Source organism: Flavilitoribacter nigricans DSM 23189 = NBRC 102662 (assembly GCF_002646595.1).
Lineage (GTDB): Bacteria > Bacteroidota > Bacteroidia > Chitinophagales > Saprospiraceae > Flavilitoribacter > Flavilitoribacter nigricans.
This window is the reverse complement of record NZ_PDUD01000051.1, coordinates 1-57,671: the sequence shown is the minus strand read 5'-3', so window position 1 is coordinate 57,671 and position 57,671 is coordinate 1. Positions and strand designations below refer to the sequence as shown.

36 protein-coding genes and 1 pseudogene (1 of these 37 running past the window's edge) are annotated in these 57,671 nt (G+C 53.8%); 11 read left to right on the top strand and 26 right to left on the bottom strand.

The window, feature by feature from the left end; translation table 11 throughout:
- From CRP01_RS36110 to CRP01_RS36065, 10 genes are all read right to left on the bottom strand, one after another.
- Positions 1–726, bottom strand: partial view of a Gfo/Idh/MocA family protein gene (locus CRP01_RS36110; protein ID WP_099154963.1) — the 5' portion only. Its footprint begins 546 nt before the window's first position; 726 of the gene's 1,272 nt are visible here — the first part of the coding sequence; its start codon is at positions 724–726; its stop codon lies off the left edge, out of view.
- A gap of 6 nt (positions 727–732) precedes the next feature.
- On the bottom strand, positions 733–1,695 hold the full coding sequence (locus CRP01_RS36105) for a pectinesterase family protein (protein ID WP_099154962.1): 963 nt from the start codon (positions 1,693–1,695) through the stop codon (positions 733–735).
- Between the two features lie 159 nt (positions 1,696–1,854).
- On the bottom strand, positions 1,855–3,519 hold the full coding sequence (locus CRP01_RS36100; RefSeq protein WP_099154961.1) for a DUF4957 domain-containing protein: 1,665 nt from the start codon (positions 3,517–3,519) through the stop codon (positions 1,855–1,857).
- A 27-nt stretch (positions 3,520–3,546) separates the two neighbouring features.
- Complete coding sequence (locus tag CRP01_RS36095; protein WP_099154960.1) at positions 3,547–5,364, bottom strand: RagB/SusD family nutrient uptake outer membrane protein; 1,818 nt, start codon at positions 5,362–5,364, stop codon at positions 3,547–3,549.
- Positions 5,365–5,392: 28 nt separating this feature from the next.
- Positions 5,393–8,656, bottom strand: a complete 3,264-nt coding sequence (locus CRP01_RS36090; RefSeq protein ID WP_099154959.1) for a SusC/RagA family TonB-linked outer membrane protein — start codon at positions 8,654–8,656, stop codon at positions 5,393–5,395.
- A 319-nt stretch (positions 8,657–8,975) separates the two neighbouring features.
- Positions 8,976–10,292 (bottom strand): pectate lyase, encoded by a 1,317-nt coding sequence (locus tag CRP01_RS36085; protein WP_099154958.1) that lies wholly within the window; start codon positions 10,290–10,292, stop codon positions 8,976–8,978.
- Between the two features lie 10 nt (positions 10,293–10,302).
- Positions 10,303–11,265, bottom strand: a complete 963-nt coding sequence (locus tag CRP01_RS36080) for an alpha/beta hydrolase (protein ID WP_099154957.1) — start codon at positions 11,263–11,265, stop codon at positions 10,303–10,305.
- Positions 11,266–11,392: 127 nt separating this feature from the next.
- Positions 11,393–13,006: a glycoside hydrolase family 43 protein gene (locus CRP01_RS36075; protein ID WP_099154956.1), complete on the bottom strand. Its 1,614-nt coding sequence runs from the start codon at positions 13,004–13,006 to the stop codon at positions 11,393–11,395.
- A gap of 73 nt (positions 13,007–13,079) precedes the next feature.
- A complete protein-coding gene (locus CRP01_RS36070; RefSeq protein WP_099154955.1) occupies positions 13,080–13,850 on the bottom strand; it encodes a rhamnogalacturonan acetylesterase in 771 nt (256 codons plus the stop codon).
- 63 nt (positions 13,851–13,913) lie between these two features.
- Positions 13,914–15,356: a glycoside hydrolase family 28 protein gene (locus CRP01_RS36065; protein ID WP_099154954.1), complete on the bottom strand. Its 1,443-nt coding sequence runs from the start codon at positions 15,354–15,356 to the stop codon at positions 13,914–13,916.
- 392 nt (positions 15,357–15,748) lie between these two features.
- Here CRP01_RS36065 and CRP01_RS36060 point away from each other — a divergent pair, with 392 nt between their 5' ends.
- Complete coding sequence (locus CRP01_RS36060) at positions 15,749–16,609, top strand: MBL fold metallo-hydrolase (protein WP_170110694.1); 861 nt, start codon at positions 15,749–15,751, stop codon at positions 16,607–16,609.
- A 486-nt stretch (positions 16,610–17,095) separates the two neighbouring features.
- Positions 17,096–21,328 (top strand): response regulator, encoded by a 4,233-nt coding sequence (locus CRP01_RS36055; protein WP_170110693.1) that lies wholly within the window; start codon positions 17,096–17,098, stop codon positions 21,326–21,328.
- Between the two features lie 7 nt (positions 21,329–21,335).
- Here the strand turns inward: CRP01_RS36055 and CRP01_RS36050 are convergent, their stop codons facing one another.
- Complete coding sequence (locus CRP01_RS36050; RefSeq protein ID WP_143473695.1) at positions 21,336–21,962, bottom strand: hypothetical protein; 627 nt, start codon at positions 21,960–21,962, stop codon at positions 21,336–21,338.
- A 170-nt stretch (positions 21,963–22,132) separates the two neighbouring features.
- Here CRP01_RS36050 and CRP01_RS36045 point away from each other — a divergent pair, with 170 nt between their 5' ends.
- Positions 22,133–25,435 carry a WD40/YVTN/BNR-like repeat-containing protein gene (locus CRP01_RS36045; RefSeq protein ID WP_222845898.1) on the top strand — a complete coding sequence of 1,101 codons (3,303 nt, stop codon included), beginning with the start codon at positions 22,133–22,135 and terminating at the stop codon, positions 25,433–25,435.
- 66 nt (positions 25,436–25,501) lie between these two features.
- Here the strand turns inward: CRP01_RS36045 and CRP01_RS36040 are convergent, their stop codons facing one another.
- The 3 genes from CRP01_RS36040 to CRP01_RS36030 form a co-directional block, all read right to left on the bottom strand.
- Positions 25,502–26,164 carry a hypothetical protein gene (locus CRP01_RS36040; protein WP_099154950.1) on the bottom strand — a complete coding sequence of 221 codons (663 nt, stop codon included), beginning with the start codon at positions 26,162–26,164 and terminating at the stop codon, positions 25,502–25,504.
- A gap of 308 nt (positions 26,165–26,472) precedes the next feature.
- Entirely contained in the window at positions 26,473–27,660 is a 1,188-nt protein-coding gene (gene uxuA, locus CRP01_RS36035; RefSeq protein WP_099154949.1) for a mannonate dehydratase, read from the bottom strand.
- A gap of 105 nt (positions 27,661–27,765) precedes the next feature.
- Positions 27,766–29,934: an alpha-glucuronidase family glycosyl hydrolase gene (locus CRP01_RS36030; protein WP_099154948.1), complete on the bottom strand. Its 2,169-nt coding sequence runs from the start codon at positions 29,932–29,934 to the stop codon at positions 27,766–27,768.
- Positions 29,935–30,121: 187 nt separating this feature from the next.
- Here CRP01_RS36030 and CRP01_RS36025 point away from each other — a divergent pair, with 187 nt between their 5' ends.
- Positions 30,122–31,156 carry a LacI family DNA-binding transcriptional regulator gene (locus CRP01_RS36025; protein ID WP_099154947.1) on the top strand — a complete coding sequence of 345 codons (1,035 nt, stop codon included), beginning with the start codon at positions 30,122–30,124 and terminating at the stop codon, positions 31,154–31,156.
- 79 nt (positions 31,157–31,235) lie between these two features.
- Here CRP01_RS36025 and CRP01_RS36020 read toward each other — a convergent pair whose 3' ends face one another.
- The 6 genes from CRP01_RS36020 to CRP01_RS35995 all read right to left on the bottom strand — a co-directional run bounded on the left by CRP01_RS36020 (position 31,236) and on the right by CRP01_RS35995 (position 42,078).
- Positions 31,236–31,745, bottom strand: a complete 510-nt coding sequence (locus CRP01_RS36020; RefSeq protein ID WP_099154946.1) for a cysteine dioxygenase — start codon at positions 31,743–31,745, stop codon at positions 31,236–31,238.
- A 235-nt stretch (positions 31,746–31,980) separates the two neighbouring features.
- On the bottom strand, positions 31,981–33,630 hold the full coding sequence (locus CRP01_RS36015) for a GH35 family beta-galactosidase (protein ID WP_222845897.1): 1,650 nt from the start codon (positions 33,628–33,630) through the stop codon (positions 31,981–31,983).
- A 7-nt stretch (positions 33,631–33,637) separates the two neighbouring features.
- Positions 33,638–35,170: a glucuronyl esterase domain-containing protein gene (locus tag CRP01_RS36010; protein WP_099154945.1), complete on the bottom strand. Its 1,533-nt coding sequence runs from the start codon at positions 35,168–35,170 to the stop codon at positions 33,638–33,640.
- Between the two features lie 173 nt (positions 35,171–35,343).
- Entirely contained in the window at positions 35,344–37,320 is a 1,977-nt protein-coding gene (locus CRP01_RS36005) for a carbohydrate binding domain-containing protein (protein WP_099154944.1), read from the bottom strand.
- A gap of 71 nt (positions 37,321–37,391) precedes the next feature.
- A complete protein-coding gene (locus tag CRP01_RS36000) occupies positions 37,392–38,975 on the bottom strand; it encodes a RagB/SusD family nutrient uptake outer membrane protein (protein WP_170110692.1) in 1,584 nt (527 codons plus the stop codon).
- Positions 38,976–39,000: 25 nt separating this feature from the next.
- On the bottom strand, positions 39,001–42,078 hold the full coding sequence (locus CRP01_RS35995; RefSeq protein ID WP_099154942.1) for a SusC/RagA family TonB-linked outer membrane protein: 3,078 nt from the start codon (positions 42,076–42,078) through the stop codon (positions 39,001–39,003).
- A gap of 1,086 nt (positions 42,079–43,164) precedes the next feature.
- Here CRP01_RS35995 and CRP01_RS43555 point away from each other — a divergent pair.
- The 3 genes and pseudogenes from CRP01_RS43555 to CRP01_RS35985 all read left to right on the top strand — a co-directional run.
- Positions 43,165–44,112, top strand: a pseudogene (locus CRP01_RS43555) (endo-1,4-beta-xylanase); the annotation flags it as partial.
- 3 nt (positions 44,113–44,115) lie between these two features.
- On the top strand, positions 44,116–44,355 hold the full coding sequence (locus CRP01_RS43550) for a T9SS type A sorting domain-containing protein (protein ID WP_394337786.1): 240 nt from the start codon (positions 44,116–44,118) through the stop codon (positions 44,353–44,355).
- A 163-nt stretch (positions 44,356–44,518) separates the two neighbouring features.
- The gene (locus CRP01_RS35985) at positions 44,519–45,043 is read left to right on the top strand and encodes a hypothetical protein (protein WP_143473693.1); all 525 of its coding nucleotides are present in this window, start codon (positions 44,519–44,521) and stop codon (positions 45,041–45,043) included.
- Positions 45,044–45,063: 20 nt separating this feature from the next.
- On the opposite strand, the gene CRP01_RS35980 is transcribed toward CRP01_RS35985, so the two are convergent.
- From CRP01_RS35980 to CRP01_RS35955, 6 genes are all read right to left on the bottom strand, one after another.
- A complete protein-coding gene (locus tag CRP01_RS35980; protein WP_099154939.1) occupies positions 45,064–46,368 on the bottom strand; it encodes a glycoside hydrolase in 1,305 nt (434 codons plus the stop codon).
- Positions 46,369–46,457: 89 nt separating this feature from the next.
- Positions 46,458–48,140, bottom strand: a complete 1,683-nt coding sequence (locus tag CRP01_RS35975) for a glycoside hydrolase family 43 protein (protein WP_222845896.1) — start codon at positions 48,138–48,140, stop codon at positions 46,458–46,460.
- Positions 48,141–48,168: 28 nt separating this feature from the next.
- Positions 48,169–51,087 (bottom strand): glycosyl hydrolase 115 family protein, encoded by a 2,919-nt coding sequence (locus CRP01_RS35970; RefSeq protein WP_099154938.1) that lies wholly within the window; start codon positions 51,085–51,087, stop codon positions 48,169–48,171.
- Between the two features lie 72 nt (positions 51,088–51,159).
- Positions 51,160–52,230 carry an endo-1,4-beta-xylanase gene (locus CRP01_RS35965; protein WP_099154937.1) on the bottom strand — a complete coding sequence of 357 codons (1,071 nt, stop codon included), beginning with the start codon at positions 52,228–52,230 and terminating at the stop codon, positions 51,160–51,162.
- A gap of 197 nt (positions 52,231–52,427) precedes the next feature.
- Positions 52,428–53,342, bottom strand: a complete 915-nt coding sequence (locus tag CRP01_RS35960; RefSeq protein WP_099154936.1) for an OmpA family protein — start codon at positions 53,340–53,342, stop codon at positions 52,428–52,430.
- A gap of 255 nt (positions 53,343–53,597) precedes the next feature.
- A complete protein-coding gene (locus CRP01_RS35955; protein WP_099154935.1) occupies positions 53,598–54,194 on the bottom strand; it encodes a hypothetical protein in 597 nt (198 codons plus the stop codon).
- A 210-nt stretch (positions 54,195–54,404) separates the two neighbouring features.
- On the opposite strand from CRP01_RS35955, the gene CRP01_RS35950 reads away from it, so the two are divergent.
- The 4 genes from CRP01_RS35950 to CRP01_RS35935 all read left to right on the top strand — a co-directional run.
- Entirely contained in the window at positions 54,405–54,968 is a 564-nt protein-coding gene (locus CRP01_RS35950; RefSeq protein WP_099154934.1) for an FUSC family protein, read from the top strand.
- A gap of 95 nt (positions 54,969–55,063) precedes the next feature.
- Complete coding sequence (locus CRP01_RS35945; RefSeq protein ID WP_143473692.1) at positions 55,064–55,885, top strand: helix-turn-helix transcriptional regulator; 822 nt, start codon at positions 55,064–55,066, stop codon at positions 55,883–55,885.
- A gap of 29 nt (positions 55,886–55,914) precedes the next feature.
- A complete protein-coding gene (locus CRP01_RS35940) occupies positions 55,915–56,733 on the top strand; it encodes an SDR family NAD(P)-dependent oxidoreductase (RefSeq protein ID WP_099154932.1) in 819 nt (272 codons plus the stop codon).
- A 324-nt stretch (positions 56,734–57,057) separates the two neighbouring features.
- The coding region (locus CRP01_RS35935; protein WP_143473691.1) for a hypothetical protein at positions 57,058–57,671 on the top strand (614 nt) is incomplete at its 3' end.

Below are 57,671 nucleotides of genomic sequence, written 5' to 3'. Positions count from 1 at the left end.
GATGTTGATCTGGTGGGAGGATAGTTCGGCCATGAGGCCGCCGGAATAATCCCGGTACATCCGCCAGTTGATGATCTTTTCGAATTTTGGGTCCGGTACCGGTTTGCGCCAATCGCCGTTGCGGTTCCAGTAGCATTCGATGTGGCTCAGCGGCCCAAATTCATCTCCTTCGATAATTTCCTTGACTTTTTGGTACACCGGATTGTAACGGTGCTGGTAGCCTACCTGAAAAACGCGATCCGAATTGTCCAGGAGGGGTTTAAGCTTTTTGGCTTCCTCGATGGTGAACGTCATGGTCTTTTCACAGTAGATGTGCTTGTTCGCCTCCAGTGCGTCCCGGATCATGGTAAAATGCAGATACAGAGGCGTGGAGATAATCACGGCGTCCAGGTCCGGCTGGGCCAGAAGTTTGCGGTAGTCATCATATTGCTTGGCACCCTTGGCCGCAATCTTCATGGCTGCTTCCAGCCGGAAGGGCAGAATATCACAGCAGGCTGCAATTTCCATACCCTCAATAGCCTGGGTATTTTTGATCAGGCTCATGCCCCGGCCACCCGTGCCGATAATACCGACACGAATGGTATCGTTGGGACCGAATTTTTTTCTGGACCCCTGAATTTCAGTGCCTGCCGCCCCGGTAAAGGATAGCAATCCACTGCTCATTAAGCCGCCGACCGCCCCGAGTTGGGATGCGGTGGTTATAAATTTTCTTCTTGAAGTCTTCATAGAATTTTATTTAGTGGCAGAACCACTACGCGGCGTCCAACCCGAAAAAATAGTGGTCAGCTTGTAGTTTTTCAATTGTTTTTTTCTGAGCTTTTTGGCCCAGTCCACCCGACCTTCCAGGTTTTCACTGGGAGCGTACTCCGCGTAGGAGGCGGTTTGGTGATTCGTGGGCTGTCCCCAGTCATCCCAGCCTTCCGGCAGAATGTGGTCGCCGTAGGTACAATTGATGAATGCGGTTTTGGCGTAGGCCCGCCAGGGGCGACCGAGGTACACCGCAGCAACCCCGTCCGCTGCGGTGAGCCGGCAATCCAGAAAGATCAGACCGTAGTGCTGCCGCGGAGTGGTGGAGGCTGCGGTTACAAAAGAATCGCTCAGGGAGCGGATAGTACATTTGTCAAATACAGCGGTGGCATTGCCGAAAATGAAGTCCGTTGTGCCGGCAATCAGACAATCGGTGAAATACTGGCGGCTGCTTTCGCCGGTACAGTACAGCGTATCCTGATGCCCGAGAATGGTACAGTTTTCAAAGACGCACCGGTCCCCGCTCACGGAGAGGGCAATTGCCTGCCCCACAGCGCCGGCCGTATTTTCGATGGTCAGATTCCGGGCGGTGAAGTCATTGGCTTCCACCCAGAGGGTATGGGTGAGGAAAGTGCTGTTCCGGCCGCGGTCGATCCGCTTGAAGTGATCATCGTAGGTAATGATCGTTTTTTCCCGGTCTTCGCCCAGGAGGGTCACGCGGGTGTTCCAGGCGTAAATCCGTACCTTCTCGCGGTAGACCCCATTCTTTACAAAAATGGTGATCGCCTGATCCGGAAAGGACTTGGTGTTGTCAATTGCATCCTGAATGGATGTATAGTCGCCGCTGCCGTCCTGGGCAACGGTCATGTAGGTCGCGTACTGCGCCGATGCCGTCACAAAAAAGCATAGCAATAGCAGGAGGTGGAATACCCGGATCGAAAAGGTCATGGTTGGTAGTCGTTTGAAGTGGTCGTTGCGGCTGCCTGGATCGCTGATCGGCAAATGCCGGGGAAAATGAACCACAAACGAACCCGAATGCCTACGTAACTAAAGTGATGATGCGTGAAAATTCGCGATCGTTTGTGGCTTTATGAGGATTGGATCAGTTTACAGATCCGGTCTCCAGCGGGGATCACCTGCTGTCAACCTGCCGGAGAAACCGGAATCCTGAAAATGAAAATCTAATCCGTCGTAGGGATCTACCCAGAGATCATCGGCCGTGCCGTTGTAAATGATGCCCGGGAAACCCGACAGTTCGTATCCTTCGGAGAAGGAGAATTGGGACGTGCCGAAGTTGTTGGATAAGTTGAAGGTCGTATTGGCCAGACCTTCGGCGATGAAGCGCACCTCGTAAGTGCCGGCTTCACCTTCATCCCAGCCGTGCCCCCAGATGGTATTCGTAATAGTAATACCATTCAGAACATCGCTTTTGCCGTCTCCGCCGCGGTAGCGGAATACCCGGCCACCCCGGGTGGTGAACTCATTCAGGGTACAGTCTTCGATGATGATGGAATTACTGTTCTGACGCGACTGGATGAAAGTATTGATCTTGCTGAAGGTGCTGTTCTGCAGCAGCAGATTGCCGATGGAGGCGCGATCGTCTCCGTCCGTATCCGCCGTGAAAATGCCGTAGCCACCGATGTTGTGAACGATGGAGTTGATGATGTTGTAATTATCCACCATCACACCGCCCCGTACCCGGATGATACCGCGGAAGCTGTTGATAAAGCAGTTGTCGAACGTCAGCTCGCGTACCGTAGTGATGGCATCGCGGTTGGGGTTGAAAACGTAGTCCCCTCCCGGATCTTCTCCGCGTACTTCCAGGTCGATGAAACGAATGTGATCGATATTGGCGCCTTCGGCGATGTTCCAGTTACCGGTAGTGAACAGGATCGCCTGCTGGGCACCGAAGCCGTAAGCGCCCCGAATGGTGATCGATTTATCCAGCGATTCACTGGGCAGATTGTAGAGTACCCCTTTTTGGAGGAGGATAATATCTCCGTCCGCTGCCGTAGCTACGGCATTGATCACCGCGTCCGGATCTTCGCTGGCGGTCAGGTCGATCACACCGGCTGCCGCCGGATCAACGCCGGCTTCGAGAGTGGTGTAGTTCTCCCAACCTCTAAGCGTAGTGCCTCCGGCTCCACTGTAGATCGCGATCTGATAACCCGTAAGTGGAGTCAGACCGGTAATGATCTTTTCACCGGCTGCTTCTTCCTCGCTGGAAACTTCGTATTCCTCAATGGGGTTTTTCAACTGCAGGTCCGTATCGGAAAACAGACGGACCATGGTAACCGGCGCACCGGCTTTTACCCAGGTGACCCGGGCCGCTACATCGATCACGTCAGAACCGGCGGGTATGTTGAGGATAGAGGGGAAACGTTGGGTGCGTACGCTACCCAGGTCGGCTTCCCGGCTGTCGTAGGTCGGATCGTCGGCATGAGCGGTGGCCCGTACCTGATAAATGGTATTCCAGAACAGCTCTTCTCCCAGCGTGGTTTCATCCAGGATAACGTAGCTGGTATCCGATTCGAGGGTGTAGTCAATGGTCTGGAAAGTATCCCGGCTCACTTCCAGCGTGTAGGAAGTAGCCTCCCGGATATTACCCAGATTGACGATAATGGAATTACCTTCCGCCATGAGCGGCTCGTTCAGTACCGGCCGGAATAAGCGAGTCCTTTCGAAGAACTGCTCATCGTCTTTTTCACAACCGGCCAGGACCGCCAAAAAGAGCAGGGCGAAAAATAATGGAAAATATTTTGATAGTTTCATTGTTTGAATTTTGTCGTGCGCTAATGCTTAAAATTGGTAACCGTCGTTGGATAGACTACCCTGACTGGCGGAAATGGCATCCGACGGGATCGGGAAAATGTAGCGAACCACTCCCGGCTGCGGACCATCGTAATAATTCTCCCAGTCGCGGGTGATCCATTCCTGGTAGGTCCGGGCGTCATCGTGCAGGCTCAGGAGGAAAGACTGCTGGATCCAGCTGTCATCCGGTGGCGCTACGACTTTGCGGTTCGGGTTGAGAATGGTGAAATCTCCGCTCTCATCCCGCTTCCAGTACATGTAATCCGGCAGTTCGGAATATTGACCGGAACCGGTGAAGGCGGCATCCGCCATCTGCTTCAGGGTTTCAACGGTCTCCTTGACCTTTTCGGAGTAGATGTTCCAGCGGATCAGCTCGTATTTGCGGATCATTTCACCGCCGAACTCCCACGCACGCTCATCGACGATGGCTTCGAAAAAGTCTTCTTTACTACCGGAGATCCGGCCAACGTAAGCATCTACTTTTTCACCCCACAGATTTTCGGGGAAGGCGCGCTGACGGACGCGCTTGAGCGCTTCCTGGGCTGCCATGCTGGGGCCACTCAGTTCGTTTTCCGCTTCAGCGAACATCAGCAGCACATCGGAATAGCGCAGCATCGGCCAGTTGATACCCGTTCCTTTGGCGGAAGAGGCACCCGGAGGCGTATCCAGGAAGTAACGGCTCCATTTACCCTGGGCAATATTCGTGGAACTGGAGACAAACTCCTCCTGGAAGTCCGTATTCACCCGGTAAAGCCCACAGGTCACATCCCGGCGGATGTCCGTAGTATCGAAAGAAAAGTAATAGGAAGGCGGAATGGCCATGTAGTTGTTACCGGATCCGTAACTGTGAGCAGCGGTAGCGCCACCCTGAACCGTGATACCGATGTTCCAACCCACATCACCGTTGCCGATGGCGAAAGGCACTTCAAACAGAATATCCTCATTTACCGGTGAGATGAATTTACACTGGTTCATGAATACCTGGCGGAAATCGGCCGGAAGCGGACGGTCTTTCAGGTCCATCAGTTTGGCCGTATACTGTTTGGCGATGGCGTAGTAATCGAGGTAGTCGCCTTCCCGTACCATTTCCAGGTTCGGGGTCAGATAGTAACCGCCGCGTTGCAGGGCGATCCGGGCGATCAGTGCCAGGGCATATTCCCGGTTGACCTGCTCGATGCCGTTGGGAACCTGATCGGCCCACATCATCCGCTCTTCGATATCGATCATATCCTGGATCACCTGGGTCAGGATGAGGTTGCGATCCTCGCGGGGCAGGAAGAAATCATTGCCGGCCTTGGGCGCTTCTCTAACATTCGGCACATCTCCGAAGTAGTACACCAGCATGCTGTACCAGTAGGCACGCAGAGTATAGGCTTCCCCCAACAGGTGATACATGGTATTGGAAGTGGTGGCGTCGTTGGAATTGAGCGCCTCACTGGCCAGAATGCCTTCAATGGCGATGTTCGCATCCCGGATGGCCGTGTAGGCGGCATTCCAGAACTGGCGCAGGTCGCCGTTACTTTCCAGGGCATTCAGGTCCCAGATCTGGTAGCGGTCACCGGAGCTGGTCCAGCCGCTCTGGTGTTCGATGTCGGTATTGCCGGTCATGTTGTTGGACAGGCGGGACCGGAAACCGTCCACCCCAAACTGAACATAGATCGCATTGACGCCCCGGCGGGCATCGTCCACATTGGAGTAGACATAGTTGGTGTCAAAAGTAGATATGGAATCGGGATCCAAAAAGTCCTTACAACCCGACACTACCACTAAAAATGACAGCAGGATAAATATATTTCTGAGTTTCATATTTGTTGTAATTTTCAAGGGTTCCAATTTAGAAAGTCACGTTTACACCCACCGTATAGGAACGGCTACGGGGGAAACCGGAATAATCCACACCGGGAGTCAGTCCGGAATAAGAAGAACTGCGGGTGGTACTTACTTCCGGATCATAACCGGTGTAGTTGGTCCACAGCTTAAGGTTGTTGCCCGTTACGTAGATCCGAACCTGGGAGATCCCGATCGGCCGCAGTACCGAAGCCGGCAGGGAATAACCTACGGACAGGTTATTCAGGCGCAGGAAAGACCCGTCTTCCACGGCCCAGGAATGGATGGTGGCCTGAGCGATACCGAAGCTGCTCAGTGACCACATCTCTTTTCCATCGTTCAGGCGCGCCAGTTGATCCAGGTCCGTAACGATACCACCCGGCATTCCGGTCAGTGAACCGTCGATATCGAGGTAACTGAAGCGATTGTCCAGACTCATGGTGTTCAGTACGTTGCCGTAGGTCACCCGGCGGAACTGGTTGTATTGGATCTTACCGGTATTGTAGATGTCGTTGCCGTAAGACCAGTTGAAGAACACGGAGGCGTCAAATCCTTTCCAACGGGCGTCAAACCCAAAACCACCCTGGTGCAGCGGTAGGGCATTACCGATCACGGTACGGTCTTCACTGTTGATGATGCCGTCGCCGTTCAGGTCTTTCAGTTTCAGGAATCCCGGCCGGATGTTGGTATTACCCACCGTACCGCTGGCATCGGCTACGCCGTCGGCGAGGGTATAGCGTCCGGTCACTTCATCGTAGCTGGAGAAATCGCTCGTTGAGTAGTATCCGTCGGTTACGTAGCCGAAAATGTCTCCCAGTTTGCCGCCTACCCGCAGGTAGTAATCGTCGCGGTCCCGCAGGTCGGTACTGGCCCAGTTAGACTGGAAGAAACGTTCGTCGGTACCGTCCAGGGCTTCCACTTTGGCCCGGTTTACCCCGATGTTGAAGTTGGCAGACAGGGAGAAGTCTCCCCGGTCGATCAAATAAGCGGACAATCCCAATTCCACCCCGCGGTTGGAGGTCGTACCGATGTTGTTCCACTGAGTGGAGAAACCGGTGTTGGAAGGAATCGCGGAGCGTAGTAACAGGTCTTTCGTTGTGTTTTGATAAGCGTCGAAGCTACCGACGATCTTCCCGTTGAAGAAAGAGAAGTCCAGACCGATGTTGCGGTTAACGGTCGTTTCCCATTTCAGGTCCGGGTTGTAAAGGGTACTCTCACTGGGGGTATAATAGGCGTTGTCGGTATTGCCGAAGCCGGGGCCGCGGTTGGTAGAACCGGCAAACAGGAACTGGGTGGCCGTAGCGTCGATCCGGTCGTTACCGGTTTCCCCGTAGCTCACTCTCAGTTTCAGCTCATCGATGGCGCGACTGTCCCGCAGAAAGCCTTCTTCCGAAATTTTCCAACCGAGGGCTACGGCGGGGAAGATACCCACGCGATTGTCGGCCGAGAATTTGGAGGATGCATCGGAGCGCAGCGTACCGGTGATGAGGTATTTGTTGTTGATCTGGAAATTCGCTCTACCGAAGAAAGAGATCCGGTTGGAATTCGTCAGGTCGGCCGTTTCCAGCCGGTCCGTCCGTCCGAAGGTCATATTGGCGAACAGTTCCTCCGGGGTAATACTCAGGCGGAAATCCTCCGCTCTGACCAGACTGTAGGTGCCGCCGTTGGAGTAGATCTCGTGGCCGGCGATGAAGTCCAGTTGGTAAGGACCGGTACTGTTGAGCCGGTAGGAAACCGTGTTCAGCCAGCGGTAGGAGTCGCGATCATTATTGGTCTTAACCCCCAGTGGCAGGTTGCCGCCGTTGTTGAAGGATTCGCCGGTAAGCGGTCCGTAAAAACGGAGGTTCTCGTCGAAGCGCTTGGACGTGGTAAAGGTACTCTTCACACTCAGGTTATCTAGGATGTCCCAGTTCAGGGCGGCGTTGATGATGTAATCATTGGTGGTCCGTTTCCGCCAGTCCTGAGCCGCCAGTTCGGTGGGGCTGACCAGACTGCGGATGAAAGACTGAAAGTCGTCGTTCGGGTCCACGGTATTCAGGTCGATGATCAGTTCATCGGCGATACCGTTTACCGGACGGGTCTGTACGGCATCCTTAATATTGATCTGGGCGTTTCCAGAAGTACCAGCACCGTCTACGACCGTATTGGTGATCCGGGCGGAAGCTTCAAAAGTCAGGGAGTTGGACAGCTTCTGATCCAGCTTGAAGTTGATGGCGTTCCGCAGGAAGCCGGAATTCAGCATCAGGCCTTCGTCGTTGTTATTGGTCAGGCTCAGGCTGACTTTAGTGCGCTCCGTACCACCGGAAATTGAGAAGTTGTGGTACTGGGACAGCGTCGGTTGGCCGAAGAGCTCTTCCTGCCAGTCGGTACCCGGTCGGTTCTGGTAGAGTTCCAGGTCATCGTATACGCCGAAGAAGCGTTCGAAGTTATCCAGAGCCGCCTGCGACTGCACCGCGGCGTATTCGTAATTGGCCAGCACGAACTCGTAGGGATCCAGTACTTCGTAGCGGCGATCGCCGGGCAGTTCCTTGGACTGCAGAAAGCCGTTATAAGAAACCGAGATCTTACCGGCCGTCGGCTGCTTGGTCGTGATCACGATCACCCCGTTGGAGGCCTGAGCACCGTAGATGGCCGTTGCTGCCGCATCCTTCAGCACGTTGATACTTTCGATATCGGTCGGTGGAATATCGCGAATACTGTTCACGATAAACCCGTCCACCACGTAAAGCGGAGAGTTATCCTGCGTAATAGAGCCGCCGCCCCGCACGCGGATCACCACCTCGGCATCCGGCGAACCGTCCGTGGTGAATACATTCACACCCGGCAGGCGTCCCTTGATGGCATCGGCGGCACTTGCAACGGGGATCTTTTTGATCTGATCGCCCCGCAGAGAAGCTACCGAACCGGTGAGGTCCGATCGTTTCACGGAGTTATAACCCAGTACGACCACTTCGTCGAGCACATTGGCGTCCGTAGACAGCTGCACGTCGATCGTACTTTGGGCAGAAACGGCAATTTTTTGATTTACAAATCCAATGTAAGAGAACACCAGGGTGTCTCCGGTACTGGCGGCAATCGAGTAGGAACCGTCCACATCGGTAATGGTTCCTTCGGTGGTATTCAACAGTTGGACGTTGACACCGATCAGGGGTTGGTCTTCTTCATCGGTTACGGTTCCCGATATGGTTCTTTGCGCGTGTCCGATCGTAAAGCCGAACAACAAAAGCACCAGAATACAACCAAATCTATTCTTAGTATTTTTTAGCATCATAATATGAAATTTCGTAATGAAGCAAGGGTGCGAATTATTATTACAAACCTACAAACAGCAAGGCCATAAGGAGCGCGCATTAATTAACAAATATGCTGCATAATCTAACATGAAGGGCTGCGGAAGCCGGGTAGGAGCTAACGGTTGGCGGATATCCGGGAACGGCGCTGCCAATAGCGGTTTTAGTAGGAAAATAAGGCCTCTCCGGCGGTTTCGGAGGTAAGGAATGAGGGGCATTCACCTCCGCAAGGCAAGGTGAAAAAATGAATAGTGAAGGAGGAAGGCTACTGGTGAGAGGTATCCTTACTGGTCTTGCGGATCAGTGTCCGGCAACGTGTTCCACCAGTTCGTTGAGGTAAGCTTCCACAGCCCGGGATGCGCCAGCGGCCGATGTCGGATCGTACCCATTGTTCGTTTCCCAGCGGTCGGGCAGACCATCTCCATCCGTATCGTTGGGGTAGGGATAGGATTGCAGTTCCGGCCAGCCACCGACATCCTGCTGCGAATCGATGATCCCCGGATAGGCCGTTTTCGAACCCTTGAAATGGGCGATCCCCCGATGGACCTCTTCCACCACCCGGGTGTCTACGGCATCCCGATGCAGGGAAGCCCCGGCGTACAGCAATACGGAAGTATAAGCCTCGACGGCCGGTGCGAGTTGATCGGGATCCAAGGCAAAGGGCGTGGCGTGGAAGGCGGAATCCGGATGATCGGTATGGATGCCACCGTTCCAGTTATCGGCACTCACTCCGGGGTGGCCGTATACATAATTGCCGGCAACGTAGATCTTGCCCATCGGATGCAGGGACGGATCCATGATGCGATCGTTTTTACTTTTCGGAGTGGCTGGTCCCGGTTTGAAATAATTATTGACAATGTTGGCCTCTCCGGCTTCGTTACCGTAGATGCTGTTGCTGCGCCAGTTGTAAATGACGTTGTTGTAAAAATCCAGTTGCCGGTTGGGAATATCGCCGCGTACGGTAAGTCCCGACAGCCGTGGATTCCGGCTGTTGTGGTGGGCGATGAGGTTGTGGTGAAAGCTGGCTTTTACGCCGCCCCAGATCCCGCCGTAGCCGTGGGCCCCTTTTTCGTGGACGGAATGGTTGAGGCTCTCCGCAATGATATTCCACTGGAGGCTGATCTGCTCGTTGGTGTAGAGCGAGAGACATTCGTCGGTACTCCAGCTAAAGGAACAGTGATCCACGATGATGTTCCTGTGCATGCGGCCGTTCATGGCGTCGCCTTCGGTATCGCTGGCATCGCCCAGGCGGAAGCGCATAAAGCGGATGATGACCTCATCGGCGTCGATCACGAAAGTTTGGTCGCGCAGACAAATACCGTCGCCGGGAGCACTCTGCCCGGCAATCGTGATACTGTCATTTTTGATCTTCAGCGGTTTTTCGAGCCGGATGGTCCCGGATACCCGGAACAGTACGATGCGGGCTCCTTTCGATTCCACGGCTGCCCGCAGACTGCCCGGCCCGCTATCGCTGAGGTTATCCACAAATAGGACCTGTCCGCCCCGGCCGCCGTTGGTAAAGCGGCCGTAGCCTTCGGCACCCGGAAAAGCGAGGGTAGGTTCCTGACTGTAGAGTGAAAAATTCAGCAGCAAACAGCAAATGATCAGTAATCGCATGGATCGGTTTTCAGAGAATGTGGTCAAGAAAGTCGAGGATCTTATACATCATGGGGTTGTACCAGGGGTAGAAAAACCAGAAAGTATGCGGGGCATCGGAAAACTCGAAGATATGGTAGTAAGTACCGTAATCCTGATAGCGGGCAACCAGGCTGTCCCGCCCGGCGTGGAAACGCGGATACGCGCCGTTGACGAAGAGGATGGGCGGTGATTTTTTATCGACGTATTCCAGGGGAGAAGCCTCCGTCCAGTTGTGCCAGTGGGTATCGCGGCCCCCTCCCAGCCAGCGCCCGGCGGATTTGCCCTCCTGGCTGGCTTCCGGATGGATAAAGGATACAATGCCGTCAATGTTGACGATCCCTTTGATGTAGCGACTTTTCTGTTGCTTGTACGGCAGCAGGTCGTTCTCGGTAGTGCCCAGGAAGGAGGCCAGATGCGCGCCCGCCGATGCTCCGAGTACCACGATCTTTTTCCCGTCGCCTCCGTAACGGGCACCGTTCTCCGCGATCCATTGTACGGCATCCTGCAGGTCCTCAATCCCGGCTGGGTACTGGATCTCCGGACTTAGGCGGTATTCGACCGCCACGGCGAGGTAACCGTTGAACGCAAGGTCCCGCGCCATGGCATCCATGTGGGATTTGGTTCCGGAACTCCAGCCGCCGCCGTGGATCATAAAAATGATCGGAGCCGGTTTTTTGCCTGGCGTTCTCGGCCCGTAGATATCCAGGTGTAACTTCCGCTCGCCGATGGATTTGTAGACGACATCGGGTGTGGTGTTGATGTATTCGTCCACTACGCCCAGCGCGGTCACGATATCCGGCCGGTATTGCACCATTTTTTCGTAGGATCCTTTTACCGTGTAGGTGGAATCAACCGGGTAGGTGGCGGACTGGGCACTGGAAACTGCCGGTAATAAACCGATCAGCCCTACAAAAGCCAGGACAGTGCGTAAGTGGATATGATATTTTTCCATGTTGATAATCTGTTTTGCCGGTGTTCAAATGTTGCCGCCAAGTTACTCAATTACGCTTCTTCCATTTTAGGGCCTACAATTAGCCGGGATCCCGAATCCAAATTTCCGGATCTGTTCAAAACCAAAACTACTCGGTGATCCGGAACCAGTCGATATCGGTATAGCCGCCGTCGTTCTGGTGTTTATCCCGTACGGAAAACAGGCCAACCTTAGCGCCGATCCATTTGCCTTCCCGGGCGGTAAAGGTGTTGCCGAAATCCCGGTAGTCCTGCCCATCCAGGCTGTAGGCAAAAGTGCATTTGCCACCCTCCCGCACCGAAACGCGGAGATGCACGGCACCCGTGTCCAACGGTTTTCGCAATTCTTCCTGCTCCCTGCCGCCCCGCTCGGTATCTTTGCAATTGGCTTTGATCAGGAATAGTTTTTCCCCTTCCCGTTTCAGACCGATATAGGCGTAATCCAGCCCCATAACGATCAGACCGATCGTCTCACTGTCCTGATTGGCGGTGAAATCCAGCTTGGTGGTAGCAGTGAAGGATTCGGCCGGGAATTTCTGTAGCAATAGATTAGGAGCTTCCCACAAACTGGCCCGTGCGGGATCCAGGATCACCGGATTCATGCGCAGCGTGCCATTATTGGTCGGAAAGATCCAGGTCGGTTTGGGGTTGCCGTGCCATTGCCATTGTCGACCCAGTTGGGGATGGTTGAATTCATCCGAAGTCTGGGGAACGGCCCGGGGATAGGTCCGGCCAACGTTCGGTTTTTGCCATTCCAGCACCGGGTTGCCGGTACCGTCGCCATTCTTATCCTGGCCGATCACGATCCAGTCGTCTTTCCAGACGGCCGGTTGCAGGTGTACGATGCGCCCGTAGGCGCGTTTATCCTGGAAGTGAATGAACCAGCTCTCGCCGTTTGCCAGTTCCACCCAGGCACCCTGGTGGGGCCCGTTGATCTCCGTATCACCCGTTTCGAGTACGATCTTGTCTTCGTAAGGGCCGTAGATATTTTTGGAACGCAGCACGGTCTGCCAGCCCAATTCGACCCCGCCGCCCGGCGCGAAGATATAGTAATAGCCGTTGCGTTTATACATTTTTGGTCCTTCGATAGTGGGATGGTTGGCGTGGCCGTCAAAGACCAGGACGCCGTCGTCCAGCAGTTCAATGGCCTCAGTATCCATTCGGTGCAGGATCAGTACGCTTTTTACGCCGGCCCGGCTACCGGCAAAGGCGTGTACCAGGTAAGCATTGCCGTCTTCATCCCAGAACGGGCAGGGGTCGATCCAGCCTTTGGCTGCTTTTACCAGATGCGGCTTTTCCCATTTGCCCCAGGGGTCTCGGGTCCGGACCCGGTAGATGCCGAAATCCGGATCGCCGTAGAAAACGTAGTACCAGCCGGCATGGTAGCGAATGGACGGCGCCCATACGCCGTTGCCGTGCTGGGGCTGATCGAATACCTCGCCGGGAGGCAGTTCGTCCTGAATGACGTAGTTGACGATCTCCCAATTTACGAGGTCTTTGGAGTGAAGCAGCGGCAGACCGGGTACGCAGTTGAAACTCGAAGAGACCATGAAAAAATCTTCACCGACCCGGACCACATCCGGATCGGAATAATCCGCGTGGATGATCGGGTTCTGGTAGCGGCCATTGCCCAGGTCAGGTTGGTAAACCTGCCCGAGTCCAGACGGGCAGGTTCCCAGGATGATCGATATGCAAAGAAGGGATGTTTTTAAAACTGATGACATCACAATGCTTTTGCTAAAAGGTATGACACGGATAGTCTTTACCGGAAAGTGGGAACCGCCCGTTCCCACCAGATTAATCCTTGATGTATTCCCGTAATGGCAGGCGCGAATCCAGGATGGCATTCGCCACGATCCTGGCGTAGAGATCAGCGCCTTCGGGAGAGAGATGCGTATTGTCCTGGCGGCCGTCGGGCCAGCGGTCGTGTTCCCCCGGTTCGAACCAGAGATAAATATCTTTGGAAGGTTCCTCGCCCCGTTCCCGCACGATGGTCTCGGTGGCGTACAGGTGATCGATAAAGAATACGTCCAGATCACCGGCCACCTGGCGGACGATCAGGGGGTAGATCCCGTGGGTATCTTCCAGGGTGCCGAACTCGTTGAAATTCCGGCGGACAATAGACGTCAGCAGAATAGGCGTCGCTCCTTTCTCACGGGTTTCCCGGACAAAGCGGCTCAGGTTGTGGTAATAGGTCGTTGTGGGGTTGGTGTAGCGCTTCGGATCTTTATATTTCTGATCATTGTGGCCAAACTGGATCATGACGTAATCCCCGGCCTGCAGGCTTTCCAGTACTTTATCCCAGCGCCCCTCGTCGATGAAACTCTTGGAACTTCGTCCGTTGACGGCGTGATTCTGTACGGAGACCGTAGGTTGGAAATATTGCTGCAGGGCCTGCCCCCAGCCTCTTTCCGGATTTTCTTCTATTGTTCCTTCCTTGTTGGCCATCGTCGAATCCCCGATGAGGTAAACGGTAGGTGGTTTGGTACTGAAGGCCATAGCGGCCAGCACCATTGCTGCCAACACCAGGCCGGTGAGGAGCAAACTGATCTTAGATTGGATCTTCATGTAGCAATATTTTGACCGGCGATGCGGGGCCTTGCATCGCCGGGAACGAGTTGGAAGTTTGCCTTACTGCTGAACGAGTTCGCCGTTCAAATAATAATCTTCGAAACTGAGATCAGTGGCGTATTCGATCTTGTTGCCATCCGCTACTCCGTCGAAGCGGCAATTCTTCAGGTGCAATCCTTTGACCGGGTGTTCGTCGCTGTAACCGTCGATCAGGACGCCGTATTTACTCTTCTTCGAGGTGACATTCTCGACGTAGATGTTATTGATCTCGGGAATGTATTCCTGGGTGGCATCGGAAAAGATCGCGTACCGCATATTGATCCGGACCACGGCCTCTTTGACCTCACCAACGGTAATGTTCCGGAAAAACAGGTTTTCGATGGTACCGCCCCGGATCTTGTTGGTCTTGACCCGGATGGCGCGGTCCAGATTGGGACTGTCCATCGTGCAATTCTCAGCGTAGATGTTCCGGGCGCCGCCGCTGACTTCGCTGCCGATCACCACACCGCCGTGACCGTCCTTCATTTCGCAGCCCTGCACAATGACGTTCTCGATGGGGCGTCCGATATTGCGGCCGTCCTGATTACGTCCGGATTTCAGGGCAATACAATCGTCGCCGGTATCGAAAAAGCAGTTCTTGATCAGTACGTTTTTGCAGCTTTCGGGATCGCAGCCGTCGCTGTTGGGGCCGTGGCTGATCACGGTCACATTCTGGATGGTGACGTTCTCACTCAACACCGGATTCATCACCCACATGGGGGAGTTGCGCAGGGTGGGGCCGTCGATGAGAATATTTTTACACTTATACGGTTGAATGAAATTGGGGCGTAGGTAGGAACCTTCGCCGAGGATGCGTTCCTCAACGGGCACTTCCCGGTCGTTCCAGCCGTATAGTTTCGGCCGGCTGTGGTCGTCCATCTGGCTGGGCATGCCCTCCTCGTGGCCGTAGCCCTTTCCGCACCAGGGCCACCAGTTTTCCTCACTGGCCTGCCCGTCCAGGGTACCCGTACCCGTGATGGCGATATTTTCCTGCTCGTAAGCGTAGATCAGCGCCGAGTAATTGTAGCACTCCACACCTTCCCAGCGGGTCATGACCACCGGGAGGTAATCGCTGGGCTCGGTGCTGAACTTCACGTTGGCGCCTTCGGCAACGTGGAGGTTAATATTGCTGCGCAGGTGAATGGGACCATTCACGACATAGTTGCCGGGAGGGATGAGTACCTGCCCACCGCCTTCGGCGACACAGGCTTCGATGGCCGCCTTGATGGCCGGTAAAGCATCTTCGTCGCTGTCGGCCGTGGCGCCGAATTCAGTTATATCGTAAGTGGCATCCCGGAATTCCGGTGGATTGATCTCCGCCAAAATAGCTTCCATTCCGGCCCAGTGGTCCGTCGTGTCGGTTGTTTCTTCGGTCGTTTCCGCGGATTTACAGCCAACGACCCCAATGGTCAGTAGCCCGGCGAAAAATATAGCGGCAAAGCGATGGATCTGTTTGAAAAGCATAGTCTTTTACTTTGATTGTGATGTCCTGCCTGATAAGGTAAGGCCAAGGTATTGATAAGTGGGCAACAAGAGGGTAGCAATTTTTCACAATTCATGTGCCGTAATTAACATTTTGGGAGCCGGGCCCCGGTTCTTCCCCAAATGAAGCAAAAGGACAGGGAAATCCGACCGGATAAAACATTCGGATGGGAAGAGTGGTATTATGATAGGGGGAATGGATGCGCCATTCGGAGACATGATCCGGGCGTAAGCTCCCCGGGACCACCCTGGGCGCTCCGGGGGCATTGATATTAAAAAGATCGTTGAAGGCAACACAACGAGCCACCGAAATGGGAATAGGTATCCCTACCGGCGGAAAGTTGCCGGTTAGACAATATTTGATTGGAAGGGATATGAAAGAAGAACCAGTCTGGCAGATCCGGTTTTATGGTGCGAGAGGATCCACTCCGGTGTGTGAAAAGGGCTTCCAGCTTTTCGGAGGCAATACAACCTGCATTTATGCGGACCTGCTGATTAATGATCGGAGTAAGATGATCGTTATTTTCGATGCGGGTACGGGTATCCGTAAACTCGGCCGGGAGATCATGCAGGGGCTGCTGCCGGAGACGGAATTTATTTTCCTCGTATTCACCCATTTTCACTGGGACCACATTCAGGGCTTTCCGTTTTTTGATCCGGCTTATGATCCCAATAAGAAGATTGCCATCTTTTTCCCGCGCGACGAGATGAAGGACCAGGATCTCAAGCACATTTTCGAAGTGCAGATGCAGAAGGAATATTTTCCGGTCCCGTTGAACCGCATGGGCGCCGATCTGCAGTTCTTTACTGCCGAAGAATACGAAAACTACCTGAAGATGGAGGAGTACGTAGATTTCAAATATCTCATGCACTGTCATCCGAGCGGTGCCTTCAGTTACCGGATGGAAGCCTGCGGTCGGTCGGTCGTGATCTGTACCGACCTGGAACATGGCACTTCCATCAATCCGGAAGTCGTGGCGTTCTGCCGGGACGCCGATCTGTTGATCCACGATGCTCAGTACACCGATGAGCAACTGAATGAACACCGCGGCTGGGGGCACAGCAGTTATTCCCAGGCGGTGGCGGTGGCCGAACTGGCGAATGCGAAACAGCTGATCTTTACCCACCATGATCCCGATCACGACGATGAGTTCCTGCTGGCCGTTGTAGAAAAATACCAGAAAATATTTCCGAACTGCGCTTTGGCCCGGGAGGGCATGGAGGTTTGTGTTTAGGCGGTGCTGATTTCTTGTAGAATTTTTCAATTGCAATGTCAATTTCAATTACAATAGCAAGGTACAAGGCCGCATTTTGCTCCGGTATTTCCCTTTTCGCCTGATTTGGAGAATTTAATTTCCCATTGCTATTGAACTTGCCATTTCCCCATTTTCAATTGCAATGTCAATCTCAATTCCAATAGCAAGGTACCAGGCAGCATTTTACTCCGATATTTACCTTTTCGCTTGATTTGGAGATATTGAATTTGCCATTGCTATTGAAATTGCCATTTTTTCATTTTCAATAATTTGAGAACTAAACACGCCCATGCGATCCCTGGGGTGTCCCCACCACACAAATCCCACTACAATCCCCCCAAATGCTGTCCGCTGAACATTGTTTTAGGAGGCAAACCTTTCGACAAATCCCGATAAATTATTTATTTTGCCTATAAATCAACTTCAGCAAATAAAATGTGGAAATCGCCCCTCGTAAACATATTTATGTTTTTAGGGTGCTCTCTGACACTGTTAGCGACTACACCTTACGAACCAACCATCGTCGATCCACTTACGCAATCGTGGCGATGGAAGCAATTCCCCGAACTCGAAGGCAAAGGGATCCGGGGCATTTTTGAAGGCAGAGATCAAACGGTCTGGATCCCCTTTAACAATGGCATATACGAGTACAATGGGTACGAGTGGAAATTGCACAACCAGGAAAACGGCCTGGACGCCTCTCCCATGGAGCAGGTCTACGTGGCCAAAGACGGTACGGTGTACGCCGCGTCGGCTACCGGCATTTTTCAACTGGTGGGGCGTAACTGGACTAAAAAGCTCCATATTCCCGATAAGATCCCATTTCAATTCAACAAACTCACCGAGCTCTCTCCCGGGATCATCGCCGCCCCCTCCAACCGGGGATTGGTCCTGCTCGGGGACTACGTGCGCATTTATACCTCCGAAACCCGCATCGATGAATACCGGAAACGGATCCCGGAAGTAGAGTGGGTCTCCCTGCCGAATGAGCTGACGCCCGAACAGGATTTTCGCGATATCACGGACATCATCCAGGACCGGGAAGACCGGGTCTGGCTGGCGGTGAATATGCCCAATGACAAGGGGCGCCTGCTTTCTTTCCACATCTCCGAGCTGGCCAAAGATTTTATTTCCCAGTACGAAGTGTACACCTCGAATGAAAAATTCCAGCTGGGAGACGCCCAGAAAATGATGGAGGATAAGGACGGTGCGATATGGGTGATCAATGCCGTGTACAAAACCGGGATCTCGGTATTGAGGGACGGTAAATGGGAATACATCAAGCTGAGTGATCAGTTCAGTGGAGATGAATACATGACGGATATCGTACAGAGCGATGACGGTACCATCTGGATCGGATCGCTCGGTAAATTATATGCCTTCAAGGACCAAAAGTGGGCCATGTATACGGCTCCGGATTACCCCATTCCGGCCAATCGGGTACTGCTGCAAAAAAGCAAAGGCAATTACCTCTGGGTAGCCGGCTACAAATCGAAAGTCTTTTTCCTGGATTTCTCTTTCGATAACTGGATCTCCTACGCCGATCTGAATTTTCAGTTTCAGGAAGCGGACGGGGCCGAATGGTATCTGGAAGTAAACGGGAAGATCGTCCGGCAGCAGGAAGGAGTGTGGCAGGCCTACGGTGTGGAAGACGGTCTGATGGACGCTCCGATCCGGGTGGTAAAGACCCGCAACGGTCAGATCTGGGCGGCAGGTTCCCACAAGGGAATGGCCGCGACGGCCCTGCTCCGGGACGGTGTCTGGGAACGCCAACTCCATGCGCGACTTTCCTGGGGGGTGGATTATCGGTCGGTCTACGAAGATCGTTCGGGTAACCTCTGGTTCGGTGGAGCCGTGGATTCTGAATCGGATAAGGGGCATCAGGGCGGCGTTATGCAGTTGCTCAATCCACTGGATAAAGATAAAAGATGGGTGCATCACCCGGGAGGCGAGAATGGCCTGAGCCAGTCCAATGTATACGGTATCGGCCAGTCGCCGGACGGTCGGATCTGGATCGGCGGCAGTAACTTTTACGGACTGCACGGCGATACCTGGCAACGCCATACGGATTCGCGTTTACAGCAATTCGTAAACGTGGTATCCAGCAACGAAGAACTGTTGCTGGCGGGCTCGCGCTACTACGGAGTTTTTATGTTTGACGGTAAGCAATGGCGCAATTTCGATAACTCCAACGGCCTGTCGGGTAATACGGTGATCAGTATGGATATCGTTTCGCCGGACTGCATTTACGTGGCGACTGAGAACGATATTTGTCGCTTTGACGGCAACGCCTGGGTGAGCAAAGTTTTTCCGGAAGAACTCAATATGGATTTCGAAGGCGGTATGCTGCTGCACGACCGGGAAGGATCCATCTGGATCAACAAGTCCAGCCGTTCCTGGAAGCGCCGCGCCTTTTCCTACAACAAGACCCGCGAAGGGGAAAAGCACTGTTTCGTCGCCCACAAATACCGACCGGATAAAACGCCGCCGGAAACGGTGGTCACCATGTTCTCCAAGGAAGTTTCTCCCGAAGGGAATACGCTGGTGAAGTGGGATGGAAACGACTTTTTCGCCCAGTCGGCCCACAAGGAACTGATGTACTCCTACAAACTGGGCGATGCGGACTGGTCTCCCTACAGTACCGATAACAACTTCACTTTTATGAGCCTGAGCAACGGCACCTACACCCTGCAGGTGCGGGCCCGGGATCAGGACCTCAATGTGGATCCCACACCGGCGGTGATCGAATTTACCGTACTGCCGCCCGTCTGGAAACAGATGTGGTTCATCCTGCTGCTATTGGCTTTCTTTACCGTGCTTGGGGTATTCGAATACCGGATCATTACCAAGAAAAGGAAACTGGAATTGCTCAACGAGTCGCTCCACCAGGTGAACGGCAAGCTGCAGGATAAAAACGAAAAGATCGCCTCCCAGAACGAAGAGATCCTTACCCAGCAGGAACAGATCATCAAACAGGCAAAAGTGCTTGAACTGGCCAACCAGAACCTGGAAGAAAGGAACGCCGAGATCAAGCAGCAAAAGGATCGCCTGGAAGAGATGGTGGTGCAGATCGAAGAGCTTTCCAAGGCCAAGCTGGGCTTTTTTACCAATATCTCCCACGAATTGCGGACACCGCTGACCCTGATCTCCGGTCCTGTCGATCAGTTGATCCGGAACGGCCACGAGTTGCCGGAATGTACCCGCAATGGCTTGTACCAGATCATTGACCGCAACTCCAACCGTCTGTTGAAACTGATCAACCAGTTGCTGGAGATCCGACGGATCGAAAACAGTAACCTGGACCTGAATTTTCTTACGGTTTCTCTGTCGGATTTTATCGGTGAGATCGTCGGTATGTTTGAAAATCTGGCGGTGGAAAAAGAGGTTTATCTGGAATTCGAACACCAATGTCCCCAGGACGAATGGACCATCGATCCCGATAAAATGGAAAAGATCATGGTCAATCTGCTGTCCAATGCCTTCAAACATACGGCCTCCGGCGGCAGCATTATAGTGAAACTCAACCAGCTCTCCGCCCAGGAAGCCGGACTGCCGGCGCTGTACGAAGATTATCTGGAGATCCGCGTGGAAGATACCGGTTGCGGTATTCGCGAAGAAGACCTGCAACACATCTACGAGCGCTTTTTTGCTTCGGAACCCCAGAAGGCGGATCCCAATAGTTCGGGCATTGGCCTGGCCTATATCAAGGAACTGGTGAACGTGCAGCGCGGTGAGATCCGCGTAGATAGCCAGGTGGGTGTGGGCACGGTGTTTACCGTTTTCCTGCCCTGCATCCGCAAGCCGGAAATGAAATGGCAAACCAAACCGGCGGCCCCCTTCAAACTCGCCCAGAAGGAAGCGGCTTCCCTGCTGCAGTCCTTGGCGCTGGAACACGAGATCAAGGCCGCTCTGGCGGAAGAGGACAACACCGAACGGCGGAAGATCCTGGTGGTAGAAGATCATAAGGACATGCAACTCTTCCTGGAATCTTTCCTGAGCGAAAAATACGACGTCATCAAAGCCGGTAACGGTAAAGAAGGATTGAAGAAAGCTCAGGCTCACACCATTGACCTCATCGTCAGTGATGTGATGATGCCGGAAATGGACGGTCTGAGTTTCTGCGAAAAGATCAAATCCGATGTGCCGACCAGTCATATCCCGGTGATCCTGCTGACGGCCAAAGTACTGGAAGAAAATACCATTGAGGGTTTTGAAAAAGGGGCCGACGCTTACGTGACCAAGCCCTTTAGCCCGGAACTGTTGATGGCCCGGATCGAAAACCTGTTGCAACAGCGGGACCAACTGAAGACTTCATTCAATCGGGATTTCCTGCTGACTCCGCAAAAGGTAAAGCTGGCTTCTCCTGACGAAGAATTGCTGCAGCGCATCGTGGAGATCATGGAAGAACACCTGGAAGATACGGACTTCAACGTCAACCAGATGTGCAAGATGGTCCACCTGAGCCACATGCATTTCATCCGAAAGGTGAAACAACTGACGGGCAAAAAACCGATCGACCTGCTGAAATCCTTCCGATTGAAACGGGCCAAGGATCTGCTGGCGCAGAATAACCTGTCCATTTCGGAGGTAGCGTACCGGGTAGGTTATGATCTGCCCAACTCCTTCAGCCGTGCTTTCAAAAAGGAATTCGGCATGAGCCCGAAAGAATTCGCCGCGCAGGAAGAAGCCGCAGTTTGACCCCGGCTTAAAGTTGAATGTCTTTCAGGCACGTTTCCTGTGGGTGGTCTTCGGTAAGATAATAGATGCGGTAACTTTTTCCCGTGCGTTGTACCTTGACTTCGTCCACCGAACCGGGGCAATAGATCTTGGTGGTCAGGCGCGTCACGAACGGGCCACGCTTTTGGTAAACATCCGGCGGGTAGCGCATAGCCAGTACACCATAAAAGGTCTGCTCGATCCTGATATTTTCATCTTCGTAATAGACCGTTCCGCCCGGGAACAGCAAGTAGAAAAGTAACGACAATCCGAGAAAGGGGATCATCAATACCAGCAAACCACCCAAGGGTATGATCTGGAAAGTCCGAAAATATAGCCGCTCGTTGCGGCTGAGTTTTTCCTTTTCCAGACTCGCCAGTAAAAAGGCCGTAATCAGCGGTAGCAAGAGGATCAGCTGATTAAGCACGTCAACACTAAATTTCGTCTTCCGGAAAAGTACCAGATACAGCCAGCCAATACCGGCCGCCAGGGTAATGAAATGTACATAACGGCAAATACGCACAACCGACAAAGGCAAAGACCAGCTACTGCGGCTCAACGCCCGATAGCCACCAATAAAAAGCACACCAACCGCAATGATCAATAAATAATACATAAGCGTTTAGTTGTGATGTATACCCCCTCACCCAATCTCCCCATCTCCCCATCACCCCATCACCCCATGTCACTCCCTCACCAACTCCCCTTCCAAAATTTCGTGTTTGAAACCCTACAGCCTATATTTACAGAGCCGCTTCAAACTTCACTAAATCTAAAAGTCAGCCAATGCTCAAAATACGAATCTCCATCAATCCAATTCTGCTAAGAAATTACCTAACTGCCGGATTTCTGTTGCTCCTGACCAACTGCATGCTTTTACCGGAACTCACCGGGCAGAACCTGCAAAAAGAGGCCCTGGCAGAAGCCGTCTCCGGACTACAACTCCGTAGTATCGGTCCGGCCCTGATGGGCGGTCGCCTCGCGGATATTGCGGTACATCCCGTTGATCGCAGTACCTGGTACGTGGCGGTCGGCTCCGGTGGCCTGTGGAAAACGACGAATAGTGGAATTTCCTGGAAACCGGTTTTTGACGACCAGCCGTCTTATTCGATCGGTACAGTAACGATTGACCCCGGCAACCCGGAAATGATCTGGGTAGGCACCGGGGAGAACGTCAGCGGCCGGCATGTCGGTTGGGGTTCCGGAGTATACCTGAGTCGCAATGGAGGCAGATCCTGGCAAAATATGGGCCTTGAACAGTCGGAGCATATCAGCCGCATACTGGTCGACCCCAGAAATAGCGATGTTGTATTTGTCGCCGCCGAAGGACCCCTCTGGGCATCGGGTGGAGATCGTGGGTTGTACAAAACCGAAGATGGCGGCAAAACCTGGCAACAGGTGCTGGAAATTGATCCGGATACGGGGGTGACGGATGTGGAATTCGATCCTTCCAATCCCGATGTACTGTACGCTGCCGCTTACCAGCGCCGGCGGCATACCTGGTCGCTGCTGGCGGGCGGGCCGCAATCCGGTATTTATAAATCGACGGATAACGGAGCTACCTGGCGTCGCATCAGCACCGGACTACCCGGAGGCGATATGGGCAAAATAGGCCTGGCGGTTACTCCGGCGGATCCCCAACTCGTTTATGCGACCATAGAGGCTAACGGAGCCGAGCGCGGTTTCTACCGCTCTGCCGACAAAGGAGAAAGCTGGGAACGTAGGAATTCCTACATTTCCGGCGGTACGGGGCCGCATTACTACCAGGAAATAGAAGCTTCACCGGTCAATCCGGATCTGGTTTACCAGATGGACGTTTTCCTGCATGTCACCCGGGACGGTGGCAAAACCTTCAATTATCTGGGTACCGGGCGCGAGAAGCACAGCGATAATCACGCGCTTTGGATCGATCCGCGGGACGGCGAACATTTCCTGTGCGGTACCGATGCCGGCCTTTATGAGACTTTTGACGAAGGGACGACCTGGCGGCATTTCCCGAATCTGCCGGTATCTCAGTTCTATAAAATTGATCTGGATGCCGCGGAACCCTTTTACAATATTGTCGCCGGTGCGCAGGATCTTGGTACGCTGATCGGTCCTTCGCGTACGACCAATGTGGAAGGCGTGCGCAACCGGGACTGGTACGTACCGCTGGGGGCAGATGGTTACGACACCGCCTTTGATCCGAGCGATCCGAATACAGTTTACATGCAAACGCAGCAGGGGAATCTCCATCGGCACGACCGCCGGAGCGAGGAAGGGCTGAACATTCAACCGCAGCCCGAGCCGAACGATCCGCCGGAGCGGTGGAACTGGGATAGTCCAATCCTGGTCAGTCCGCACAACACCCAGCGTCTCTATTTTGGTTCTCAACGACTGTGGCGCAGCGACGACCGGGGGAATTCCTGGGCACCGATAAGTGGTGATCTGACGACTAACCGCAATCGCTACGAGCTGGAAATGATGGGCCGGGTCTGGAGTGCCGATGCCCTTTACGACAACGGGGCGATGTCCCAGTATGCGACCCTCACGGGTATATCGGAATCTCCCCGGGCGGAGGGCGTCATTTACGTCGGATCGGACGACGGCCGGATACAGGTAACCGAAGACGGTGGTGCCAACTGGCGTCCGGCAGCCGCACTGCCGAGAGTGCCGCCGCTTTCCTTCATCAACGATGTGGAAGCTTCCCGGCACGATGCCAATACGGTCTTTGCGATTGCGGATGCCCATAAGCTCGGGGATTACCATCCGTATCTGTTCAAAAGTACAGATCGTGGCCGGAGTTGGCGCTCGATCAGCGGTGACCTTCCGGAAAATACGATCGTCTGGGTGATCAAACAGGATCATCTAGATCCGGATCTCCTGTTCATCGGTACGGAATACGGGATCTATTTCTCGCCGAACGGCGGCACGAACTGGATCGAGTTGGGCGGAGGGGTGCCCACCATTCCGTTCCGGGATCTGGAGTTGCACGAGCGGGATAATGATCTAGTGGGAGCGAGCTTCGGACGCGGGATCTATATCCTGGATGATTATTCGGCCCTGCGAGATATTACAAAGGCCGTCAATGATGAAATAAGTGCACTTTTCCCGGTACGGGACGCCTGGTGGTACGTGCCCTACGAACCGATGCAGGCCAAGGGCATGCCGACGCTGGGTACGACGAGTTTTGTGACCGAAAACCCACCTTTTGGAGCGGTCTTTACCTATTATTTGCCGGAGGTGCCCATGACCCTGAAACAGGAGAGACAAAAAGACGAAAAAGCACTGCAAAAGCAGAATGCAGATATACCTTTTCCCGGTTGGGAGCGACTCCGGGAAGAAGCCGGGGAATCGGCTCCGCGCTTATTGTTATCGATACGTCAGGCTAATGGCGATCCGGTACGCTGGATCGAAGGAACAGCCGGTAAGGGGGTGCACCGGCTCAGTTGGGACCTCCGTTATCCGGCATCGGATCCGATCAGTCTGAGCCAGCCGGATTTTGTTCCGCCCTGGGCGGGTGCTTCCGTCGGGCCACTGGTTGCTCCCGGATCGTATACGGCAGAACTTTTCCTTATGCATGATGGCGATTTCCAAAGCCTGGGTACCCAGCAGGAATTTATAGTAAAACCGGTATCCTCTTTGCCCGACGGGACGGATGTGACGGCTGTAGCCGAATTTCAGCAGCAGACGAATGAGCTATCCAGAAAAGTCTCGATCGCCAACCGGGAGATCGGACAGGCACGTGAAAAAATGCGGTACATGAGAGCTGCGCTGCTCCAGACGCCAAAAGCAACACCGGAACTGTTCTCCCGCCTGGATGCACTCGGCGTGGAGTTAACCGGCCTGCAAACCAGGCTGTCGGGTGACCGCATCCGGCAAAGCATGAACGAAGCTACGGCACCCTCGATCAGCTCGCGGGTCGGCCAGGTAGCCTACGGGCACTGGAACACCCGGCAGACACCCACGGAAACGCATAAGCGCCTGATCCGTTCGGCCGAAACTGATTTTGCGGCATTTCGTGATGATCTGACGGCTTATTTCAAAAAGCTGGCTGATTACGGTGAGGCATTGCAGGCCGCCGGTGCACCCTGGACACCGGGGCGCTAGCATCGACTTCCAGTCGGTGAATGGGAATGTTCATCGACTGGAAGTTAGTAATATGTCATTAGTCGTTCACCGACCGGAGGTCGGAGGTACGGTGTACCACTGCCCCGGTTGGAAATCATAGGCCGCTTCCAGATAACCTCCGACCAGGGATTTAGCCGCACAGCCGGGAGCTTTACCCTGCGGGAAATCGATGATCCGGTCCGGATCGGACGCCGGCATCAGGCTGACCGCAATGCTGATCTCATCACCCAGTTCCCGGAGCAGCTCCTTGCTGATCATGAATTCCGTTTCTCCCGGATTGCCCATTTCCATGGTATTGGCGATCCATCCGTTTTCTTGCAGATAACCTTTCCTTTTCGCTATAGTCGCTTTGTCGAGCCCCGTTTCCCGCATGCCGAAGTCAAATTTTTCCGTCGGGGTCGGCCATTTTCCCTCGGCGGTCTTCTGGTAGGTCATTTTGCCCAGAGCGGCCGAGGCGTGCAGTATGATCATTTCATCACCATTGCACAAACAAATGTTGGCGACATACAATGCCCCGGACTTTACGCCAATTTTGAGATAATCATCGTTGGCCTCCGTCAATACCTCGTTCGCTCCGTTTGTGCCCAGCGATTGGTAACGGCGGAGTTCCGTTTCGGAAAATGTACCGTCTGGCAGATCTACGGCCGGTTGGCAAGCGAGAAAGAAGGGAAGGGCAAGCAGGGATAAGCACGCGTAATACATCTTCATCGGTGTGATTTTTGGGTAAAATTGATGTTTGATTTTCATGTCGGATATTCATCCCTCACTTACCAAAGTTACCGAAAATTTAATTCATTCATTTAGAACCGGGCCGGGCCTACGCTAGGTCATTCAGCATCATATGGCCGTGATCCGGCCGCATTGGAATGCTTCCCTGTTCCCGCTGCATCAGCTGTATCACCTCGCGCATGACGGCGTATTGTAACACCGACTTCCAGTCGGTGGTCGGTCACCGATTGGAAGTCGGTGCTGCAATTACCGAAATTTCAACAAATGTGCTAAAAGCCGGACAGCATTCACGCCAGATCAGCCAGGGACCGCCGAATCCCGTATTCCAGACCCCGCAATTCCGCCAGACCTTTCAAACGACCAATGGCCGAATAGCCCGGATAAGTCTTTTTTCCCAGGTCATCCAGCATTTTATGGCCATGATCCGGTCGCATCGGAATGCTGCGCTGTTCCCGTTGCATGAGCTGTACCACCTCGCGCATGACGGCGTACATATCCGTATCACCTTCGAGGTGATTCGCTTCCATAAAGTTTCCCGCATCGGCCCGCTGAGTGTTGCGGAGATGCAGAAAGTGAATACGGGAGCCCCATCTTTCAGCCATGGCCGGGAGGTCGTTATCGGGGCGGGCGCCGAAGGAACCCGTGCAAAAACAAAGGCCGTTGGCCGGGCTGGGGACGGCTTCCATCAGGGTAACCACATCCTGCTCCGTACTCATGATCCGGGGCAGTCCCAGTACCGAATAGGGCGGATCATCCGGATGAATGGCCAGTTGGATGCCTGCCGCTTCGGCAGTAGGCGTAATGGATCGCAAAAAGGAGATCAGGTTTTGCTGGAGCTGTCTGCGATCAATATGCCGGTAATGGCCAAGTTGCTCCAGTACCTGGTCGGGAGTGAACGCCACATCGCTGCCGGGCAGACCGAGCAGCACATTCTGGAACAGACGTTGTTTGTAGCCCTCGTCCAGGCCGGCAAAATGCGCCCGGTAGGATTCCAGTTCTTCGGGCGTATAGTCCTTTTCGGCTCCCGGACGTTTCAGCAGAAACAAATCTACCGAGGCGTAATCGGCCTTGTTAAAAAACAGCGCTTCGGATCGGTTGGGTAACTCATAGGCTACATTGGTCCGCACCCAGTCGAGTACCGGCATGAAGTTGTAGGTCACCACTTTGATGCCGCAGGCCGCCAGGTTTTCCAGGCTCCGGCAGTAGTTATCGATGTATTCCCGGTACCGGCCGCTCGCCGTTTTGATGTCCTCGTGTACCGGCAGGCTTTCCACCACCGTCCAGCTCAGACCGTGGGCCGCGATGTGCGCTTTGTAATCCCGGATGGCCTCAACCGTCCAGATCTCTCCAACGGGAATGGCGTGCAGGGCAGAAACTACTCCCGTACAGCCCGCCTGGGCAATGTGCGGCAGCGGCACCGGATCATTGGGCCCGTACCAGCGCATGAGCTGTTCCAGGGCAAATGTTGTATTCATGGAAAATATATTTTTGCTTGCCAGAGGGGAGGGCGATCAAACCAGTTCTATCGGAAGGATCCACCTTACCCATCTGCAAAGTTTCATCACATCATCACACCTCATCTACCACCGCGGCCGGATGCCCGGTGCGTACGGGAACCGCAAGGATTCGTAGTATTCCAGATCGTGCTCCGGTTGTTCGAGGTCCGCCGGGATCTCCATTTTGGAAAAAGACTGAAAATAACGCAGGCAGGCATCCCGCCACCATTTCGCTTCCTTTTCCTGAATATCCAGGTGCATCGCTACCTGCCGGAATCTACCTGGGTCAATATGATCGCTGACACTGTTCCACTGTTCTTTCATGGCCGTTACCGCTGCGGCTCCCCGGTGGTATTCCCGGCACAGTTCTACCCATAGGGTATTGCCCGTGCTAAGCACATGATCCCAGGGGACATGGTGGAACCACAGGAGGAATTTGTGCGAGATCTTATCCATATCCCGCAGCTCCTTCTGGAAATCCGGATGGTACTGCGACAGGGCATCACTGCCGCTGGCGGTACGGTCAAAACCCAGACCTTTTTCGTCGGCTTTGTGGTAATAAACGGACGTCCAGTCGGCCCGCGGCATTCTACTCACCCAGGGGCCGGGACCGTAGTGGTGGCCGGGGCCCATGATATGGTGGAGTCCGAGCGGCGTCATGTAGCGCACGCAGGTCTCGTGGGAAGTAGCCAGCATATTGTTGATCACCGAAACGGCCTCCGGATCGTGGGTAAAGGTCATTTTAGTCCACTCCTCAAAAATGCTTTCCGCGGCTATTTCCGGATCCCAGGCCAGTCGGCCGTAGGCGTACCAGTCGGCCTGACCGAAGAGATTGCCGGTCCAGTTGCGGGCGGTACCGATATTGGCCACCCCGGCAATGCCGGACAGTTCGTGACCGTCCAGAGAGCCGTCGATCACCTTGGCAACCGTAGAGCCTTTTCCTTTGACGTAAGTGTCGGTCTGCAGCACTTCTTCGTACATTTTGGCCAGACCGACCAGGTGAGTACCCTGACCGAGGTATTCTTTCGTGATCTGGAATTCCATCATTAGCGGGGTTTGCGGCATGGCACCGAACAGCGGATGGATCGGTTCGCGCGGCTGGAAATCGATCGGCCCGTTCTTTACCTGGATGAGGACGTTTTTACGGAATTTGCCATCCAGCGGTACAAATTCATTGTAGGCCTGTTTGGCGCGATCTTCCGGTTCTTCATTACTGTACACAAAAGCACGCCACATCACGACCCCCCCGTAGGGTTCGAGGGCATCCGCCAGCATATTGGCGCCTTCGGCGTGATTGCGATTGTAATTTTGCGGTCCCGGCTGGCCTTCGGAATTGGCTTTGACGAGAAAGCCACCGAAGTCCGGGATCAGCTCATAGATCTCCGCTACCTTATCACTCCACCATTTTTGCACACCGGCGTCCAGCGGATCGGCGGTTTCCAGTCCCCCCTGTTCGATCGGAGCGCTAAAGCGGGCCGTCAGGTAGATCCGAATGCCGTAGGGGCGGAATACATCGGCCAGCGCGGCCACTTTTTCCAGATAATCCGGCCGGAAGATCAGGGCATTGGCATTGACGTTGGTTACTACGGTGCCGTTGATGCCGATGGAGGCATTTGCCCGGGCGTAATCCGTATAACGCACATCCAGAAATTCGGGCAACTGGTGCCAGTCCCAGATCGAAAAACCGGCGTATCCACGCTCGACGGTGCGGTCGAGATTATCCCAATGGTTGAGCACGCGCATTTTGATCTTCGGGTTGTCGATCAGGTGCAGACCGGAGAGTGCACTTTGGGTCTGTACCAGGCGCAGGAGGTGGAAGCTACCGTACAGCACACCGCGTTCGTCTTTGGCGGCGATCACGATCCGTTGTTGTCCGTTCTGTTCCTTCTGCATCAGGAGGTAGCCTTCTTCCTGTATTTTTTCGGCATCGGCGGTGGTTACCCAGCCGTTGATGAGGTCGGATTGGCCGATGATGCCGGCTATGATACCGGGGCCATCGGCCGCGCGGTCGAGCAGGGGAACGGATTGCCCGAGCAGCCCGGAAAGGCCGTCACTCAGTTCTTTTCCGGCCGTAGCCAGAATGGGACTATCTCCGTCGATGAAGATCTGACCGACGCTTTGCCGGTAGTCATTCCGGACCTCCTCGCTCGCGATCTCATCGAATCGTAACCAGAGGCGATAACCGTCGTCGGCAAAACTATTCAGGGTACATAAAAAGGAAAATAAGATGGTGCAGGCAATTGATTTGAACATTATTATGCAAGGTTTGTATGGGAAGCTAAAATAACAGAATTCTTGCAGCGAATCTAATAAAAAAAGGAAAATACGCAATCGATTGCATGGATAATTTGCTATATTTACCCACGAGCCATTACTTTTGTTATGCAAGCTTGTATATTTAGCGCATAGCTCCATTACTATCAGGCATCAACCAATAAAGATGGAAGGAAAAAAGAAAGATGTAACGATCTACGATCTGGCCCATGAACTGAACGTTTCTCCTTCTACGGTTTCCCGGGCGCTGAACGATCATTACAGTATTGGAAAGAAGACTAAGAAGGCGGTAAAGCAACTTGCCGAAGAGCGTGGGTACCGACCCAACACCATCGCATCTTCCCTGCGGACGAATCGCTCCAACACGATCGGTATCATGGTGTCCTGGATCAACCGGCCTTTCATTTCCTCCCTGATCTCCGGTATTGAAAAAGCGGCCCGCGAATCGGGACATCAGGTGATCATTTCCCAATCTTACGATAAACCGGAACTGGAAAAAGACAACCTGCAGGCACTTTACGACAGCCGTATTTCCGCACTGATCGTATCTCTGGCCATGGGCACGACCGACTATCAGCATTTTGACCTTTTCACCAATAACGGCATCCCGGTAGTCTTTGTCGACCGGATCCCTTCCATCCACGATGTACATAAGGTACATATCAATAATTTCAACGCAGCTTTTGAAGCCACGGAACACCTGATCGATCAGGGCTGTACCCGGATCGCTCACTTCGGAGGCGCCCGCCACCAGAGTATTTACGAGGATCGCCGTTCCGGTTACATCGCGGCGCTGAAGAAGAACAATGTCGATGTGGATGAATCCCTGATCATTCAGGCTACCTCGCTCAATGCGGAAGAAGGTCTGCGCCTTACCGAGCAGGTGCTGGAACTCGAAAATCCACCCGATGGTATTTTCTGCGCCAACGACACCGCCGCCGTTAGTGCTATTCAATATGCCAAAAAAATGGGGATCCGTATCCCCGAAGAGCTGGCCATCATCGGCTTCAATAACGATCCGATCTGCGAGATCATCGATCCGCCCCTTTCTTCGGTAGATCACCCCGCCGTAGAAATGGGAGAGGCAGCGATCAAGCAGGCCCTGGCGATGCTGGAAGGCGAGATCGCTACGGATTCGGCAACCCGGGTTACCCTGGATACCCAGGTAGTGGTGCGGGCATCATCCCTGCGTAAGGGGTGATCACCCGTTAATCCACACATTCTGCTTTGGCTGTTCCTCCACGACAGTTTTCAATTTCCCAGGTACAACCAATAAGTTGCTAGGCGGCAGATCTGAGTTTCTGTTCCAACTGTTCCAGACTGGTTTCCAACTGGTATTTCGATACGGTCAGGCCGTAGGAGTACAGGTGCAGCGATACCGCCGGTTCGTCGGTAGCATTTTCCACAATATGAAAAGCTTCGGAATCGTGAATATAAGCCGGACCGCTTCGGGCGGTATAATCGTAAATGCCCGTCATCCGGTTTTCATCATCCGGTGCGAAGCGGGTCTCAAGCAGGGTACCGGAAAGCACCCGGATCAGACCTCCGCCCTCGGGATGGCCGTGTTTTTTACTTTTCTGGCCACCTTCCCAGCAGATTAACAGCATTTTGAGGTGTTTATCCTGGTGCAAGACCGTGGTGACGGGCACACCATTTTCGTAGTTGATATGCTGTTTCCAATCCGTTCCCGGATAGGCCGTAAATAAGGAGGCTAATGTTCTTACGTTGTGGTTTCCTTCCTGCTTAACGATCGCTTTGATCTCTTCGACCGTTTGCTTTAATGATTTCATTTGATTCTTGGGTTTTGGGCTTATATATTTTGCGAATCGGAAAAGGGTTACCCACAGGAATCAAATTTCTTTTTAAAGCATATCAGCTTAGCTGTGAAAAGTAGGCATCATTGAGCATCCTGAACATTCACACATTTCCACGTTCACACATTCACACGTTTCCACATTCACACATTCACACGTTTCAACATTCCCAAAAGTGCAATCAGTTCACATTCAACGCCGGCTGAAAAAGCTAATAACTATACAACTCAAACCGCTGAATCGCGTAAGCTCCGCGAAAAATACGAATGTGCCGCCCCTGGTGGGTTTGATCTCCGTTCAGATGACGGATCACCCGCCAGCGCCCTTCCTCCATCCGGCCCTCTTCGTTCTTGAGTATACCTACCCGGTAGCCGGGATCACCGGTATTGGCAAAGGTGATAACCACACCGGATCCGGCCAGATAAAATTCATCCGGTCCGGTTCGGACAATGATTGCGCCGGCCGGTTCCCAGACTTCATTATTTGATTCCCCTTCCCAACCCAGCGTATGACTGTGTTTGACCGTAAACTCGTACTTCCCGAATTGCAAGGTGGTGTCCGGACTGTTTTTATCCAGGAGTACACCTTCAATTTTATTGTTGCCGTGGTGAGCGGTGATGAGCGGCATGAGTTGATCGATCAAAGCGTAAGCCTTGCCCAGTTCCTCCTGCTCCGGCTGCGCTTTGGATTCAATGGAAAAGGGCGAAAATCCCATACTTTTGTAATGACCGATGGAAAAAAGGGCCTTGGCCGCTACGGTGTTGTCAAAACGATGCTCCGGTATAAACAGCGGATTATTCTGACGTGTATACAGATCATTCCAATGCCGGAAGCGGGGATTGTAGAAATCGGGCGAGAAAAAATCAATATCGGGTCCGCCCGCTCTCCAGACGTCCAGCAGGTGGGGGAGGGGCCCTGCACTGGGATAGCCCGTTCCGGGTTCCCGGCCCGGGCGGTTCAGAGCGGCGTTGACGAACATCGGTAGCGGATAGGCTGCTTTCCCGGTTTCGATGATGGCATTGGTATATTTTGCGTAGTACCAGGCCATGAAGATCTCATCGGTGTGGCTGCCTTTGCCGAAGACCTCTTCCCAGTTCCCGGTGGTTTTATAACCGTTCTTTTCCCAGACGGCGCGGAACTCCGGTACCAGCGATGATTTATTCCGGGTGAGGTAATTCATCAGTTCGTCCGGTACGTCCGCGTCGAATTTTTCGTTGGCCAGGGCGCTGTGGTCCCGGGCTACGGGCAGCATGCCGATCTCATTCTCCGGTTGGATCATGATCACGGTATGGGTATGCCCGTCAACGGCTTTGAGGTGCTCCATCAGGGCGCGAAAGGCTTTCCGGTCGGCGTCCTGATTGTCAAAACTGAAAGGCGACAGGATCTCCTGCCGTTGCCCCTGGTCATCCTCGGCGCGCGGAAACCGGAACGGATCTTTTTTTACCCAGCCCGGTACGTGGCTCGACATACTGTTTTTCCAGGATCCGAACCACAGTAAAACCAGTCGCAGGTCGTGTTTCCTGGCTTCAAAGATGAGTTCGTCCATCAGCGTGAAGTCGAAAACCCCTTCCCGGGGTTCGATGAGTTCCCAGTATACGGGCGCCAGTACCGTGTTCAGATTCATGGCTTGCAGGCGGGGCCAGATCGGCTCCATATATTCGAGACTGGTAAAGGAGGAATTGCCCAGTTCCCCGCCCAGAATGATGAATGGTTTGCTGTCTACCATCAGCTGAGTGGTTGTCCCCTTGGGGTATAAATAGGGATATAGCGGGCCGTACTGTGCCTGCAATCCGAAACTCCACAGCAGCATCGGCCACAGCAATCCGGAGAGAAAGTGTTTCTTTACGCTGGTACCCATCATCGGAGATTTACTTTTCGTAGCCTAAGAATTTATTCGCCCAGGGTATAAAATACTTCATATTGGGCCAGTCGGTATGGCCACCGTCGTGTTGCCGCCAGGCCAGATGACCGTCCAGCATATCGGTATTATAGGGCGGCATTTCTTCCCGGAGGTAATCGTTGGACACGCCGAGGTCTGTAGCCCCGAGCAGTTTATAAACCGCTCCGGCCGCTACCGTAGCCATATAACTTCCCTTTTGATCCAGCCAGTGGGCATCCCCCTTTTCGGGAATACCGTAACTGATGAAGACGGGCCGGGGGGCACACAGGGCGATCAGTTCGTGGGAGTCAACGGGGAGATCGCAGCCCGTTTTTTGGCCAAATTCGGAAGCTTCGGCGGCGTATTTCAGGTAATTGCCGGCCATCCAATGCATGGCTCCCGAGCCGGCCAGATTTTCAACTGCTTCTCCGTAGATCCGCCGGTGCAGGGTGGTGCCGCCTTTTCCCGAAGAACCGATCAGGCCGGTGGCGAAACGCTCTTCCAGCGCCAGGGTGACCAGAGCGGCCTTTCCGTAGCGGGAAACGCCTTCGATACCGACCATTTTGGCGTCTACCAATTCATCGGTTTCCAGGTAGTCCAGTCCGCGGGCTGCACCCCAGGCCCAGGCGCGCAGCGCACCCCAGTCGTCCGGTTTTCTCGGCTGTCCTTTATTGACCAGTCCGATGATCCCGCTCGTCAATCCAGCCGCATTATCGGCCTGGATACTTGCCGGTTCGATGGTGGCGTATCCCCAGCCGGCTGCCAGCAACTGTTCGGTGGAGGGAAGGTCGCCTTCGGGCGGCGGTGCAAAAAAGTTGGGACCAGGCAGTCGGGTGATGGGTTCATAGGCAGGGTATTTATCGAAGATCGCCTGCATCGAGGGGTCGTGTTTGATCAGCATATCCTTAAAAGAACGGTTGATCGCTGCCAAATCTTCCTGATTCGGCTGGGCCGGGGCCGGAAAAGCCGGTCGTCCGAACATCATCAGTACCGGAACGGGGCCCTCCACATTGGTGGGGACGACCAGCATCATATTGATATTCACCTCGATCTCCGGATAGGCGCTATTGTCCACGCGACCCACCAGTTTTTTAGCGATAACCGGGGTGCGGCGCACAAACTCCCGGTCGGTGATCTCCACGGTCCAGTTCACCTCCGGAACATTTTCCGGAACGCGGCCGTAGACTTCCCGCTCAAAATCTTCCACGATTTCCGGCCGGCGAACTTCCCACCAGGTTTCAGCATTCGTTACGGTCTTTCCCTTTTTGGTCGTGAGCGCATCCGGCAATTCGGGGCAGGGGTTAGCTGCGGATTCTTCGTAATTGGCGCCATTGGAAGCTTCCGCATTCGGGTTCCGGCCGGACCGGGCCTCCGTGATGCCGAGTTGTTCCATCATGTTGGCGTGGCGCTGCCGGTTCAGGGCATTGATACTGTCTCGTTCCGCCTGGGACAAGAAGAACTGGCCGTGCAGGGCGGAAACGGCGGCAGTGAAAAACAACAGGAAGCAGAGTATATTTTTCATGTAATGAGGGAGTTGTTGAAGGATTTAGGAATACATTTCATCTAAGATAATGCAAGTTGCGATACCAATGGCCGAACCGGTACCGCATCTTCAGCAAATGATAGAGCCCTGCCCCGGAAATTCCGGGACAGGGCAGTAATAACAATTCAAGCTATTTTTTCAAGTGCAACTACTTACGGACAAACGAATTCCGGCACTTCGTACAGGATCACATTATCAATGTAGAAGATTTTATCGGAAGCACCCATATCCAGCACGATATGGTGCCCGTCGGGGATATCTTTACCCACGGTAAATTCCCAGGTGTATTCGGCCCATTCGGTCGTCAGATTGGCGTCGGCGCCGTAGAAGTAATCATCGCCGTTGCCTCCGTTGTAGCGCGATGCCGATATCCGCATGACCGCGCCGTCTTCGGCGGCTTTGGCCATCAGTTTTACGGCGTAGCGATTGCCGAGTACCAGCGGAACGGCCGCAGCCGCCATCTGGGTATCCCAGGGATTACCACCGGCACCGGTCACTTTCAGAGCCTGGCTGCCACTGGCTACCTCCTCGGCCGTGGGTTCTACCGAACCGTTGAGGAGTTCCCAGGAGGTCATGCCGTCCTCGAAGTCACCGTTATCGAGAATATTGATCGGAATGACTTCCACGTACTCCGCCAGGCTGACATCATCCACGTAAAAAACCTTATCGGAAGCGCCCATATCGAGCACCAGGTGGTGCCCGTCCGGAATGTCCTTGCCAACGGTAAAGATCCAGGAATATTCGGCCCATTCGGTGGTGAGCGCCACATCGGCGCCGTAGAAATAGTCATCGCCGTTGCCTCCGTTGTAACGGGAAGCAGATACGCGCATCACTGCGCCGTCCTCGGCGGCTTTGGCCCACAGTTTGACTTCGTATTCATTCCCCTGCACCAGCGGTACTACGTCGGCCGCCATCTGGGTGTCCCAGGGGTTGCCGCCGGCACCGGTCACCTTGATGGCCTGGCTGCCGCAGTGGACTTCTTCGGTGGTCGGTTCGACGCTACCGTTGAGGAGCAGCCAGGAGTCCAGGCCGTTCTCAAATCCGCTGTTGGCTAAAAGATTCTGCGGGATGGGCGGGCCGGCTGCACCGGTCTCGATCAGGATAACGTTATCGATCAGGAAAGGTACATCGGTCATCCCCATATCCAGGACAACCCGGTGGGTTTCGAGATCGTTGGTTACCTCAAAGGTCCAGGAGAGCTGGGTCCATTCGGTCGGGATGTCGACGGTCTCTCCGTAGAAATAATCGGCGCCGTTCCCGTCGAATTGCGATACGGAAACCCGCATCTGGGCACCCGCCGCTTCGGCGCGGGCCCAGAGCAGAATGGTGTATTCCGAACCGAAATTAAGGGGTGTCGGTAAACTGGCCAGTTGGGTGTTCCATGGGTTGGCGGCAGCACCTACGATCCGCAGGGAGCGGCCAAAATAGGCATCGGCTCCGGTCACTTCCGTCATTTGGTCCCCGCCGTTAAGTTTGGTCCAGTCGGTAAAATCATCGCCGCTTCCATCTTCAAGATCACTGTTGGCTACTTTGTTGTCGCCAACGTAGAAAATGGAGGTCGAGACTTCGGTCACTTCCTGCGTGGCCAGTTCAATCTCGGCCGGCGAGTTGATCGGCAGGCCGTCCGGTACGGTGATCACCAGTAGGTTATTGGTGGCTGAAACCGTGCTGGCGGCTACACCGCCGACTTTTACGGAAGTCAGGACATTGAGATTCATACCCGCTATCGTCACTTCCTCTCCGGACGCGGCCGCAGTGGGTGAAATGGCGTGGATCTCCGGGATCGGACGTTGTAAAACTTCAAAATCGACCGTCACCCGGTAGTTGTTAGCCATAGCCAGCGTAATGATACTCGGGCCGGGCACGGCATTTCGCGGTACGATAAAAGTGATGGAGGATTCGCTCATGCTCTGGACTTCATCCGCGTGTTTATCGCCGATAAAAATGGCATTCACGGTATTCAGATTAGATCCCTGCAGGGTGACCGCATCACCCCCGTAGGCCGCCGCCGGACTGACGTTGGTAACGGTTACCGTCGGCCCGATCTCCAGCTCATCATCGCAACCCGTCAGGAACAGGGAAGAAGTGAGCAGCAGCAGACCGAATATATAGAATAAGTTATTTTTCATGATGTTAAAGGATTCAATTAATGGATTGACTTCGAGCGTCAGAAATCAGGTTTGAGTAGTTACCATTCTGATCAGTAACCGGTATTCTGACTGACGCCTGCGAGATCGATAAAGGTCTGCGGGATCGGCCAGCGAACGTGGTACGGCTGAATGTTGGGCGCACCGTCGGAATTGTGCAGGCGAACCCGCTCTACCAGTAGTCCCAGTCGTTTCAGGGTATACCAGCGATGTCCTTCGTGCCCCAGTTCACGGGCGTTTTCCTCCAGAATGGTTTCTTCATCCAGGGTCGTGAAACGATGCTCGGTATCTCCGAAGGCCCGGTCCCGGATCGTATTGATCAATTCGAGCGCGCGGTCCGTATTGCCGTTCCGGAAGTGCGCCTCGGCACCGACGATAAACGCCTGGGCGTAGCGGTACACGATCACGTTTCTAAAGCCTTCTGCATCCGCTTCGGTGCGGCCGTAGGTGCCGTCTTCCCAGTTCTTGATGGTGGTAGGTTCCGTGTAGCGGGCTTCCCGGTCCCGGCCGTCGGCCCAGGCCAGTACGTACTCTTTGGTGGCGATATCGCCGTTCTTCAGGTCCCAGCCTTCCATGACGGCCTCTTCGTCGTCGATGTACCAGTTGATCTTGTGCCAGGTATCCAGGCGGCCGTCGTCCTCGTCAAACAACGTCCAGTAATAGGGCGAGGGAGACAGGCGGGACCACGGTCTGGCGCCCTGCTCGAGCGTGCGGGCCACTCCCGGTACGCGATCGTAAAGCGGTACGAACATCTGGACGGTACGCTGGGGTCTGGCCTGAATAGCCGGGTCGAATACCCAGGAAAAAATGATCTCCTTATTGCTCTCTTCGCCTTCTTTGCCTCCTTCCAGACCGAAGATGTAATCCAGCGACTGTAGTTCGTAGGAACCGTCGTTGATCACGGCTTCGGCGGCAGCGGCGGCGTCGGCCCAGTTGCCGAGGTCCATATTAGCTTCCATGAGCAGCAGGTTAGCCAATCCTTTGGACGGCGCTCCGACACCCGAGGATTCGGCGCGGCGGGGCAGCAGTTCGACCGCTTCGGTCAGGTCGGACAGGATCAGATCGTAGATCTCCGACGGGGAAGCCAGCGGAGCTTCCCGTACCGGTGATGAACCTTCCGGCAGGGGAACGGCCAGTGGAATGTTTTCCCATCTTCTGACCAGTTCGAGGTAAACGTAGGCTCTCAGCGCTTTGGCTTCTCCCCGGAATTTGAGGATGGCCGCTTCTTCGGATTCATCCCTGGTCGGGAAACTTTCTGAGGCCTGGATCACCAGGTTACAATTGGAGATGGCCCGGTAGTAATTGTCCCACATGGAAGTGAGCGGGCCACTGTTGGCGGCCAGACCATTGCTGTACATATTCATGCCCACCATACCGCCGGCATTGCCGTCAATGAGGTGGGTGCCGTTTACGACCAGGTCCGTTCCGCATTGCTTGTATACGGAGATCTCGTTGTTCTCGTGTACCGATCTGGCGATCTCGTAGACCTGGAACAGTACGGCTTCAACGCCACCCAGGGTATTCAGTACCTGACTGGCGGGAATGACGTCCTTCTCCTCGCGGTCAATGATGCCGCTACAGGCCGATGCCAGGAGGAGTACGCTTAGTATTAAAAACGAAAATTTATAGTTCTTCATCGTCTTGTCCATTTTGGTGATTGGATTAAAAAGTGATCTTGGTCCCGAATATCCAGGTCCGGGTGATGGGATAAGATCCGACGGAGGATTCCGGAGAATAGGCCAGCTCATAATCCGTCCAGTACTTCAGGTTGTTGCCCCGGACGTAGAGGGATACATCGCTGATGGGGAGTTTGGCGAGCAGACTGGAAGGAATGCGGTAGCCCAGGGAAACGTTCCGGAGTGCAACAAAGGAGGCATCCTGGATCTTGATGGCGTTGGCGAATAAGCCTCCGGACATCGGTCCGCCCGCACCGATACGCGGGAACTCCGTACTTGGATTGTCCGGTGTCCAGTAGTTGATGGCCAGCATATTACCCCGGCCGGTGTAGCCGCCGATGTAGTTGTTGGAGCGGGTTACGCCCTGTACGGCTTCAAACAGAATGGACAGTTCAATGCCTTTATAATTGAAAATGTTGTTGATACCGCCGTACCAGGAAGGGGTCGGGTTACCCACAAAAGTCCGGTCATCGGGGGTGATAATACCGTCTCCGTCCACATCCCGGATAATGGGATCACCGGGTACGAAATTCCCGAAGCTGGCGGCTACGTCCTCCTGGCCGAGTTGCCAGACGCCGGTTACGTCGTAGTCGTAGATCTCCCGGATATCCTCTCCGATGAACCAGCCGTTGGCCGGGTTGTTGATCGGGTTGCCTTCCGCGTCCACTTCCGTGCTGCTCAGGCGGATGATCTCGTTGACGTCTTTCGCCCAGTTGGCGCTGATGTCCCAGGTGAAATCTTCGTGCTGGACGGCGGTCGCTCGCAGACCGATGTCGATCCCTCTACTTTCCGTTTCCCCAACATTGGAAGGATACCGGGTGAAACCGTTGTTCACCACACCGATGATGCTTTCAAAGAGGAGCAGATCGGAGGTGTTGGTCTGATAAAGGTCGATGGTGGCGTTTAGGCGGTTTTGGAAGAGACCGAGGTCCAGACCGACATTCACCTGCTTACTGGATTCCCATTTGAGGTCCGGATTGGAGGCATTGGATGCCAGACCGAAACCGTTGAAAAGGATTGGATCACCGGTTTCCGGGTCCGTCCCGGCGTTCACCTGTACATTGTTGGTACCCGCCCGGTAGTAGTAGGTCGGGAAGCGATCATTACCCAGTTCGCCGTAGCTCAACCGCAGTTTCAGGAAGCTGATGCTGCTGTTGTTCCCGAAGAAATTCTCATTGTGCGCATTCCAGGCTACGGAAGCCGATGGGAAAGTACCGTAGCGGTTGTTGGGGCCGAAGCGGGAAGATCCGTCCCGGCGCATGGTCAGGGTGACGCTGTAGCGATCGCCGTAGGTATAACCCAGTCGTCCGACGAGGTAAACCCGTCCCCAGTCATCCCGCGACCAGTCGTACCGGATATTCTCATCAACGGCGTAGCCGATGGCATTGTATCCGAGCAGGTCGGTCGGGATCTGCTCCGCAATCGTATTGGACTGCTGGTAGTCAAACTCCTGGAATCCGTACACCGCCGTGGCGTTGAACTTGTGATCCCCGAATCTTTTATCAAAGGTCAGGATGTTATCCACCAGATAAGTAATGCCTTTGCTTTCGGTAATCTGGGCTTCGCTGGGGTCGCCGTCGTTGTAGTTGGACGACCAGAAACGACCGAAGAATTCCTCCCGGTCCTCCGCGTAGGTGTTCAGGGTGTATTTCAGCCCGTCGAAGAGTTTTACGTTGATATAGGGGTTAATATAAGACCGGGTAACGGTACGATCGAGGATCGATTCGTTGTAGCGGTGCAGCGGGTTGATCTGAAAGCGGTCATCCCGGATAAATTTCGTAAAAGTGCCGTCTTCGTTGTACACATCGCCCAGCGGCGTATTCGTACTGATGGGGAAGAAGGGCGCAAAACCGCCGTTGACGTTGAATTCGGTCACTGCGTTGGCCGTTTCATCCGCAAAACTCTTGCTCAGCTGTACGCGGGCGCCAATGTCCAGCCAGTCCGTCGCACTAAAATCCCCGTTGAAGCGGATCGAGTAGCGATCGTAATCGGACTTCTGGACGATCCCGTCCTCGGAGTACAGATCGCCGTTCAGGTAGTAGCGGAGCTTTTCGTTCCCCCCGGAGGCAGAGAGGCCGATCTTGGTCTGCATGCCGGTACGCAGCAGGAGGTCCTGCCAGTCGACATCGTTACCCGCAATATAGTTCTGGACTTCACTGGGGTCTACCAGACTGTTGATACTCGGATTTTCCACACCGACCGCTTTTTCGGAATCCATCCGGTACTGGATGTATTGTCCGCCGTTCATCATGGGGATCCGATTGGCCAGATCCACAAAACCGGTGGAAGCGGTGAGGCTGATCCGGGACTGGCCGGCTACCCCGCTTTTGGTGGTGATCAGGACGGCTCCGTTCGCACCACTGGAACCGTAAATGGAAGCGGCGGCGGCATCTTTGAGGATGTTGATGCTGGCGATGTCGTCGGGGTTCAACTCGGCCAGGTTGCCGCCCACCAGCGGCACACCGTCCACTACGATAATGGGGGTGTTGGTCGCATCGATATCACCGGCGGCCGCACCCAGGGAGTTGGTACCGCGGATCTTGAAAGTAATACCGGACCCCGGCTGGCCGCTGCCCCGGGTCACCCGCAGTCCGGGTACCTGGGCCCGCAGGCCTTCCACGACGTTAGGAACCGGTACTTTTTCCAGTTCTTCCACATCGACCGTGACGATCGATCCGGTGACGTTGGCTCGTTCCATGGTACCGTAACCGACTACGACCACTTCATCGAGTACCAGACTGGCATCCAGTTCCACGTCGATCGTGGAACGCCCGCCGATCGCGATTTCCCGGGCCGTATACCCCACATAGCTGAAGGTAAGTGTACCGTCGGAAGGAGCGGAGAGGGAATAGGTGCCGTCAATGTCCGTTGTGGTACCGTTCGTAGTCCCCTGCACGATTACCGTGGCTCCGATCAACGGCTCCCCATCGGCAGAGACGGTCCCCCTTACGGTGATGTCTTGGGCGGAAAGGAGCTGGCAGAAGCATAATGCCACTACCGTTAAACCCAACCGCCATCTTTTTCGGACCGGTAGCCCGAGCAGTGTAAAAAGCTCATTTTTCATAAACTATTGGTTTTTCGTATTAAAATTTTGATAGAAGCTTCCCGGAAAAAACCTTTTAGAATGTGAAGTGAAAGTTCAGGAACCGGAGAACGATACTGTCGAGTGCCAAACCTCCGGAAATGACCGGAGCAGATCGCTCTTCCGATTGGATGTTTAAAAGGCCTCCTGCGAGCCCTGAAAGGTAAAATCCAATTAGCTTCTACTTACAAATGTAATAATGTTCTATAATTTACGCAATCGATTGTTTATATTTGCGTCGATCTTTTGCAAAATCTTATACTGAATTTCGGCCAATTTGTAGTGTTTATTACTTATCTAGTGGTTTTTTTGAAATTTTGATCGTACCGCTACCGACAAAACGGCCGCTTTTCCCGGAATTTACCAGCAAAAGCAGTCAATCGATTGCAAATGCAGAAGATCAGGCATTGGAACTATTAAACCGACATACACGAAATGATGAAACCATTCAGGTATTTGAGCTTTGCGTTATTCTTTAGTTTATGGATCGCCCGGCCGCTGGCGGGGCAGGATCTACCGGTGATCATCGAATTGGAGAACGGCACGGTCGGCGGCGATTTTTCCGTTTCGGAGACAGAAGGTGGCACTTATGTTTCCATTACGACCAACGGCACCGCCGGCCATCCGGAAGCCGATGCCCGGGTGATCACGGTAGACATTACTTTTCCGGAAGCACAAACCTACGACCTATACGTACGTTTACGGGTCGGAGCCGGTGGTGCGGACGATGACAGCTTTTTTTACGGCAACGGCTTCGGGATCCAGCCCTATGCGGACGCGGGCTGGATTCGGGCCAACAACATTCATTCCATTGGCTATACTGCCGCCGGCGAAACCGTTTCCGGCGCGGGTGGTGCGGGCCAATCGGTATGGAAGTGGATCAACCTCTCGGAATATTCCGGCGACGAAGCCCCCCGTACCTTCGAAGTGACGGCGGATGCGCTGACCCAGACCTTTCAGATCGGCGCCCGGGAAGACGGACTGGATATTGACAAAATAGCGTTCGCACGGGCCGATTATTTCTACACCGTGCAAAATCTGGATCTGGTAGAAGCGGGTTCCCCGGATATGGACGGGGGCGGCCCGGGCCTGCCACCGATAGCCGAAGGTCAGGATAAATTTTTGGGCAATGTTTACAGCACCAGCCAGTTACCCGGTTTTGCCAACTACTGGAATCAGGTGACTCCGGAAAACGCCGGAAAGTGGGGCAGCGTTGAAGGCAGCCCGGATAATATGAACTGGGCGGCGCTGGACGCGGCTTACGCTCTGGCCAAGGATAACGATTTTCCTTTCAAGTTACACGTTCTGGTTTGGGGTAATCAACAGCCCGCCTGGATAGAGAATCTGCCGCCGGCCGAACAGCTCGAAGAGATCAAGGAGTGGTTCCAGGCTCTGGCCGACCGCTACGAGGATATCGATTTTATCGAAGTGGTCAACGAGCCGCTGCACGATCCGCCCAACAGCAGTGGTAGCGGCGGTGGTAATTATCTGGAAGCGCTGGGGGGAGCCGGTTCCAGCGGCTGGGATTGGATATTGGAAGCCTTTCGCCTGGCCCGGCAGTATTTTCCCGAAGCGGAACTGATGCTCAACGATTACAATATTGTCAATAGTGCCAGTAATGTCAGAGACTACCTCGAGATCATCAATTTGCTACAGGCAGAAGAACTGATCGATCAGATCGGGGTGCAGGCCCATGCTTTCTCTACGCGCAATGCCAGCGCCAGCCAGCTCCGGAACAATCTGGATGATTTGGCCGAAACGGGCCTACCGCTGTACGTCACCGAACTGGATATTGACGGCGCTACCGATCAGGGACAACTGGCCGAATACCAGCGCGTATTTCCGGTTTTCTGGGAACATCCGGCCGTACGCGGGATCACCCTCTGGGGATTCCGTACCGGAATGTGGCGCACCGAGCAGAGAGCTTATCTCGTCGACCAGGATGGGGTTACCGAGCGCCCGGCCCTGGTCTGGCTGCGGGGATACGTGGAAAGCAGCCCGGTCAGCGTACGCCCGCCCTTGGGGTCCGCGGACCGAATCTCGATCTATCCCAATCCGCTGAGTGGAGGACCGCTAAAAGTGGAAGGGCTGGAAGGCCCGACCGGCGTTCAGTTGTTTAACTCCGCCGGAACCCTGGTCCGGCAGGCGCAGTTGAACGGAAATACGTTTGAGCTGCAGCGAGATCTTCCACCGGGTTTATACCTTCTAAAACTGCAAAATCAACAACAGGTCTACACTAAAAAGCTTATGGTGAAATAGTTTTGAATTATTAAAGTTGTGTTTCGGTTGCACGGGTCTGGACCCGTGCAATTTTTTTGCCTTCTACCGATCGTTGCTGCGTTAAAAAATTGCGACGACCCAACCTTCCTGCTTTCAATTTCTGTCTGAACAGGTACAGTTTAGAATTTATAAAAAATTGAAAATGAGGATCTTAATTCCCGTAGGCGCTATGCTTCTTCTCGTCGTACTCCTGATGTCCTGTCGTAAGGAGACGGTAAGCGGCCCCGAAAAGATTTACGAATGCGTCTTTACTCAGAATGATGCAAGCATGGAGGGCCTGATCGATGAGACCGAGCGTTCCCTGATGGAAGCATGTTTAGAAAACCGGCTGACGACCAAAACTGAGGTCGAAAATAATCTCATCGGAGAATGGGAACTGGTCGGTCACGGGGAAGGCTGGATCCCCTCTTATTCCCAGCCCTGTGCTTATCTGAACATTGAGGCCGGATCGCTATCCTTTCAATTCACCAATGCCTTCCGGGACACCCTAGCCACCTACGCTTGGGAGGTCATGGAGGTAAACTCCGGCGGCAGTAATTACTACTGGCTGAAAACCACGCCGGATGAAACCGGCTATCTCGGATTCACCACCTTTTGCAGTGATAATATTTTCCTGGATGCCACTCCGTCCGACGGCAATATGTATCTGTACCGTCGGATGGAGTAGGGGAGCAGATCGTCCTCCGTCTATTTTTCGATCACGATCGTTGTTACACTTTCGGGCAGTATGCCGGTGATCACCCGATCACTCTGCACATCGACCGGCCTTTCCTGTACGGTCAGGATAGCGGAGGTGGCGTAGGCCTTGGCCGAAGCAGCGGAAGGCATGGTAAAGTTTACATTCCCAACGGCCACAGCACCGGGATTAACCACTACCACTACGATCTGCCGGTCGCTTTCGTAAGCAGTAATGTTCAATGGAGTGTCCTCACTGGCCTGAGTGCCCACCCGCACCGAGCCGGGCCGAACGTATTTGGAAAAATGGGAAAAAGCGTATCCTCTTTTGAGGATCTCGCCTTCGGTAGTACCCTGCTCGCCGTCGCCGATGAATGAATAATAGCGCTGCAGATACCACCAGATATAGGCATTCCAGTTGTGCGTCATGGCTTCGTGGACGGTGTTGAGCATGGTCAGGCTTTCCGCCCATTTGGCGGCTTCGTCGTAGGAGGTCCAGGGGGCAGCCCCGGCATTTCCGGTATTCAGATTGAGCAAATATTCTGTCATCCAGATCTCTTTATCTTCGCTTTCGGCCAGGGGTAGCGGGGCCAGCCCGCCTCCGTAGATATGGCCGGCTACGATATCGATGTTCTTTACGGCTTCGGTATCATTGAGCAGCGCATTGGTGAAGGAGGAATTAAAATTAAAAGATTCCGGAGCGGCGAGTCGTGTACCCTCGATGAGGTGGCCATATTGACTGATAAAATCGATCATTGCGGCCGGCGACCAGTCGCAGGATTCGTAACTGACCTGGATGTCCGGCTCATTCTGGATAGAAACGGCGTAAATGTCCACGCCGTTGTCCGCCATGTACTGCACAAACTCATTGATGTGATCCTTGAAGGCACCGTAATGTTCCGGCAGCAGGTAGCCGCCGATCTCACTACCATTGCTCTTCAGTTCGGCCGGGGGAGACCAGGGAGACGCCTGGATCTTCACCCCGTAACGGGTAGCTTCCTGTACCGATTCCAGAATGAGCGGCCATTCGGCCGGATTAGAGGCGATCCGGACCCGAAAAATGCTCAGGCCAAGGCCGTCACCATCTACACTAAATGCTTTTTCCGCCTCCGCGGGTTTGAGGAATTGCGTTCCCCACATCCGGTTGGCCCCGCCGAATCCGGCGATGGTCTGGTACTGCTGGTCGGTCTGAATGGTGATGGTAAAGGGATCTTCTTGCATCCCCGGGGTGGTATTCTCTTTTTCGCATCCGCTCGTCATGATCCAGAGGGAGAGGCAACAGAGTAGCGGCGTAAGGGGACTGATCTTAATTTTCATAGTGCTGTTTAGAATGATCAAATTTTTATTTTTTGAGATCGGGCTGTTATATTGATATACTTTTTTTTGCGCAGGGATGGTCACTTGTGCTATTCATTTTTGATCTCCACGTAGTCGAATACCGCCTGCGCCTTACTCGGCTCACCGTTGGAAGTAGCGTAAAGCCCGTACAGGCAACCGACAAAACCACCGGCAGTTTCCGTACTCAGGTAGGTAGCGTCCACGCCGTCCAGCAGACTGGTAAAATCCACGCCGTTCTCACTGTAGGAGAAGTTGTACTGGTCTCCCCGGGCTTCGATCCGGAGGTGCACACCAACCGGCGTGTAGGATTGTTCCGCCAGGGTTTCGTAGCCCGCTTCCGTTTGTTTTAGTAACTGGAGCTTATCGGCGGTTTTGTTGATGAAATAGTAGTGGTCCTGATTTTGCAGGATCAGCAGTCCCGCCATTTCCTGCTCCTGTTCCGGAGTAAATTCCATATAGGTTGTGATCTGGCCGTTCAGGTGAGTCTGGCGTCGCAACATCAGGGATGGATTGCCCCGCTCGGCGATGGTTTCGGGGCGAAGCTGGAGGCTAAGGGTCCCCGCGTCGGTGTCGGACTGGTACCAGGCTTCTTTCACATTCCGCAGGAAAAGCCACCTCGGGTCCAGCGGCTGGGTGAAATCGATGTGGTAGTTGAACTGCCCGTTGAGCGGGACCGAGGCCGTGGAAGTTTGGGCGGTGGCCGGAGCGGGATATTCGTATTGCACTTCCTCAAAGTCCGGGTTGATCACGGGCCAGCCGTCGATCCATTTTACCGGAGCCAGAAAGGTTTCCCGGCCCGTATTGAAATGATCCCCCCGGTAGGGACGGCAGGCCAGAAATACAGCCCACCACTCTCCGGATGGCAATTCAACCAGATCGGCGTGGCCGGCGGTAGTGATCGGGTGGGGTCGGTTTCGGTCCAGATGCCTTTGGGTGAGAATAGGATTTTCGGTGTGGGGAACGTACGGTCCGCTAACTTTTTCGGATCTGAAGATCACCTCCGAGTGGTTGTATCCGGTGCCACCCTCGGCACACATGAGGTAGTAATAACCGTCCTTCTGGTAAATGTGCGGCGCTTCGATCCAGACCGGTTCCTGACTGATATCGACCCCGCCGTTGACCAGCAGCAATTCTTCACCCACTACCTGGAGGGTTTCCTTATTGAGTTCGCGCATCCGGATCGTACGGTGTCCGCTGTAGAGCGGCTTGCGGTCGGGCGCCCCGTGGTTATAAACGACATAAGCTTTCCCATTTTTATCAAAAAACAGAGAAGGATCAATACCTCCGTTCAGTTCCGGCAACCAGTAAGGTTCGGAATAGGGACCTTCCGGCTGTCTCGATCTTACTATGAAATTTCCGCCATTGTCGATCAGCGTGCAGATGATATAGAACCAACCGTCATCATAACTGATCGCCGGGGCAAAGAATCCGCGGGAGATCCCCTGCTCGCTCAGGTCTACCTGTTCGGTGCGGTCGATGGCGGCACCGATCTGTTCCCAGTGGATGAGGTCCTTACTGTGCAGAATGGGGATGCCGGGAAAGTAAGCAAAGGAGGAATTGACGAGGTAATAGTCGTCACTCACCCGGCAGATACTGGGATCGGGATTGAAACCCGCCAGGATTGGATTTTGCACGCTGGTTGCCCGGGGAGCGTCAGTAATTGGCGGTTCTTCCCCGGTAGTTGTGGGTTTCATACAGGCGCTGAGGAAGAGTCCGGATAGTAATAGCAGATACCAAAATTTATTTTTCATAGATGCGGACATTTTGAGCTTTTAGGATTTATCGTTTGAAGGTAGGCGGCGGTCCGAGAAAGGTATTGTCCTTTTTACCGCTCCGGGACAGCACGATCTTTTCGAAGACGATCCCCGGATCGAGGTGCCAGATCTTGAGCTGGTGTTTCCCCGGAGGAATAAAGCTGCGGGTAGTTACCTCGTTGACATTGCGACTCACAGAACGATCCCAGCGGTATTGCTCCGGATCGTGGATATTCAGTACCCGGGGCGTCTGGCCGTCAATCGAAATAGCGGTAAGCAGGCCCCCTTTATCGTAAAAATCAATGGTGGGCCCCAATAGTAGTTTGATGTCAAAATCACCGCCGCTGGCCAGATGGAAATCGTACGTCAGATGGGGCGTATCCTCACTCAACTGATCCGGTGCGATGGTAACTGTACTGGGGAAGGCTTTGATCCCATCCCCGGTGCGCCCGTAATTCCGGATCGTTCGCCATTCGATCCCCGCGCCATTGTGGGCAATATAGCCGGATTCCGCCTTGATGCTGACCACATCGTTCTGTTCCACATACAGGGAACTCTGGTGGGGTATATTGTTGCGGTTTACATACAGGTGGATGGTCCGGGGATCCTGTCCGGGGCTACTTACGGTAAGTTGGGCGTCGGATGCTTCCGGCGGCAACTGCTCCCAGTCTATCCCGATCCCGATACGTTGCTCCGTTGTGATGAGCCCGCTGGTCACTTCCGGTTTTACCCAGTCCTGGTTGCTACTGATCTGATAGGAAAGTGGCGTTTTCCCGGTATTGAACAATTTCAGGAAAGTAGTTTCCTGCAATTGGGGGTAAAGGGTCGGCAGCGTATTGAATTCCTTTTCCTGCACTTCCCGGTCCTGCCCCGGGAGCCAGACACCTAGCCGGCCCCGGTCCTCCGGCTGGAGGTAGGTGAGCTCGGGCATATTGTTGTTCGGCGGTTGCTGCCAGTAGGTATAACCGATGTGGGTCTGATCCATCAGGTGATTCCATTTGCCGTCCGCCAGAAGGTGGTTGTGGTAATAGGTCAGGAGTGAATCCCGTGTAAAACAGGCCTTTACCTTTTCCGCCCAGCGGTTGGTGGCCACCCGGCCCTGAGCGGCGTACCACTGATTGACATTACGGGAAAAGTACAATTCGTTGAGGTTGGCGCTGGCGGCAATGGGAAAGTAGACGAGTTGGTAAAAAGCATCGTGGTAGGCCACCGGGATGTCATTCAGGATGCTCCGGGCCCGGGCTTCCAGTGCCTTGTAATCCGCTACGATCCCGGCGGCTTCATCGTACTGCGTCAGGCTGTAGGTGGGCAGGTTTAGCAGCTCCGGTTTGCGGCGGCTGTTGAATTTGCTGTATTGGTCCAGCAGGTACGCGATCTCCCCGGTGCGAAAGTCATTGAATTGCTGGTGGGCCCACTGCCGGGTATAGCGCGTCATCTGCTCGTGGTCGAGCTGTTCCGGATCCCAGGCCAGATCCAGAAAGAACTGGGTAGGCAGTTCCATGGGTTTGATGTCACCGACATTGACGATCCAGACCTGCCGGACCTGATGCTCGTAGGCCATCTGCATCTGCTCCCATACCCGGGCGATATTGTTCGTATTGATCCATTTGTAATTACGCGGCCCACCCACATAATCGTAGTGATAATAAATGCCGTAACCGCCGCTGCGCGCCGGTGCATCCGGCGGGGGCAGTTTGCGAATATTACCCCAGTTATCATCACAGAGCAGGAGGGTGACATCATCCGGCACCCGCATGCCCTTATCGTAGTATTCCTGTACCTCCTTGTAGAGCGCCCACATCTGGGGCGTCTGTTCCACGGCTTTTCCGGTCTCCGCCGCGATGATCTCCCGTTGATCCCGGACGATCTTTTCGAGCAGGGCGATATTGCTTTCTTCGGACATGGGCTCATCCCCATCCCCACGCATCCCGATGGAGACGATACTTTCGTTATCGCCCATCCGCTGGATGCCCTTGCGCCAGAAATCCTGCAATACGGTGGGATTGGTATTATAATTCCAGGCGCCTTCCCCGTAGCGATCCCATTCCACATGGGCCCGCATCAGTGGTTCGTGGTGGGAAGTGCCCAGTACGACCCCGTATTCGTCCGCCAGTTCCGGACTGCGCGGATCATCGTCGTAGATGGCCCGGCCCCACATGGCGGGCCACAGGTAGTTGCCCTTCATACGCAGGATGAGTTCAAACACTTTACCGTAAAATTCGTGGTTGAATTTGCCGTAGTTCTCGTGGACCCAGCCGGAAAGGGCGGGCGCTTCGTCGTTGATAAAAATACCGCGGTATTTCACCTTGGGTTCGCCGTCGGTGTAGAGGCCGGGTCGAATACCCAAAAAGCTTTGCCGCTCCACCGGCACATCGGCCCACCAGTTCCATGGAGATACGCCCATTTTTTCGGAAAGGTCGAACATGCCGTAGATCGTTCCCCGCTTATCGGAGCCGGCGATCACGAGGGCGCGCTCAATATTTTCGAAGGGTTTATCTACAGTGGTCAGGTAGAATTTTTCCCACCGGCCCTGGAGGGCAGCCGCGGGTATTTTTCCTGCCGCCGCCAGTTGATCGATCAGGCGGCTCTTCCCCAGGGTGCCGACGATGATGGCGAGGGGTATTGTTTGTTCAGTAGAATGGGAAAGAGTTTCCGGTAGCCTGCCCGTGGTCATTTCCAGATCGGCCGCCAGATGACCGGCTACCCTGGCCACCCCCGGGAAGTCGCTTTCGTCGATGAGGATGGGCGCTGCTTGTCCGTCCCGGAAGATCGGCAGGGAGGCATCATCCGGATTAAAACTCAGATAGGAAGTTGCGGTACGAACGTTGAGCTCCGTGGGCAGATCGGCTGAAGTCTCCAGTGGTGATCTGGAGGTTGTGCCGCAGGCCAAAAGGCAAAAAAGGTAGCCCAAAGCAAGGGTATAGCTTGTTCTGGTAAAGTACATGCTGAAATGGTTTTTCGTTTTCGTTTTTGTTTCCCGAATTATTTCGGGAGTGGCTGTACCGGACGCAGGTATCTATTCAAAATCAACCACGGCCCGGTAGGCTGGCTTGCGTTGGCGTTCCTGATCAAAAAGCAGGGGATAGTTCTTGCGGCCCCGCACCGGGAAGTTATCCAGCCAGGAATGACGATCCGACACATTCCAAAAGGTGACGGCACTGATGACGTCCTTAAAATCACGGAACACCCCAAAGATCATCCGGTACTGGTCGATCTGTTGTTGCTCCCGCTCCGCTGTGAAGCTGTCGTCTTCATCGGAGCGTTTGCTCCGACGGCCGCTTTCGGACGGATAGACGGACAGGTCCAGCTCGGTGATCTGCACTTCCAGGCCCAGTTCGGCGTAAGCGCTGAGGGCCGCCCGCAGTTCGGCTTCGTCCGGCCCGTGAACGGACCAGTGCCCCTGGATACCCATACCGTGAATGGGAATACCGGCCGCCTGCAGTTTTTTTATGAGTTCAATGATCTTATTGCGTTTCCGCGCACCGATAGCGCTGTAGTCATTGTAGAACAGCAGGGCGTCGGGCGCCGCTTCGTGGGCGTATTCGAAGGCTTTAAAGATGAAGTCCTCCCCGCAGATCTGATACCATTTGGAATTGCGGTAAAATTCATCCGGTGCATCGGAGATGGCCTCATTGACCACATCCCAGGCGTATATCTTACCCCGGTAGCGACCGGCAACCTGGAAAATATGATCCTTCAGACGCTGGAGCAGAACGGTTTTACTGACCGTCTCGCCACGCTCATCTTCAAACATCCAGTCGCCCACCTGATTGTGCCAGCAAAGGGTATGGCCCCGCACTTTGAGATTGTGGGTTTCGGCAAAATCGATCAGCTGATAGGCGTATTCCCAGTTGTACCGGTCTTCCGTGGGGTGGATGGGCCCCATTTTCATGATGTTCTCCGCGGTAATGCTGGCAAATTCATTGACGATCAGCGCCGAATCGGGGCCCGAAAAATTCCGTGGGCCCACGGAAACTCCCATGGTAAAATAGTCGGCGTAGTAGTCTTTTAAGCCTTTCATTTCTTCCTGCGCCAGTCCGGCGGGAAGTAGATACAGCAAGAACACAAGTGCGATGCAAAGCCGCATAAAGCATAATTTTGGGATGAAGGATAAAAGTATCAGCTAGTTGACGCAATCGATTGAGTAAACCATTATAAAAGTAAATAATTTCATCTGGATAAAAAAAAGCCCTGTCGGATTTTCGTCATCCAACAGGGCTTTTTCAGCCAGTTCCGGTGCCGCAGCACCGAAAGGATTAGCGCTTATTCAGCGGTAGTCCGGGCTTATTCCGGCACGATATTCGGGTTCAACAGATCGTAGAACTGATCCAGTTTCGGCAGAATGATGATCCGGGTTCTCCGGTTGGTAGACCGGCCTTCAGCCGTTGAGTTGCTGGCCAGAGCGTTGTATTCTCCACGACCGGCAGCGATCAGACGATTCGGATCGATATTGTGCATGGTCTGCAGCGCACGTACCACGGAAGTAGCCCGCTTCACACTCAGGTCCCAGTTATCGATGATACAGTTGTTCTTGATGGGTACATTATCCGTGTAACCTTCTACCATTACTTCCAATTCCGGTCTGGACTTCACGATCTGAGCGATCTTACCCAGTACTTCGTTGGCTCTGGCCGTCAGGTTGTAGCTACCACTCTGGTACAGCATCTTATCCGACAGATTGACGAATACGACGGTTTTGTCCACTTTGATCTCCACGTCTTCATCTTCGATACCTTTAGCCAGCACACCTTTCAGGTTAACGGCCAGGGCGAGGTTGATGGAGTCGGCTTTGGACTTCGCTGCCTGCAGCAGGCGGATGTACTTATCCTTTTTCTCCAGTTGAGAAAGGGTCTCTTTGATGTTTTCGTTAGCAGACTGGGACAATACCGTCAGGTCACCTACCTGAGAAAGTTGCTTGTCTCTCTGGTCGCGGAAATCGGTTACCTGCTCGCGAAGATCCTGAATCTGTTCTTCCCGCAGGTTAACGGAAGTGGTCAACCGGGCTTTTTCCTGTTCACAGGCGGACAGGAGATTCATGTATTTATTGAGTTCTTCGCCGGCCTTACCCAGTTGTTCATTGGCCAGGTCCAGTTCTTCCTGCATGCTTGCCTGCATCTCCTGATATTTCTTGTTACTGACACAGGAGGTCATCATCAGACCAAAGGAAGCAATGAGGATGAAATTAAATAGCAATTTCATTGGGAAATGTTATTTGTTAATTAATAAAGCTGGTTCAATATGAATAGTACGGTTCGAAAAGTTCGACCGTATACACTATTTAACACTGTGATAAAGCACTTTGTGCTGTAATCACTGGTTTTGCGGGGAAAAAATAAAGAGCGTAATATCAACAAGACGTAAGGACGTGGGGGTAAACCTTAACATTTTACTATTCATACAACGACAGGAACATGCGCTCGTTGTGTTGGCCCTTCACTTTTTTTCCCCACACTATTATTGTTGTGGCGGCGTAGAGATCATGATATGCGCACGGTGGGTACCCGGATCCATGATCCAGGGACCTCCGGGAACGACCGGCTGAATGGGCAGTCCGGTGGATTCGGCGGTAGCCCAGGGAATGTAAACAACATAACGGTAATTTGCGCCGGTGACCGACTTGGATTCCGGGTCGTACTGCCCCGATTTGCCCTCCAGCAAATGCATCGTGGTAGGCTGCCCGGGCATCTTCAGGGTACCGGCTTTGGCCTCCGCTTCCCGGGTATCGAAGATCTCCAGGTTATTTTTTCCTTCGGCGCGCAGCTCGCGTCCCCGGATCATGAACGGTTCCAGGTCCTGGTGGTAGCAGACGCTCTGGAAACCCTCGCGGTTTGGATCATCGGCAAGGCAGATCAGACTGTTGGTCCCTTCCCGCAAAAGTGTCAGATTTCCTTTGCTGGTATAGCCATATACGGCCGCTCCGTCCCGGGTGTCTTCCGGCGCAGCGCTGGTAGCTTCGATGATCTGTTGTTCGGCATTTGGCGTGGTTTCCTGGGCACAGCCCTGTAGGGTAAAAGAGAGTGAAAGGAGTAGGAGTAGATTGAACTTTTGCATGATAGGCGTTTTGATGGTGAATCAAAATACCAAAAAATCTGATTTTATTGACCCATTCTAATGCTAATTTGGCCCGGCTTCCAAAATATGTTAAAACGCCGGTCAATATGGTGTGGGAATTGGTGAATCTGTGGGTGGTTCGGTGTGGCGGGCGGGCCTAATTTTGTCCTTTTGGATGAAACACGCTTTGATAAAACCAAATTGAAAACCATGTATCGCAAAATTTTTGAAAACAGCCGGATCCTCCTGCGCGCCGCCATACTGACGGGTATTATACTGAGTAGCTTTTTCCTCGGTTTCTCCCTGGCGGCACTACTGCAGATGTCCGATAGAATAATCAGTGGAGTCTGGTGCAGTATTGCCGCCGTGGTCGTTTTTGACGATTTGCTGGAAAACGCCAAGACCCTGATGAAAGACCGCCTGCTGGGTACTTTTACGGGGGCGCTGCTCACCGCCGCATTCTCTGCCTTATTGCAACCGATACTCATCGCGATCGCACTGGCCCTGCTGGCCGTTTGTATACTCATCATTTACTTTGAATGGAAAGGAGCGCTCAAGATCGCCTGTATTACCGTACTCATCATCGGCATCAGTCCGATCCAGGGCATCAACGGCGGGATCTGGAGCGCCGCTTTTATGCGGTTTATAGAATCGGCGCTCGGTGGTTTCGTGGCCATCGGCGCCACGGTAGTCCAGGATAAGGTGAAAAGTTTCCAACCGCTGCGCAGCTGGCAGCTGCAGGTATACCGGACCTATCTTCGGATGCGCCGGTAAGGTCGGACAGCGGCAGCCGGCGGATAAAATTGGCAGAAAACGCCCCACAAATCCGGTAGTTGGGTATTTTTGTAAAAATCAATCGACTATTCGTTTTGCCCGTTCCGCCATTTTACCGCCTGCTGCCGCATCCATCCCTGCGCGGGGTGATCGACTCCTACTGGGTGATCCGGCAGAAGACCGATCCGGTCGGCGTCTATCCAATGTTGCCGATGGGCTATCCCTTCCTGGAATTTAGTCTTAATGAAAATCAACTCTTATTGCACCGGGGGCAGCAAACGGAACCCTTCCGGCACATTGCGATCGGACTGACCGGAAAGCCACTCTATTTCCAGAATACCGGCTTTATTTCAAGTGTGCTGATCCGGCTGCATCCCTGGGGGCTGGCCCGGCTGTTTGCCGGCTCGGGAGAGCTGAGCGCTAGCTGTAACGCCGGTCTCATTTTCAGCGACCGCCTGGAATACCTGATCCGTGACCTGAGCGCAGATCAGGAGCAGGTGCACTACCAGGAACTGCTGGACCGGTTTTTTCGACGTTTCCTAAGACAAAGGGAAGTGGCACTGGACGCACGTATTCCGATCGCCATCCGACGGATTTTGCAGCATAAAGGCAATCTGTCCATCTCTGATTTGGGAGAGCAGCTTTTTCTCAGTCAGCGTCGTTTGGAGCAATTATTTAAAGCCCATTTGGGGCTCACGCCCAAGGCCTACGCCGATATCGCCCGCTTTCAGTCCGCGCTGGCGGCTACGGGAAATTACCGCAACCTGACGGAACTGGCATTAGATGCCGGTTATTATGACCAGTCTCATTTCATCCGGCATTTTAAAAAATACGCCGGGGTACCGCCTTCCGAAATATTGAGACCGGACGGGACCAAACCGGAGAAAATTTCGAATTTATACAATCCCGCCTTTTAGACACTGCTTATTTTTGCCCTTAAAAAAGTATGGAGCGCATTATTGCATTGGTCGCCGGTGCATCCCGCGGGGCCGGAAAAGGAGCCGCCCTGGCTTTGGCGGAGATCGGATCCACCGTCTACTGTGTGGGTCGCAGTACGGACCAAAATCGCCGGCCCGATACCCTGGGAACTATTGACGATACCGCCCGGGAGGTGGATGAACTGGGCGGCACGGGCATTCCGCTCGCCGCAGACTGCAGTGATCCGGAAGCGGTAGCCGCTATCTTCCGCCGGGTAGAGGAGGAGCAGGGGCACCTGCACATCCTGGTCAATTCGGCCTGGGGAGCCCACGATGCTGACCTGAGTTTTGGTCCCTTTCACGAAAATGTGGCCCAGGACTGGGAATATATGTTTAATCGCGGAGTGAAGAATTACCTGCTGTGCTCGGCGGCAGCGGTACCCTTGTTGCGGGCGGCGAAGCAGGCGCTGGTCGCCAACATCTCCTTCTGGGATGACGATAAATACATCGGTTCGTTGATGTACGATCTGGCAAAAAGTGCGATGAACCGCCTGGCTTACGATCTGAGTGTTGAGCTAAAGAAAGATGAGGTGACGGCCGTAGCCCTGTCGCCCGGCTACATGAATACGGAAAAGGTGCAGGAAGCCATGCGCAAAGATCCTTCTCTGCCGGAAAAAGTCGGTCTGCCGGGAGAATCCACCCGCTACGTAGGTCGCGCAGTTACGGCGCTCTGGCAGGATACCCAGCGAATAGAAAAATCGGGACGGGCGTTGCGGGTTGCCGATCTGGCGCGGGAATACGGATTTACGGATGTAGACGGCACCCAACCGGAGGCCTTCCGTCTGTAGACCTGGAGGAACAACTTATTTGCCGGAAACATGAGTCATCCTGAATTTTTTTAGGACTCAAAAATGACCTCGTAGAGGTTAAACATTCGTAGAAAAATAGTGGAATTCCTGGTTTCGACCTCAGGGAGGTCGCACAACATGGAGCAATGTGGTAAATGTGCGACCTTCCTGAGGTCGGAAAACGCTTATCCAGGCTAAATTCTACGAATATTTGACCTCTCTGAGGTAGGGTGTACAATCTGCGGGGTAAAAGTTGCGGTTGGTTTTAAAAAAAATGTTCTCAAAATTAGTGATCTTGAAATCGCCAAATCACAAGTCACCATTATGAGAACACCATCTAAAGCTAGTAATAAAGTTTGGAAAGAAAAAGCGGTATTGCGAGGTAAACAATTAAACAGGGCCAAGCAAGAGCTAAAGCGTCAAAAGCTAAAGGCTACAAAATGGCGATCGGCCTATTATGAATTGAAAAAAGCGCAATCAGTCAGGCCAGTGAGGAACTATAGTTATCCATTAGAATTAATATGGATATCTATTTTGATGCACATTAATTTTAATGTTAGCTTGAGAGGGGTCAGCCAAAGCGTAGTGAAGTTAGGGGAGCTATATGGGTTATCCCTTCCTAAGCTCAGCCATATGAGTGTTAGAAACTGGTGCTTGAAGTTTGGACTCTATTGTTTAAACCAACCCTTGGCAAAAGGTAAATACGTATTGATCAGTGATGAAAGTATAGAGATTGGTCGGGAGCGTCTGGCTTTACTTTATGTGGTGCCAATAGAAATTTATAGCCCGATCGAGCCCTTGACGATGGAGGATGTAAAGGTATTGGATCTGGGAGTCCAGCCCTCGTGGAGTTCAGCCCAACTGGCCCAAAAGATTAAGCACAAGGTGAAGGCCTATGACTTAGAGATCGTCTATGGCATCTCTGATAATTGCAGTAA

Coding starts and splice junctions, on each gene's coding strand:
- CRP01_RS36105 (WP_099154962.1), bottom strand. CDS start 1,695: ATGACCTTTTCGATCCGGGTATTCCACCTCCTGCTATTGCTATGCTTT.
- CRP01_RS36100 (WP_099154961.1), bottom strand. CDS start 3,519: ATGAAACTATCAAAATATTTTCCATTATTTTTCGCCCTGCTCTTTTTG.
- CRP01_RS36095 (WP_099154960.1), bottom strand. CDS start 5,364: ATGAAACTCAGAAATATATTTATCCTGCTGTCATTTTTAGTGGTAGTG.
- CRP01_RS36090 (WP_099154959.1), bottom strand. CDS start 8,656: ATGATGCTAAAAAATACTAAGAATAGATTTGGTTGTATTCTGGTGCTT.
- CRP01_RS36085 (WP_099154958.1), bottom strand. CDS start 10,292: ATGCGATTACTGATCATTTGCTGTTTGCTGCTGAATTTTTCACTCTAC.
- CRP01_RS36080 (WP_099154957.1), bottom strand. CDS start 11,265: ATGGAAAAATATCATATCCACTTACGCACTGTCCTGGCTTTTGTAGGG.
- CRP01_RS36075 (WP_099154956.1), bottom strand. CDS start 13,006: ATGTCATCAGTTTTAAAAACATCCCTTCTTTGCATATCGATCATCCTG.
- CRP01_RS36070 (WP_099154955.1), bottom strand. CDS start 13,850: ATGAAGATCCAATCTAAGATCAGTTTGCTCCTCACCGGCCTGGTGTTG.
- CRP01_RS36065 (WP_099154954.1), bottom strand. CDS start 15,356: ATGCTTTTCAAACAGATCCATCGCTTTGCCGCTATATTTTTCGCCGGG.
- CRP01_RS36060 (WP_170110694.1), top strand. CDS start 15,749: ATGAAAGAAGAACCAGTCTGGCAGATCCGGTTTTATGGTGCGAGAGGA.
- CRP01_RS36055 (WP_170110693.1), top strand. CDS start 17,096: ATGTTTTTAGGGTGCTCTCTGACACTGTTAGCGACTACACCTTACGAA.
- CRP01_RS36050 (WP_143473695.1), bottom strand. CDS start 21,962: ATGTATTATTTATTGATCATTGCGGTTGGTGTGCTTTTTATTGGTGGC.
- CRP01_RS36045 (WP_222845898.1), top strand. CDS start 22,133: ATGCTCAAAATACGAATCTCCATCAATCCAATTCTGCTAAGAAATTAC.
- CRP01_RS36040 (WP_099154950.1), bottom strand. CDS start 26,164: ATGAAGATGTATTACGCGTGCTTATCCCTGCTTGCCCTTCCCTTCTTT.
- uxuA (WP_099154949.1), bottom strand. CDS start 27,660: ATGAATACAACATTTGCCCTGGAACAGCTCATGCGCTGGTACGGGCCC.
- CRP01_RS36030 (WP_099154948.1), bottom strand. CDS start 29,934: ATGTTCAAATCAATTGCCTGCACCATCTTATTTTCCTTTTTATGTACC.
- CRP01_RS36025 (WP_099154947.1), top strand. CDS start 30,122: ATGGAAGGAAAAAAGAAAGATGTAACGATCTACGATCTGGCCCATGAA.
- CRP01_RS36020 (WP_099154946.1), bottom strand. CDS start 31,745: ATGAAATCATTAAAGCAAACGGTCGAAGAGATCAAAGCGATCGTTAAG.
- CRP01_RS36015 (WP_222845897.1), bottom strand. CDS start 33,630: ATGATGGGTACCAGCGTAAAGAAACACTTTCTCTCCGGATTGCTGTGG.
- CRP01_RS36010 (WP_099154945.1), bottom strand. CDS start 35,170: ATGAAAAATATACTCTGCTTCCTGTTGTTTTTCACTGCCGCCGTTTCC.
- CRP01_RS36005 (WP_099154944.1), bottom strand. CDS start 37,320: ATGAAAAATAACTTATTCTATATATTCGGTCTGCTGCTGCTCACTTCT.
- CRP01_RS36000 (WP_170110692.1), bottom strand. CDS start 38,975: ATGAAGAACTATAAATTTTCGTTTTTAATACTAAGCGTACTCCTCCTG.
- CRP01_RS35995 (WP_099154942.1), bottom strand. CDS start 42,078: ATGAAAAATGAGCTTTTTACACTGCTCGGGCTACCGGTCCGAAAAAGA.
- CRP01_RS35985 (WP_143473693.1), top strand. CDS start 44,519: ATGAGGATCTTAATTCCCGTAGGCGCTATGCTTCTTCTCGTCGTACTC.
- CRP01_RS35980 (WP_099154939.1), bottom strand. CDS start 46,368: ATGAAAATTAAGATCAGTCCCCTTACGCCGCTACTCTGTTGCCTCTCC.
- CRP01_RS35975 (WP_222845896.1), bottom strand. CDS start 48,140: ATGAAAAATAAATTTTGGTATCTGCTATTACTATCCGGACTCTTCCTC.
- CRP01_RS35970 (WP_099154938.1), bottom strand. CDS start 51,087: ATGTACTTTACCAGAACAAGCTATACCCTTGCTTTGGGCTACCTTTTT.
- CRP01_RS35965 (WP_099154937.1), bottom strand. CDS start 52,230: ATGCGGCTTTGCATCGCACTTGTGTTCTTGCTGTATCTACTTCCCGCC.
- CRP01_RS35960 (WP_099154936.1), bottom strand. CDS start 53,342: ATGAAATTGCTATTTAATTTCATCCTCATTGCTTCCTTTGGTCTGATG.
- CRP01_RS35955 (WP_099154935.1), bottom strand. CDS start 54,194: ATGCAAAAGTTCAATCTACTCCTACTCCTTTCACTCTCTTTTACCCTA.
- CRP01_RS35950 (WP_099154934.1), top strand. CDS start 54,405: ATGTATCGCAAAATTTTTGAAAACAGCCGGATCCTCCTGCGCGCCGCC.
- CRP01_RS35940 (WP_099154932.1), top strand. CDS start 55,915: ATGGAGCGCATTATTGCATTGGTCGCCGGTGCATCCCGCGGGGCCGGA.